This window comes from Geobacillus sp. G4 (assembly GCF_040327975.1).
Classification (GTDB): Bacteria; Bacillota; Bacilli; order Bacillales; family Anoxybacillaceae; genus Geobacillus; species Geobacillus thermoleovorans.
The window spans coordinates 1-55,014 of record NZ_JBEPJY010000014.1; the positions used below are offsets into that span (position 1 = coordinate 1).

70 protein-coding genes, 1 rRNA gene and 2 other annotated features (1 of these 73 only partly in view) are annotated in these 55,014 nt (G+C 52.2%); of the genes, 70 read left to right on the forward strand and 1 reads right to left on the reverse strand.

Annotated elements, in window-relative coordinates; translation table 11 throughout:
- The 70 genes from rrf to ABS784_RS14120 all read left to right on the forward strand — a co-directional run.
- Window positions 1–74: ribosomal RNA gene (gene rrf, locus ABS784_RS17395) — 5S ribosomal RNA — on the forward strand; the annotation flags it as partial.
- A 264-nt stretch (window positions 75–338) separates the two neighbouring features.
- Entirely contained in the window at window positions 339–800 is a 462-nt protein-coding gene (ctsR, locus tag ABS784_RS13780) for a transcriptional regulator CtsR (RefSeq protein ID WP_011229590.1), read from the forward strand.
- A gap of 15 nt (window positions 801–815) precedes the next feature.
- The gene (gene mcsA, locus ABS784_RS13785; protein ID WP_011229591.1) at window positions 816–1,364 is read left to right on the forward strand and encodes a protein-arginine kinase activator protein McsA; all 549 of its coding nucleotides are present in this window, start codon (window positions 816–818) and stop codon (window positions 1,362–1,364) included.
- 5 nt (window positions 1,365–1,369) lie between these two features.
- The gene (mcsB, locus tag ABS784_RS13790) at window positions 1,370–2,461 is read left to right on the forward strand and encodes a protein-arginine kinase McsB (protein WP_011229592.1); all 1,092 of its coding nucleotides are present in this window, start codon (window positions 1,370–1,372) and stop codon (window positions 2,459–2,461) included.
- Window positions 2,458–4,890, forward strand: a complete 2,433-nt coding sequence (clpC, locus tag ABS784_RS13795; protein ID WP_011229593.1) for an ATP-dependent protease ATP-binding subunit ClpC — start codon at window positions 2,458–2,460, stop codon at window positions 4,888–4,890. Before mcsB ends, clpC begins: the two co-directional genes overlap by 4 nt.
- 77 nt (window positions 4,891–4,967) lie before the next feature.
- Entirely contained in the window at window positions 4,968–6,341 is a 1,374-nt protein-coding gene (gene radA / locus ABS784_RS13800) for a DNA repair protein RadA (RefSeq protein ID WP_011229594.1), read from the forward strand.
- Between the two features lie 308 nt (window positions 6,342–6,649).
- Window positions 6,650–7,744, forward strand: coding sequence for a PIN/TRAM domain-containing protein (locus ABS784_RS13805; RefSeq protein ID WP_011229595.1), 1,095 nt, complete (start codon window positions 6,650–6,652; stop codon window positions 7,742–7,744).
- A 21-nt stretch (window positions 7,745–7,765) separates the two neighbouring features.
- Window positions 7,766–8,452: a 2-C-methyl-D-erythritol 4-phosphate cytidylyltransferase gene (gene ispD, locus ABS784_RS13810; protein ID WP_011229596.1), complete on the forward strand. Its 687-nt coding sequence runs from the start codon at window positions 7,766–7,768 to the stop codon at window positions 8,450–8,452.
- Window positions 8,453–8,466: 14 nt separating this feature from the next.
- The gene (gene ispF / locus ABS784_RS13815) at window positions 8,467–8,943 is read left to right on the forward strand and encodes a 2-C-methyl-D-erythritol 2,4-cyclodiphosphate synthase (RefSeq protein WP_011229597.1); all 477 of its coding nucleotides are present in this window, start codon (window positions 8,467–8,469) and stop codon (window positions 8,941–8,943) included.
- Between the two features lie 202 nt (window positions 8,944–9,145).
- Window positions 9,146–10,618, forward strand: a complete 1,473-nt coding sequence (gene gltX / locus ABS784_RS13820) for a glutamate--tRNA ligase (protein WP_011229598.1) — start codon at window positions 9,146–9,148, stop codon at window positions 10,616–10,618.
- A gap of 72 nt (window positions 10,619–10,690) precedes the next feature.
- Window positions 10,691–10,926: a binding site (T-box leader), on the forward strand.
- Window positions 10,924–11,661 carry a serine O-acetyltransferase gene (cysE, locus tag ABS784_RS13825; protein WP_075261495.1) on the forward strand — a complete coding sequence of 246 codons (738 nt, stop codon included), beginning with the start codon at window positions 10,924–10,926 and terminating at the stop codon, window positions 11,659–11,661. Its footprint overlaps the feature before it by 3 nt.
- A complete protein-coding gene (gene cysS, locus ABS784_RS13830) occupies window positions 11,639–13,039 on the forward strand; it encodes a cysteine--tRNA ligase (protein ID WP_011229600.1) in 1,401 nt (466 codons plus the stop codon). The genes cysE and cysS overlap by 23 nt, the downstream gene beginning before the upstream one ends.
- A 6-nt stretch (window positions 13,040–13,045) precedes the next feature.
- On the forward strand, window positions 13,046–13,471 hold the full coding sequence (locus tag ABS784_RS13835; RefSeq protein WP_012820476.1) for a Mini-ribonuclease 3: 426 nt from the start codon (window positions 13,046–13,048) through the stop codon (window positions 13,469–13,471).
- Window positions 13,471–14,208, forward strand: coding sequence for a 23S rRNA (guanosine(2251)-2'-O)-methyltransferase RlmB (gene rlmB, locus ABS784_RS13840; protein ID WP_011229602.1), 738 nt, complete (start codon window positions 13,471–13,473; stop codon window positions 14,206–14,208). The genes ABS784_RS13835 and rlmB overlap by 1 nt, the downstream gene beginning before the upstream one ends.
- A gap of 3 nt (window positions 14,209–14,211) precedes the next feature.
- Window positions 14,212–14,724 (forward strand): NYN domain-containing protein, encoded by a 513-nt coding sequence (locus ABS784_RS13845; RefSeq protein WP_011229603.1) that lies wholly within the window; start codon window positions 14,212–14,214, stop codon window positions 14,722–14,724.
- A 90-nt stretch (window positions 14,725–14,814) separates the two neighbouring features.
- A complete protein-coding gene (gene sigH, locus ABS784_RS13850) occupies window positions 14,815–15,444 on the forward strand; it encodes an RNA polymerase sporulation sigma factor SigH (protein ID WP_020278980.1) in 630 nt (209 codons plus the stop codon).
- A 93-nt stretch (window positions 15,445–15,537) separates the two neighbouring features.
- A complete protein-coding gene (gene rpmG / locus ABS784_RS13855) occupies window positions 15,538–15,687 on the forward strand; it encodes a 50S ribosomal protein L33 (protein WP_075261442.1) in 150 nt (49 codons plus the stop codon).
- A gap of 40 nt (window positions 15,688–15,727) precedes the next feature.
- Window positions 15,728–15,910, forward strand: coding sequence for a preprotein translocase subunit SecE (secE, locus tag ABS784_RS13860; RefSeq protein WP_012820481.1), 183 nt, complete (start codon window positions 15,728–15,730; stop codon window positions 15,908–15,910).
- A 112-nt stretch (window positions 15,911–16,022) separates the two neighbouring features.
- A complete protein-coding gene (gene nusG, locus ABS784_RS13865; protein WP_012820482.1) occupies window positions 16,023–16,556 on the forward strand; it encodes a transcription termination/antitermination protein NusG in 534 nt (177 codons plus the stop codon).
- A 234-nt stretch (window positions 16,557–16,790) separates the two neighbouring features.
- Entirely contained in the window at window positions 16,791–17,216 is a 426-nt protein-coding gene (gene rplK, locus ABS784_RS13870) for a 50S ribosomal protein L11 (protein ID WP_011229608.1), read from the forward strand.
- A gap of 181 nt (window positions 17,217–17,397) precedes the next feature.
- Window positions 17,398–18,099 carry a 50S ribosomal protein L1 gene (rplA, locus tag ABS784_RS13875; protein WP_011229609.1) on the forward strand — a complete coding sequence of 234 codons (702 nt, stop codon included), beginning with the start codon at window positions 17,398–17,400 and terminating at the stop codon, window positions 18,097–18,099.
- 47 nt (window positions 18,100–18,146) lie between these two features.
- Window positions 18,147–18,310 (forward strand) — a sequence feature (ribosomal protein L10 leader region).
- Between the two features lie 47 nt (window positions 18,311–18,357).
- A complete protein-coding gene (rplJ, locus tag ABS784_RS13880) occupies window positions 18,358–18,858 on the forward strand; it encodes a 50S ribosomal protein L10 (RefSeq protein ID WP_011229610.1) in 501 nt (166 codons plus the stop codon).
- A 54-nt stretch (window positions 18,859–18,912) separates the two neighbouring features.
- A complete protein-coding gene (gene rplL, locus ABS784_RS13885; RefSeq protein WP_012820484.1) occupies window positions 18,913–19,281 on the forward strand; it encodes a 50S ribosomal protein L7/L12 in 369 nt (122 codons plus the stop codon).
- 112 nt (window positions 19,282–19,393) lie between these two features.
- A complete protein-coding gene (locus ABS784_RS13890) occupies window positions 19,394–19,996 on the forward strand; it encodes a class I SAM-dependent methyltransferase (RefSeq protein ID WP_025039126.1) in 603 nt (200 codons plus the stop codon).
- 413 nt (window positions 19,997–20,409) lie between these two features.
- Complete coding sequence (rpoB, locus tag ABS784_RS13895; RefSeq protein WP_011229613.1) at window positions 20,410–23,982, forward strand: DNA-directed RNA polymerase subunit beta; 3,573 nt, start codon at window positions 20,410–20,412, stop codon at window positions 23,980–23,982.
- A 92-nt stretch (window positions 23,983–24,074) separates the two neighbouring features.
- A complete protein-coding gene (gene rpoC, locus ABS784_RS13900) occupies window positions 24,075–27,674 on the forward strand; it encodes a DNA-directed RNA polymerase subunit beta' (RefSeq protein WP_021322058.1) in 3,600 nt (1,199 codons plus the stop codon).
- Between the two features lie 134 nt (window positions 27,675–27,808).
- Window positions 27,809–28,057: a 50S ribosomal protein L7ae-like protein gene (locus tag ABS784_RS13905; protein WP_011229615.1), complete on the forward strand. Its 249-nt coding sequence runs from the start codon at window positions 27,809–27,811 to the stop codon at window positions 28,055–28,057.
- A 96-nt stretch (window positions 28,058–28,153) separates the two neighbouring features.
- Entirely contained in the window at window positions 28,154–28,576 is a 423-nt protein-coding gene (gene rpsL, locus ABS784_RS13910) for a 30S ribosomal protein S12 (RefSeq protein ID WP_011229616.1), read from the forward strand.
- A gap of 39 nt (window positions 28,577–28,615) precedes the next feature.
- On the forward strand, window positions 28,616–29,086 hold the full coding sequence (rpsG, locus tag ABS784_RS13915) for a 30S ribosomal protein S7 (protein WP_011229617.1): 471 nt from the start codon (window positions 28,616–28,618) through the stop codon (window positions 29,084–29,086).
- A gap of 180 nt (window positions 29,087–29,266) precedes the next feature.
- On the forward strand, window positions 29,267–31,345 hold the full coding sequence (fusA, locus tag ABS784_RS13920; RefSeq protein ID WP_021322059.1) for an elongation factor G: 2,079 nt from the start codon (window positions 29,267–29,269) through the stop codon (window positions 31,343–31,345).
- A gap of 128 nt (window positions 31,346–31,473) precedes the next feature.
- Window positions 31,474–32,661 carry an elongation factor Tu gene (tuf, locus tag ABS784_RS13925; protein WP_011229619.1) on the forward strand — a complete coding sequence of 396 codons (1,188 nt, stop codon included), beginning with the start codon at window positions 31,474–31,476 and terminating at the stop codon, window positions 32,659–32,661.
- A gap of 296 nt (window positions 32,662–32,957) precedes the next feature.
- Window positions 32,958–33,266, forward strand: a complete 309-nt coding sequence (gene rpsJ / locus ABS784_RS13930; protein WP_008881945.1) for a 30S ribosomal protein S10 — start codon at window positions 32,958–32,960, stop codon at window positions 33,264–33,266.
- A gap of 20 nt (window positions 33,267–33,286) precedes the next feature.
- Entirely contained in the window at window positions 33,287–33,928 is a 642-nt protein-coding gene (gene rplC / locus ABS784_RS13935; RefSeq protein ID WP_011229620.1) for a 50S ribosomal protein L3, read from the forward strand.
- Window positions 33,929–33,957: 29 nt separating this feature from the next.
- Window positions 33,958–34,581: a 50S ribosomal protein L4 gene (gene rplD, locus ABS784_RS13940; protein WP_011229621.1), complete on the forward strand. Its 624-nt coding sequence runs from the start codon at window positions 33,958–33,960 to the stop codon at window positions 34,579–34,581.
- Window positions 34,581–34,868: a 50S ribosomal protein L23 gene (gene rplW / locus ABS784_RS13945; protein WP_011229622.1), complete on the forward strand. Its 288-nt coding sequence runs from the start codon at window positions 34,581–34,583 to the stop codon at window positions 34,866–34,868. The genes rplD and rplW overlap by 1 nt, the downstream gene beginning before the upstream one ends.
- 27 nt (window positions 34,869–34,895) lie before the next feature.
- Entirely contained in the window at window positions 34,896–35,726 is an 831-nt protein-coding gene (gene rplB, locus ABS784_RS13950) for a 50S ribosomal protein L2 (RefSeq protein WP_011229623.1), read from the forward strand.
- Between the two features lie 33 nt (window positions 35,727–35,759).
- On the forward strand, window positions 35,760–36,038 hold the full coding sequence (gene rpsS, locus ABS784_RS13955) for a 30S ribosomal protein S19 (protein ID WP_011229624.1): 279 nt from the start codon (window positions 35,760–35,762) through the stop codon (window positions 36,036–36,038).
- Window positions 36,039–36,056: 18 nt separating this feature from the next.
- Complete coding sequence (gene rplV / locus ABS784_RS13960) at window positions 36,057–36,398, forward strand: 50S ribosomal protein L22 (protein WP_011229625.1); 342 nt, start codon at window positions 36,057–36,059, stop codon at window positions 36,396–36,398.
- A gap of 3 nt (window positions 36,399–36,401) precedes the next feature.
- Window positions 36,402–37,058, forward strand: coding sequence for a 30S ribosomal protein S3 (rpsC, locus tag ABS784_RS13965; RefSeq protein WP_011229626.1), 657 nt, complete (start codon window positions 36,402–36,404; stop codon window positions 37,056–37,058).
- A 2-nt stretch (window positions 37,059–37,060) separates the two neighbouring features.
- A complete protein-coding gene (gene rplP, locus ABS784_RS13970; protein WP_011229627.1) occupies window positions 37,061–37,486 on the forward strand; it encodes a 50S ribosomal protein L16 in 426 nt (141 codons plus the stop codon).
- Window positions 37,486–37,686: a 50S ribosomal protein L29 gene (rpmC, locus tag ABS784_RS13975; protein ID WP_011229628.1), complete on the forward strand. Its 201-nt coding sequence runs from the start codon at window positions 37,486–37,488 to the stop codon at window positions 37,684–37,686. Before rplP ends, rpmC begins: the two co-directional genes overlap by 1 nt.
- Before the next feature lie 24 nt (window positions 37,687–37,710).
- On the forward strand, window positions 37,711–37,974 hold the full coding sequence (rpsQ, locus tag ABS784_RS13980; RefSeq protein WP_011229629.1) for a 30S ribosomal protein S17: 264 nt from the start codon (window positions 37,711–37,713) through the stop codon (window positions 37,972–37,974).
- 49 nt (window positions 37,975–38,023) lie between these two features.
- Window positions 38,024–38,392 (forward strand): 50S ribosomal protein L14, encoded by a 369-nt coding sequence (gene rplN, locus ABS784_RS13985; protein ID WP_011229630.1) that lies wholly within the window; start codon window positions 38,024–38,026, stop codon window positions 38,390–38,392.
- Window positions 38,393–38,428: 36 nt separating this feature from the next.
- Complete coding sequence (gene rplX, locus ABS784_RS13990; RefSeq protein ID WP_011229631.1) at window positions 38,429–38,740, forward strand: 50S ribosomal protein L24; 312 nt, start codon at window positions 38,429–38,431, stop codon at window positions 38,738–38,740.
- A 27-nt stretch (window positions 38,741–38,767) separates the two neighbouring features.
- Window positions 38,768–39,307 carry a 50S ribosomal protein L5 gene (rplE, locus tag ABS784_RS13995; protein WP_011229632.1) on the forward strand — a complete coding sequence of 180 codons (540 nt, stop codon included), beginning with the start codon at window positions 38,768–38,770 and terminating at the stop codon, window positions 39,305–39,307.
- 29 nt (window positions 39,308–39,336) lie between these two features.
- Complete coding sequence (locus ABS784_RS14000; protein ID WP_003247599.1) at window positions 39,337–39,522, forward strand: type Z 30S ribosomal protein S14; 186 nt, start codon at window positions 39,337–39,339, stop codon at window positions 39,520–39,522.
- A gap of 33 nt (window positions 39,523–39,555) precedes the next feature.
- The gene (rpsH, locus tag ABS784_RS14005) at window positions 39,556–39,954 is read left to right on the forward strand and encodes a 30S ribosomal protein S8 (RefSeq protein ID WP_012820490.1); all 399 of its coding nucleotides are present in this window, start codon (window positions 39,556–39,558) and stop codon (window positions 39,952–39,954) included.
- A gap of 32 nt (window positions 39,955–39,986) precedes the next feature.
- Window positions 39,987–40,523 carry a 50S ribosomal protein L6 gene (gene rplF / locus ABS784_RS14010; RefSeq protein ID WP_011229634.1) on the forward strand — a complete coding sequence of 179 codons (537 nt, stop codon included), beginning with the start codon at window positions 39,987–39,989 and terminating at the stop codon, window positions 40,521–40,523.
- Window positions 40,524–40,556: 33 nt separating this feature from the next.
- A complete protein-coding gene (gene rplR / locus ABS784_RS14015) occupies window positions 40,557–40,919 on the forward strand; it encodes a 50S ribosomal protein L18 (protein WP_011229635.1) in 363 nt (120 codons plus the stop codon).
- Between the two features lie 19 nt (window positions 40,920–40,938).
- The gene (gene rpsE, locus ABS784_RS14020) at window positions 40,939–41,439 is read left to right on the forward strand and encodes a 30S ribosomal protein S5 (protein ID WP_011229636.1); all 501 of its coding nucleotides are present in this window, start codon (window positions 40,939–40,941) and stop codon (window positions 41,437–41,439) included.
- 13 nt (window positions 41,440–41,452) lie between these two features.
- Window positions 41,453–41,641, forward strand: coding sequence for a 50S ribosomal protein L30 (gene rpmD, locus ABS784_RS14025; protein ID WP_014194602.1), 189 nt, complete (start codon window positions 41,453–41,455; stop codon window positions 41,639–41,641).
- A 24-nt stretch (window positions 41,642–41,665) separates the two neighbouring features.
- Complete coding sequence (gene rplO, locus ABS784_RS14030; protein ID WP_011229638.1) at window positions 41,666–42,106, forward strand: 50S ribosomal protein L15; 441 nt, start codon at window positions 41,666–41,668, stop codon at window positions 42,104–42,106.
- The gene (gene secY, locus ABS784_RS14035) at window positions 42,106–43,398 is read left to right on the forward strand and encodes a preprotein translocase subunit SecY (protein ID WP_352512902.1); all 1,293 of its coding nucleotides are present in this window, start codon (window positions 42,106–42,108) and stop codon (window positions 43,396–43,398) included. The genes rplO and secY overlap by 1 nt, the downstream gene beginning before the upstream one ends.
- A 43-nt stretch (window positions 43,399–43,441) precedes the next feature.
- Window positions 43,442–44,095, forward strand: a complete 654-nt coding sequence (locus ABS784_RS14040) for an adenylate kinase (protein ID WP_352512904.1) — start codon at window positions 43,442–43,444, stop codon at window positions 44,093–44,095.
- Window positions 44,092–44,832 (forward strand): type I methionyl aminopeptidase, encoded by a 741-nt coding sequence (gene map, locus ABS784_RS14045; protein ID WP_352512906.1) that lies wholly within the window; start codon window positions 44,092–44,094, stop codon window positions 44,830–44,832. Before ABS784_RS14040 ends, map begins: the two co-directional genes overlap by 4 nt.
- Before the next feature lie 209 nt (window positions 44,833–45,041).
- Window positions 45,042–45,260, forward strand: coding sequence for a translation initiation factor IF-1 (gene infA / locus ABS784_RS14050; protein WP_011229642.1), 219 nt, complete (start codon window positions 45,042–45,044; stop codon window positions 45,258–45,260).
- 35 nt (window positions 45,261–45,295) lie between these two features.
- A complete protein-coding gene (gene rpmJ, locus ABS784_RS14055) occupies window positions 45,296–45,409 on the forward strand; it encodes a 50S ribosomal protein L36 (RefSeq protein ID WP_003247619.1) in 114 nt (37 codons plus the stop codon).
- Window positions 45,410–45,429: 20 nt separating this feature from the next.
- Window positions 45,430–45,795, forward strand: coding sequence for a 30S ribosomal protein S13 (gene rpsM, locus ABS784_RS14060; RefSeq protein WP_008881920.1), 366 nt, complete (start codon window positions 45,430–45,432; stop codon window positions 45,793–45,795).
- A gap of 25 nt (window positions 45,796–45,820) precedes the next feature.
- Window positions 45,821–46,210 (forward strand): 30S ribosomal protein S11, encoded by a 390-nt coding sequence (gene rpsK, locus ABS784_RS14065; protein WP_011229644.1) that lies wholly within the window; start codon window positions 45,821–45,823, stop codon window positions 46,208–46,210.
- Window positions 46,211–46,360: 150 nt separating this feature from the next.
- Window positions 46,361–47,305 carry a DNA-directed RNA polymerase subunit alpha gene (locus tag ABS784_RS14070; RefSeq protein ID WP_033008688.1) on the forward strand — a complete coding sequence of 315 codons (945 nt, stop codon included), beginning with the start codon at window positions 46,361–46,363 and terminating at the stop codon, window positions 47,303–47,305.
- Window positions 47,306–47,405: 100 nt separating this feature from the next.
- Window positions 47,406–47,768, forward strand: coding sequence for a 50S ribosomal protein L17 (gene rplQ / locus ABS784_RS14075; protein ID WP_011229646.1), 363 nt, complete (start codon window positions 47,406–47,408; stop codon window positions 47,766–47,768).
- 117 nt (window positions 47,769–47,885) lie between these two features.
- Window positions 47,886–48,725: an energy-coupling factor ABC transporter ATP-binding protein gene (locus tag ABS784_RS14080; RefSeq protein ID WP_352512910.1), complete on the forward strand. Its 840-nt coding sequence runs from the start codon at window positions 47,886–47,888 to the stop codon at window positions 48,723–48,725.
- Window positions 48,701–49,573 (forward strand): energy-coupling factor ABC transporter ATP-binding protein, encoded by an 873-nt coding sequence (locus ABS784_RS14085; protein ID WP_011229648.1) that lies wholly within the window; start codon window positions 48,701–48,703, stop codon window positions 49,571–49,573. Before ABS784_RS14080 ends, ABS784_RS14085 begins: the two co-directional genes overlap by 25 nt.
- Entirely contained in the window at window positions 49,566–50,363 is a 798-nt protein-coding gene (locus ABS784_RS14090; protein WP_011229649.1) for an energy-coupling factor transporter transmembrane component T family protein, read from the forward strand. The genes ABS784_RS14085 and ABS784_RS14090 overlap by 8 nt, the downstream gene beginning before the upstream one ends.
- Window positions 50,364–50,375: 12 nt before the next feature.
- Window positions 50,376–51,152: a tRNA pseudouridine(38-40) synthase TruA gene (truA, locus tag ABS784_RS14095; RefSeq protein WP_011229650.1), complete on the forward strand. Its 777-nt coding sequence runs from the start codon at window positions 50,376–50,378 to the stop codon at window positions 51,150–51,152.
- Between the two features lie 179 nt (window positions 51,153–51,331).
- Window positions 51,332–51,769, forward strand: a complete 438-nt coding sequence (rplM, locus tag ABS784_RS14100; RefSeq protein ID WP_011229651.1) for a 50S ribosomal protein L13 — start codon at window positions 51,332–51,334, stop codon at window positions 51,767–51,769.
- A gap of 20 nt (window positions 51,770–51,789) precedes the next feature.
- Window positions 51,790–52,182, forward strand: coding sequence for a 30S ribosomal protein S9 (gene rpsI / locus ABS784_RS14105; RefSeq protein WP_011229652.1), 393 nt, complete (start codon window positions 51,790–51,792; stop codon window positions 52,180–52,182).
- 119 nt (window positions 52,183–52,301) lie between these two features.
- Complete coding sequence (locus tag ABS784_RS14110) at window positions 52,302–52,742, forward strand: YbaK family protein (RefSeq protein ID WP_011229653.1); 441 nt, start codon at window positions 52,302–52,304, stop codon at window positions 52,740–52,742.
- A gap of 66 nt (window positions 52,743–52,808) precedes the next feature.
- Entirely contained in the window at window positions 52,809–53,525 is a 717-nt protein-coding gene (gene cwlD, locus ABS784_RS14115) for an N-acetylmuramoyl-L-alanine amidase CwlD (protein WP_011229654.1), read from the forward strand.
- 194 nt (window positions 53,526–53,719) lie between these two features.
- Window positions 53,720–54,736 (forward strand): Mrp/NBP35 family ATP-binding protein, encoded by a 1,017-nt coding sequence (locus tag ABS784_RS14120; protein ID WP_011229655.1) that lies wholly within the window; start codon window positions 53,720–53,722, stop codon window positions 54,734–54,736.
- Between the two features lie 85 nt (window positions 54,737–54,821).
- On the opposite strand, the gene gerD is transcribed toward ABS784_RS14120, so the two are convergent.
- On the reverse strand, window positions 54,822–55,014 hold the 3' portion of the coding sequence (gene gerD / locus ABS784_RS14125) for a spore germination lipoprotein GerD (protein ID WP_014194611.1). 434 nt of this gene lie beyond the right edge of the window; only the last 193 of its 627 coding nucleotides appear in the window; its start codon lies beyond the right edge, outside the window; it ends in the stop codon at window positions 54,822–54,824.

Consider the following 55,014-nt stretch of genomic DNA (forward strand, 5'->3'; position numbering starts at 1 on the left):
ACACGGAAGTTAAGCCCTCCAGCGCCGATGGTAGTTGGGGCCAGCGCCCCTGCAAGAGTAGGTCGCTGCTAGGCAAAATGGAAAGCACGTCTTTTCTTTCCTTGGAAGAAAAGGCGTGCTTTTTCATTTATTCGGCTGCTTGACGTTTTATTGTCCAAAAAAACGGATATTCTATAGTTAGTTTTCCTTCTTTGGTCACTCTTGAAATTTTCCGTAATACATTGTATAGTAAGAGTAAGGTCAAATATAGTCAAAGTCAACAAATAGGCAGTGGGGTGTCCTGGTCAGCGGACGGCCCATCGCCAGGCAGCTTGGTTGTAAGGAAGGTGGTAGGTAGAGTGCCGAACATTTCCGACATCATTGAGCAATATTTAAAGCAAGTGCTCAATATGAGCGACCAAGATATCGTTGAAATTAAACGAAGCGAAATCGCTAATAAATTCCAATGTGTTCCGTCGCAGATCAACTATGTCATCAATACGAGGTTTACCCTTGAAAGAGGGTACATCGTCGAAAGCAAGCGCGGTGGCGGTGGGTATATCCGCATTATGAAAGTGAAGACAAAGAGTGAAGCACAGCTTATTGACCAGCTGCTCGAGCTTGTCGGCCACCGCATCAGCCAATCGAATGCCGAAGATGTGGTAAAACGTCTCGTTGAAGAAAAGGTAATTTCGGAGCGGGAAGCGAAAATTATGTTAAGCGCTATGGATCGTTCTGTTTTATATATCGATTTGCCCGAGCGGGACGAACTGCGGGCCCGCATGTTAAAAGCGATGCTGACGTCGCTGAAATACAAATAGGGGGAGGGGGAGGCATTGATTTGCCAAGAATGCAAGCAGCGGCCGGCCACGATGCACTTTACAAAAATTGTAAACGGAGAGAAAACGGAGTTCCATCTTTGCGAGCAATGTGCCAGAGAGCATGGCCATATGTTTACGTTCTACGGCAATGATGATTTTTCACTCAACAACTTGTTGGCGGGGCTTCTTAACTTTCAAGCGCCGATGAAAGAGATGACGGCGAACGCGTTTCCGAACCCGGATGTACTTCAATGTGAGACGTGCCAAATGACATACCATCAATTCACACAAATCGGGCGGTTCGGCTGCGCTAACTGCTACCGGACGTTTGCACGCTACTTGCCGCCGATTTTGAAACGGCTCCATAGCGGCAATACCGCTCATTCAGGAAAAATTCCGAAGCGAAAAGGCGGCGTTCTCCATTTGCGCAAGCAACTTGCTATGTTGAAACAAAAGCTTCAGGAGCTCGTTGCTCGTGAGGAATTCGAGCGGGCGGCCGAGGTGCGCGACCAAATCCGCTCGTTGGAGGATGAACTGCGTCGACGCGGAGAGGGGGATATGTAAGCGGTATGTCGTTCGAGAAGTTTTTCAATACGGCGGTCAGCGCGTGGATGAGCCAAGAGGGGCCGGATTCGGACATCGTCTTAAGCAGTCGCATCCGACTGGCGCGCAACATCGTTGACTTTCGTTTTCCAACGCTGTTTAGCAGTGAAGAAGCGATGCAAATCGTCGCGTTGTTTGAACGGACGTTCGCCCATCGTTCTTACGGAGGGGCAGGCCGCTTCGAGTTGTTGAAAATGTCGGAGCTTCAGCCGATTGAAAAACGGGTATTGGTAGAAAAACACTTAATTAGTCCGCATCTGGCTGAGGATTCGCCGTTTGGCGCTTGTCTGCTTTCGGAAAATGAAGAAATCAGCATCATGATCAACGAGGAGGATCATATCCGCATCCAATGCCTATTCCCGGGGTTGCAGCTTGCTGAGGCTCTCGAGGCGGCGAGCGAATTGGACGATTGGATTGAAGGGTATGTCAACTATGCCTTTGACGAGCGGCTTGGTTATTTAACGAGCTGCCCGACCAATGTCGGGACGGGATTGCGGGCTTCGGTGATGATGCATCTTCCGGCGCTTGTGCTGACGCAGCAAATTAACCGTATTATTCCTGCCATCAACCAGCTTGGGCTTGTTGTCCGTGGAACATACGGTGAAGGGAGTGAAGCGTTGGGAAATATATTCCAAATTTCCAACCAGATCACGCTTGGGAAATCGGAGGAAGACATTGTTGCTGATTTGCATACGATCGTTCAGCAGCTGATCGCCCAAGAAAGAGCGGCTCGTCAGGCATTAGTGAAAACTTTGGGCATACAATTAGAAGACAAGGTGTTCCGTTCATACGGCATACTGGCCAACTGCCGCGTCATCGAATCGAAAGAAGCGGCGCAATGTCTGTCCGATGTTCGCTTAGGGATTGATCTAGGATATATCAAGAACATCTCGCGCAACATTTTAAATGAGCTGATGATTTTGACGCAGCCGGGATTTTTGCAGCAATATGCCGGCGGGGCGCTTCGCCCTGAAGAACGGGACGTCCGCCGCGCGGCGCTGATCCGGGAGCGTTTAAAGATGGAGGAACGAAGAAAGATGGAGGGTGATGAACGATGATGTTTGGCAGATTTACGGAACGGGCGCAAAAAGTGCTGGCGCTGGCGCAGGAAGAAGCCATTCGCCTCGGCCATAACAATATCGGCACAGAACATATTTTGCTCGGCCTCATCCGCGAGGGCGAGGGGATCGCGGCTAAGGCGCTCATGGCGCTTGGGCTCGGCCCAGATAAAATTCAAAAAGAAGTCGAATCGCTCATCGGCCGTGGCAGTGAAGTGTCGCATACGATCCACTATACACCGCGGGCGAAGAAAGTGATTGAGCTGTCGATGGATGAAGCGCGGAAGCTCGGCCATTCATACGTCGGCACAGAACATATTTTGCTTGGGTTGATCCGCGAAGGCGAAGGGGTGGCCGCCCGCGTGCTGAACAACTTGGGAGTAAGCTTGAACAAAGCGCGCCAGCAAGTGTTGCAGCTGCTTGGCAGCAATGAGTCGATGTCAGGCCATGGCGGCGGTGCTTCGCACGTGAGCACTCCGACGCTTGACAGCCTCGCCCGCGATTTGACAGCGATTGCCCGCGAAGGGCGGCTGGACCCGGTCATCGGCCGCAGTAAAGAAATTCAGCGCGTCATTGAAGTATTAAGCCGGCGGACGAAAAATAATCCGGTGTTGATCGGCGAGCCGGGCGTTGGGAAAACGGCCATTGCTGAAGGGTTAGCCCAACAAATCGTCAATAACGAAGTGCCGGAAACGCTGCGCGACAAGCGGGTCATGACGCTCGATATGGGGACAGTCGTCGCCGGAACGAAATACCGTGGAGAATTTGAAGACCGACTGAAAAAAGTGATGGATGAAATTCGTCAAGCGGGCAACATCATCTTGTTTATCGATGAGCTGCATACATTAATTGGCGCCGGTGGGGCGGAAGGAGCGATCGACGCGTCGAACATTTTGAAACCGGCGTTGGCGCGCGGGGAGCTTCAATGCATCGGCGCGACAACGCTCGATGAATACCGGAAATATATTGAAAAAGACGCCGCGCTTGAACGCCGCTTTCAGCCGATTTACGTTGATGAACCGACAGTGGAAGAATCGATCCAAATTTTAAAAGGGTTGCGCGATCGGTATGAAGCGCACCACCGCGTTTCGATTTCCGACGAGGCGATCGTGCAAGCCGTCAAGTTGTCCGACCGCTACATTACCGACCGTTTCTTGCCGGATAAGGCGATCGATTTGATCGACGAGGCTTGCTCGAAAGTGCGCCTTCGTTCGTTCACCGCACCGCCGAAATTGAAAGAACTTGAACAAAAGCTCGAGGAAGTGCGGAAAGAAAAAGACGCGGCCGTGCAAAGCCAAGAGTTTGAGAAAGCGGCGTCGCTGCGCGATATGGAACAGCGGCTGCGCGAAGAACTGGAGGAAACGAAACGTGCGTGGAAAGAAAAACAAGGCCAAGAAAATTTGGAAGTGACGGTCGAAGACATCGCCGCGGTCGTCTCGAGTTGGACCGGCATTCCGGTATCGAAGCTCGCTGAGACGGAAACGGAGCGGCTGCTCAAGCTGGAAGAAATTTTGCATTCGCGTGTCGTCGGCCAAGACGAGGCGGTCAAAGCGGTCGCCAAAGCGGTGCGCCGCGCCCGTGCTGGCCTGAAAGACCCGAAACGCCCGATCGGTTCGTTCATTTTCCTTGGTCCGACCGGGGTTGGGAAAACGGAGTTGGCTCGAGCCTTGGCAGAAGCGATGTTTGGCGATGAAGACGCCCTCATTCGCATCGATATGTCCGAGTATATGGAAAAACACTCGACATCGCGGCTCATCGGGTCGCCGCCGGGGTATGTCGGTTATGAAGAAGGCGGCCAGCTGACGGAAAAAGTGCGCCGCAAGCCGTATTCGGTTGTCCTGTTAGATGAGATGGAAAAAGCGCATCCGGACGTGTTCAATATTTTGCTGCAAGTGTTGGAAGATGGGCGGCTGACTGACTCGAAAGGGCGGACGGTCGACTTCCGCAACACGATCATCATCATGACGTCCAACGTCGGCGCCGATGCGCTGAAACGGAATAAGTACGTTGGCTTCAACATTCAAGACGGGAACCAGCAATACAAAGATATGAAAAGCAAAGTGATGGATGAGCTGAAAAAAGCATTCCGTCCAGAGTTTTTAAACCGGATCGACGAAATCATCGTCTTCCATTCGCTCGAAAAAGACCATCTGAAACAAATCGTCCGATTGATGGCCGATACGCTCGTGAAGCGGCTGAAAGAGCAAGACATTGATCTTGAGCTGACGGAGGCCGCCATTGAGAAAATCGCCGCCGAAGGGTTCGATCCAGAATACGGTGCCCGCCCGCTGCGCCGCGCCTTGCAAAAGCATGTTGAAGACCGTTTGTCCGAAGAATTGTTAAAAGGCACGATCGCCAAAGGGCAAAAAGTCGTCGTGGATGTCAAAGACGGGGAGTTTGTCGTATTGTCGAAACAAGCGGTCGTGTGAGGGAAGAAAAGGCATGCGGCAGCTTCCTGCCCATGCCTTTTTTTCGTTGGAAAACGTTACAGAAAGGGTTAAGATCGATGGCGAAGAAGAAAACGAAGTTCGTTTGCCAAGAGTGTGGATATGAGTCGGCCAAATGGCTTGGACGCTGTCCGGGATGCCAAACATGGAATTCGTTTGTTGAGGAAATTGAGCAGGAGAAACCGACTGTGCGCGGCGCATTTCTTCATTCGGAGCGGGCGGGTTCGGCCAAACCGGTCCCGATTACAGCCGTGGAGGCGGTGCAAGAGCCGCGCATGAAAACGAACAGCGCGGAGCTCGATCGCGTGCTGGGCGGTGGAATCGTCAAAGGTTCGCTCGTTTTGATCGGCGGCGACCCTGGCATTGGCAAATCAACGTTGCTTTTGCAAACATCGGCGCAGCTGGCCGCCGCTGGGCATCAAGTGCTGTATGTCTCCGGTGAGGAATCGGTCAAACAAGTAAAGCTGCGCGCTGGACGCCTTCGTGCGGAGTGCGATCAGCTGTACGTGTTGGCGGAAGCAGATTTGGAATACATTGTGGCAGCGGTTGAAACGGTTCAACCTGCTTGTGTCATCATTGATTCGATTCAGACGGTGTATCGCACCGATATTTCCTCTGCACCGGGCAGCGTCGCCCAAGTGCGCGAATGCACGGCCGAGCTGATGAAGCTGGCGAAAACAAAAGGCATTGCCATTTTTATCGTCGGTCATGTGACGAAGGAAGGGGCGATCGCCGGGCCGCGCCTGCTCGAACATATGGTGGACACCGTTCTCTATTTTGAAGGGGAGCGACACCATACGTATCGCATTTTGCGAGCGGTGAAAAACCGTTTTGGCTCAACGAACGAAATCGGCATTTTTGAGATGCGCGACATTGGGCTGAAGGAAGTGGAAAACCCATCAGAAGTGTTTTTAGAAGAACGGTCGCGCGGAGCGGCTGGCTCGACGGTCGTGGCGGCGATGGAAGGGACGCGGCCGGTGCTCGTGGAAATCCAGGCGCTCGTCTCGCCGACGAGCTTCGGCAACCCGAGACGGATGGCGACCGGCCTTGACCATAACCGTGTGTCGCTTTTGATGGCCGTGCTCGAAAAGCGGGTTGGGCTGCTGTTGCAAAACCAAGATGCTTATTTGAAAGTGGCGGGCGGCGTGAAGCTTGATGAGCCGGCAATTGACTTGGCGGTCGCTGTCAGCATCGCCTCGAGCTTTCGCGATCGGCCGACGAATCCGGCGGATGTCATTATCGGCGAAGTCGGCTTAACTGGAGAGGTGCGCCGCGTCTCGCGCATCGAACAGCGCGTGCAGGAGGCGGTAAAATTAGGCTTTTCCCGCATCATTGTGCCAAAAAACAATTTAGCCGGCTGGCAGCCGCCAAAAGGTGTGCAAGTGATCGGTGTTTCGCATGTGGCCGAGGCGCTTGAGCATACAATGTGTTAATCGCTCTTTCGCCTGCGCGGCCCGCTTCTTCGCGTCCAAGGGGATATGAGCGATCAAAAATTCATCGCCTCTTCATTCTTAAGTGCTCAAGCAGAGGCATAAACAGCCTAAAAGGATTGAACCTTTTCGCTCTGATGTACGTAAAAAATAGTAGGGAGATCCGAAACAACTACGGCGTTTGGCCGGCGTTTTCTGCTATTGTTACAAGCAGATGTCGAATGTTCAAAAACGATTAAAAATTGCCTTCCAATTGGTTTCAAACATTGGAAACTGTTTATAATGTTAAATAGGGAGGTGAAGATGGGCTGATGGTCAAACGCATTGTGCAATTATTTTTCCTCGCCGTGGGCGGAACGTTAGGCGCCATGTTTTTTCCTGACTTGCTTAAGGTGATGAATGTGAGCGGCATGCCGCTTCTCAATAATTCTTATACGCTGGCGGTGCTGGGGGCAGTCGTTTTCTTTTTGTTGACGTTTTGGCTTGTCGATTATGTGGTCGACATGATTCGCTGGGTGGAGGAAACGCTCGTGAAGGCGCCGGCCGCCGACGTGCTGTTTGGCAGTCTCGGGCTGATTTTCGGTCTTATTATCGCGTTTTTCGTTGTCATGCCGTTGCAGTCGTTTCACATTCAAGTGTTGAATACGGTGTTGCCGATTTTTTTGACGGTGTTGCTTGGCTACTTAGGGTTTCGCGTCGGTTTAAAGAAACGGAATGAGTTGATGAACTTATTTTCCTTGTCCAATCGCATGGCGAAGAAAAAAGGTGGAGAAGCGGAAAACGAACCGTCAAAGGGCGGTGCTGTGAAAATTTTGGATACGAGCGTCATCATCGACGGGCGGATCGCAGACATTTGCCAAACCGGGTTTTTGGAAGGGCCGCTTGTCATTCCGCGGTTTGTGCTCGAAGAATTGCAGCATATCGCCGATTCGTCCGATGTGCTGAAGCGGAACCGCGGCCGCCGCGGCTTGGATATTTTGAACCGCATCCAAAAAGAAATGGCGATGAAAGTGGAAATCCATGAAGCGGATTTCAGCGACGTCCAGGAAGTCGACAGCAAACTCGTCAAGCTGGCGAAGCAGCTTCAAGGCGTTGTCGTGACGAACGATTTCAATTTAAACAAAGTATGTGAGCTGCAAAACGTGCGTGTTTTGAATATCAACGATTTAGCGAATGCCGTCAAACCGGTCGTGTTGCCAGGCGAGGAGCTGAACGTACACGTCATTAAAGATGGGAAGGAGCATAACCAAGGCGTGGCCTATTTGGACGACGGGACGATGATCGTCGTTGAAGATGGCAAAGAATATATCGGCAAACGGGTTGACGTTTTAGTCACCAGCGTGTTACAAACATCTGCAGGGAGAATGATTTTTGCCAAATTGAAACTGCTGCAAAAAGCGTTGTAAAACGAATAGGGGAAACGGCCAATGAATTACGAAGCGATTGTCTTGGCGGCCGGGCGAGGAAAGCGGATGAACGCCGGCATGAACAAGCAATTCCTTGAGCTTGGCGGTGAGCCGCTCATCGTTCGGACGCTGAACGTGTTTGAGCGCGATGAGCGGTGCACCCGCATCGTGCTCGTCGTCAACCCAGCCGAGCGAAGCCGATTTGAGCAGCTGCTCGCCCGCTTTCGCATTCAAAAAGTCGCCGCGCTTACCGACGGCGGCGAGGAGCGGCAGCATAGCGTCTATAACGGATTGCAGGCGCTCGCGGGGGAGGAGATTGTTCTCATCCATGACGGCGCCCGCCCGTTTGTCCGCGTCCATCATTTGCACGAGCTAGTAAACGCCGCTGTTCAGTACGGGGCGGCGATCCCGGCAGTGCGGGTGAAAGATACGATCAAAAAAGCGAACGGTTTGTTTGTCGAACAGACGATTGATCGTTCCAGCTTGTGGGCGGTGCAGACGCCACAAGCTTTTCGTCTGTCTTTGATCATGGAAGCGCACGAAGCGGCGAAACAGGCTGGCTATCTCGGCACGGATGACGCCAGCCTTGTGGAGCGAATCGGCAAGCCGGTGAAGATCATTGAGGGGGATTATCGCAATATTAAGCTGACGACGCCGGAGGACCTTTTGTTTGCTGAAGCGATTTTGGCAAGCCGGATGGCCGAATAGATGGGGGTGGAGAGATGTTTCGCATTGGACAAGGGTTTGACGTCCATCAGCTTGTTGAAGGGCGTCCGCTGATCATTGGCGGCGTTACTATTCCGTATGAAAAGGGGCTGCTCGGCCACTCAGATGCCGACGTGCTGCTTCATGCGGTGGCGGACGCATGCCTTGGGGCGATCGGCGCCGGCGATATCGGCCGGCATTTTCCAGACACAGATCCGCGCTTTAAAGATGCCGACTCGGCTGAGCTGTTGGCGCACGTATGGGCGCTCGCTCGGCAGGAAGGGTATAGGCTCGTGAACGCCGACTGCACGATCATCGCACAAAAGCCGAAGCTGGCGCCATATATTGAAGAAATGAGGGCGGTGATCGCTCGGTTGCTGGAAGCCGAGCGCTCGCAAGTCAATGTGAAGGCAACGACGACGGAGAAGCTTGGATTCACTGGGCGGGGGGAAGGCATTGCCGCCCAGGCGGTCGTCTTGCTGCAAAAAAGCTAATGGAGCGGCCTTTGGCAGCATCATTTGGGAAGGCCTCGTTCTTTAATACATAAGCGCTTTGTTCGCCGTCCTGGCTAGGAGGTGTAAAGGGGGGGCGTCGGCGGCGTGGTGCGGCTTAGGCGAGAGCTGTCTGTTTTGAACTTTGCCGCGATAAACGGTACAATAATAGCACAAGCTTTGATGGAAGTGGAGGGTTTGGATGATGGCAAAAGAGGTGCGCGTGCGCTATGCGCCGAGCCCAACCGGCCATTTGCATATCGGCGGGGCGCGGACAGCGCTGTTTAACTATTTGTTTGCCCGCCATCACGGTGGAAAAATGATCGTCCGCATCGAGGATACGGATATTGAACGGAACGTCGAAGGCGGCGAAAAGTCGCAGCTCGAAAACTTAAAATGGCTCGGCATTGATTATGATGAATCGATTGATCAAGATGGCGGCTACGGGCCGTACCGGCAAACGGAGCGGCTCGATATTTACCGAAAATATGTGAATGAATTGCTTGAGCAAGGGCATGCGTACAAATGTTTTTGCACGCCGGAAGAGCTCGAGCGCGAGCGGGAGGCGCAGCGGGCGGCCGGCATCGCCGCTCCGCAGTACAGCGGCAAATGCCGCCATTTGACGCCGGAGCAGGTCGCGGAGCTCGAGGCGCAAGGGAAGCCGTATACGATCCGCCTGAAGGTGCCGGAAGGGAAAACGTACGAGTTTTACGATTTAGTGCGCGGCAAAGTGGTGTTTGAATCGAAAGATGTCGGCGGCGATTGGGTGATTGTCAAGGCGAATGGCATTCCGACATACAATTTCGCTGTTGTCATCGACGACCATTTAATGGAAATCAGCCATGTGTTTCGCGGTGAGGAACATTTGTCCAATACGCCGAAGCAGCTCATGGTATACGAGTATTTCGGCTGGGAGCCGCCGCAGTTCGCGCACTTGACGTTGATCGTCAACGAGCAGCGGAAAAAGCTGTCTAAGCGCGATGAATCAATCATTCAGTTCGTCTCGCAATACAAAGAACTTGGCTATTTGCCGGAAGCGATGTTCAACTTTTTCGCTTTGCTTGGCTGGTCGCCGGAAGGAGAGGAAGAAATTTTTACGAAAGACGAACTGATCCGCATGTTCGATGTCTCCCGGCTGTCAAAATCGCCGTCCATGTTTGATACGAAAAAGCTGACATGGATGAACAACCAATATATCAAAAAGCTTGATCTTGACCGGCTTGTCGAGCTGGCCTTGCCGCATTTAGTGAAAGCCGGGCGCCTGCCGGCGGATATGACGGACGAACAGCGGCAATGGGCGCGCGATTTAATTGCTTTGTATCAAGAGCAAATGAGCTACGGTGCGGAGATCGTCCCGCTGTCTGAGCTGTTCTTTAAAGAAGAAATCGACTACGAGGACGAGGCGCGTCAAGTGCTTGCTGAAGAGCAAGTGCCGGCTGTGCTTTCCACCTTCCTTGAGAGCGTGCGTGAGCTTGAGCCGTTTACGGCAGACGAGATTAAAGCGGCCATTAAAGCGGTGCAAAAGGCGACCGGGCAAAAAGGGAAAAAGTTGTTTATGCCGATCCGCGCGGCGGTGACGGGACAAACGCACGGACCGGAGCTGCCGTTTGCCATTCAGTTGCTCGGCAAAGAAAAAGTGATCGAGCGGCTGGAGCGGGCGTTGCAAGAAAAATTTTAATCGGCCTCTATGCACGTTTGCATGATGGATGTGGTATAATAATATAAAGTTTCGATGGAACAAGCGCATAAAGAAAAAGCGTTGACGAGGAGAAGTAGGAAGCATCGGCATCCCAGAGAGAGCCGCCTTGGCTGGAAGCGGCTTGTGTTCGGTGCTGTCTGAAGTGCGCCTCGGAGTCTCCTTTCGAACCGGAACAGAGACGTTCTGCAGTAGAGGGGAGCGGAGCATCTCCGTTATCGGAATCGAGTGAGCGAAACGGCGCCCCGTTTCGCTAAACAGAGTGGAACCGCGCCAAAAGCGTCTCTGTGTCTGCGGCACAGGGACGCTTTTTTATTCAAGACAACTTAGAGGGATGGAGGGAGGACATTATGTTTAAAACGTTAAAAGAGGATATTGAGGTCATTTTTGAGCAAGACCCGGCGGCGAGAAGCTATTTGGAAGTCATTTTAACGTATTCCGGCCTGCATGCCATCTGGGCGCATCGGATCGCCCATGCGCTTTACAAGCGGAAATTTTACTTTCTTGCCCGCTTGATTTCGCAAATCAGCCGCTTTTTCACTGGCATTGAAATCCATCCGGGCGCGAAAATCGGCCGCCGCTTTTTCATCGACCACGGCATGGGCGTGGTGATCGGCGAAACGTGCGAAATCGGCGACAATGTCACTGTCTATCAAGGGGTCACATTAGGCGGGACAGGGAAAGAAAAAGGGAAGCGGCACCCGACGATCAAAGACAACTGTTTGATCGCTGCCGGCGCGAAAGTGCTCGGTTCGATTACGATCGGGGAAAACTCGAAAATCGGCGCTGGGTCGGTCGTGTTAAAAGACGTACCGCCCAATTCGACCGTCGTTGGCATTCCGGGCCGCGTCGTTGTGCGCGACGGGGTGAAAGTGAAGAAAGATTTAAACCATACCGACCTTCCTGACCCGATCGCCGACCGGTTTCGGGAGCTTGAAGAGGAAATCGCCCGGCTGAAAAGCGAGCTTGAGGCATTGAAACAACAAGAAAGGAAGAACGAGTATGAGCAGCATCCGGCTTTATAATACACTGACGCGAAAAAAAGAACCGTTTGAGCCGCTGGAGCCGAATAAAGTGAAAATGTATGTGTGCGGCCCGACCGTCTATAATTATATTCACATCGGCAATGCTCGGGCCGCCATCGTTTTTGACACGATCCGCCGCTATTTGGAGTTCCGCGGCTATGATGTGACGTATGTATCGAACTTTACCGACGTCGATGACAAGTTGATCAAAGCGGCCCGCGAGCTCGGCGAGAGCGTGCCGGCGATCGCTGAGCGGTTTATTGAGGCGTATTTTGAAGACATTCAGGCGCTTGGCTGCAAAAAAGCGGACATCCATCCGCGGGTGACCGAAAACATTGATACGATTATCGAATTCATTCAGGCGCTCATTGACAAAGGATATGCCTACGAAGTCGACGGCGACGTGTATTACCGGACGCGCAAGTTCCGCGAATACGGCAAGCTGTCTCATCAATCGATCGATGAGCTGCAAGCTGGGGCGCGCATCGAAATTGGGGAGAAAAAAGACGATCCACTTGATTTCGCCCTTTGGAAAGCAGCGAAGGAAGGAGAAATTTGTTGGGACAGTCCATGGGGGAAAGGGCGGCCTGGTTGGCATATCGAATGCTCGGCGATGGCGCGCAAATATTTGGGCGATACGATCGATATCCACGCCGGCGGCCAGGACTTGACATTCCCGCACCATGAAAACGAAATCGCCCAGTCGGAGGCGCTGACCGGCAAACCGTTCGCGAAATATTGGCTGCACAATGGGTACTTAAATATTAACAACGAAAAAATGTCGAAGTCGCTTGGCAATTTCGTGCTCGTTCACGATATTATCCGGGAGATCGACCCGCAAGTGCTGCGTTTTTTCATGCTGTCGGTGCATTATCGCCATCCGATCAACTACAGCGAGGAACTGCTTGAGAGTGCGCGGCGCGGACTCGAGCGCCTGAAGACGGCGTACAGCAATTTGCAGCATCGCCTGCAGGCAAGCACGAACTTAACGGACAATGACGAGGAATGGGTTTCGCGCATTGCCGACATCCGCGCCTCGTTCATCCGTGAAATGGACGACGATTTCAACACGGCGAACGGCATTGCCGTATTGTTTGAACTGGCGAAGCAGGCCAACTTGTACTTGCAGGAAAAAACGACATCCGAGAAGGTCATTCACGCGTTTTTGCGCGAGTTCGAACAGCTGGCGGACGTACTTGGACTCACCTTGAAGCAGGATGAGCTGCTTGATGAGGAAATCGAGGCGTTGATCCAAAAGCGCAATGAAGCGCGGAAAAACCGCGATTTTGCGCTGGCCGACCGCATTCGCGACGAGTTGAGAGCGAAAAACATTATTTTGGAAGACACGCCGCAAGGAACGAGATGGAAACGGGGATAGCACGCGATGATGGCGGAGTTTGAAACGGTCAACGATGTGAAGCAGTTAAATGGACTGGCGCTTGCCTATATTGGCGACGCCGTGTACGAGGTGTATGTGCGACGCCATTTGCTTGCTGGCGGCAGCGTGCGGCCGCATGAGCTGCATCGGCGGGCGGTCCGCTATGTGTCGGCGCGGGCGCAAGCGCGAGTGATTTTGGCGTTGCTTGACGAGGGCGTCCTGACCGAGGAGGAAAAGGACATCGTCCGCCGCGGCCGCAATGCCAAATCAGGCACAATCCCGAAAAATACGGATGTGCAAACATACCGGCATAGCACGGCCTTTGAGGCGCTCATCGGTTATCATTTTTTGGTTAATAATGAAAAGCGGGTTGATGAGCTGATCGGCCGTTCGTTTGCCATTATTGAAAGGGAAGAAAGGGCGTTGGAATGATGGACTACATTATCGGCAAAAATCCGGTCATTGAAGCGCTCAAAGCCGGGCGCGACATCAATAAAATTTGGATCGCGGAAGGGGCGCAGCGCCATACCGTCGAACCTGTGCTTGAATGGGCAAAGCGGCGGGGCGTGCTCGTCCAATATGTCCCGAAGCGCAAGCTTGATCAGATGGCTGAAGGAGCTCATCAAGGGGTGATCGCTCAGGCGGCGGCTTACCGCTACTATGAAATTGATGACTTGTTCGCTCGCGCCGCCGAGCGGGGCGAGGCGCCGTTTTTTCTCATCTTGGATGAGCTTGAGGATCCGCATAATTTAGGGGCCATCATGCGCACCGCTGATGCGGTCGGGGCGCACGGCCTCATTATTCCGAAGCGGCGTTCGGTCGGGCTGACCCAAACGGTGGCGAAGGCGTCGACCGGGGCGATTGAGCACGTTCCGGTCGCGCGTGTGACAAACTTGGCGCGGACGATTGACGAGCTGAAAGAGCGCGGAGTGTGGGTAGCCGGAACGGATGCATCGGCTCAAGACGACTACCGCTCGCTCGATGGCACGATGCCGTTGGCGCTCGTAATCGGGAGCGAAGGAAAAGGGATCAGCCGCCTAGTGCTTGAAAAGTGCGATTTCTTGTTCCGGTTGCCGATGCGCGGCCATGTCACCTCACTCAATGCCTCTGTCGCCGCCAGCCTGCTCATGTACGAGGTGTACCGGAAGCGGTATCCGTTGGGAGAATAGCGAATGAACATTTTGATTGTCGACGGCTATAACATGATCGGTGCTTGGCCGGAGCTGCGCCGGCTGAAAGAAGAGGGCGATCTGGCAGCGGCAAGGGATTTATTGATTGAAAAAATGGCTGACTACAAAGGATTCACCGGGGACCATGTCGTGATCGTATTCGATGCCCACCTCGTGCAAGGAAACGAGAAAAAGTATAAACATTACGACGTCGATGTCATTTTTACAAAGGAACATGAGACGGCCGATGAGCGAATTGAACGGTTGGCGAAAACATTGATGAATGCGCGCACAAAAGTGTATGTCGCTACCTCCGACTACACCGAACAATGGACGGTGTTCGGCCAAGGCGCCCTGCGCAAGTCGGCGCGCGAGCTATTGGATGAAGTCGAGACGGTTGAGCGGGACATTTCCCAAAAAGTAAAAGCGATGCGGCAACGCACTCCGATCTCCAAAGTTCCGCTAAATGATAGAATTGCTGAAATTTTTGAAAAATGGCGAAGAGGAGAAAAATGAGCGGTTGACGCTGTAAAAATTTGTCCTGTATAATACATGTTAGCGATTGATGCGGTCGGGGGGATCAGCGTGGGGGAATGCTTGAAAGCAATGAAAGGGAAAGGTTATCATCAGCTGGACGATGAGCAGCTTGTTGCGCTCGTTCACGAAGGGGATGGGGAAGCACTTGATTTTTTAATCCATAAATATCAAAACTTTGTGCGCGCCAAAGCTCGCTCCTATTTTTTAGTCGGAGCTGATCGGGAAGATATCGTGCAGGAAGGAATGATCGGTCTGTATAAGGCCGTCCGTGATTTTAAGGGGGACAAGCTTTCCTCATTTAAAGCGTTTGCAGAACTTTGCATCACAAGGCAAATGATTACCGCGATTAAAACGGCGACCCGCCAAAAGCATATTCCGCTCAACTCTTACGTTTCCTTGGATAAGCCGATTTATGACGATGAATCTGACCGGACGCTGATGGATGTGTTGTCCGGCACGCAGGTGACGGACCCGGAACAATTGATTGTCAACCGCGAGGAAGTCGATGATATTGAACTAAAGATGGCGGAACTGCTCAGCGACCTCGAGCGGAAAGTGCTCGCTTTGTATTTGGATGGACGCTCATACCAGGAAATTTCCGAAGAGCTGAACCGCCATGTCAAGTCGATCGACAACGCGTTGCAACGCGTCAAGCGGAAGCTCGAGAAATATTTGGAATACCGCGAGATCAGTTTATAGCATCGCAACGCCGCATCATAAAGATGTCATTGACAGCGAAACAGCCAATATGATAAATTTTTATGGACATCTCGCAGGAACGGTGGAATGCTGATGCGCCAAAAAGTGACGCTGGCTTGCGTGCAGTGCGGAAGCCGAAACTATACGGCAGCAAAACAAATACGTCGCCTTGGTGAGCGCCTTATGGCCAACAAGTTTTGCTCAACATGCAACAAACATACAATCCATCGTGAAACGAAATAGACGGTGGAGATAGTTTTGAACGATGATGGAGGTACGAGTGATGCAGCGAGTAATCAACTTTTTAAAAGAAGTCGTACGCGAGCTGAAAAAAGTGAGTTGGCCAAACCGGAAGGAGTTAGTGAACTACACGGCGGTCGTGTTGGCCACGGTGGCGTTTTTCACCGTCTTTTTTGCCGTTGTGGACCTCGGCATTTCTGAGTTGATTCGCCTCGTGTTTGAATAAGCGGACGAAGGATATGTTATAATGAAAGATAATCGTGCGCGTATGGAACCCGGCAACGGGTTTTTGTTTTGCGCAAAAAACAAAACGAAAACCGCCTTGGGGAGGCTTGTTGATGGAGAAAAACTGGTATGTTGTCCATACATATTCGGGATATGAAAACAAAGTGAAAGCCAATTTGGAAAAACGCGTCGAATCGATGGGAATGCAAGATAAAATTTTTCGCGTCGTCGTTCCGGAAGAGACGGAGACGGACGTCAAAAACGGAAAACGGAAAACGACGAAAAAGAAAGTGTTCCCTGGCTATGTGCTCGTTGAGATGGTCATGACGGATGACTCATGGTATGTCGTGCGCAACACGCCGGGCGTCACTGGATTTGTCGGCTCAAGCGGAGCTGGTTCGAAACCGACGCCGCTTATGGAGGAAGAAGTAAAAATGATCTTGAAGCGGATGGGCATGCCGCTTGCCGAGGTTGACGTAGACTATGAGGTAAATGAAACGGTGCGGATCAAAGAAGGTCCGTTTGCGAACTTTACAGGGAAAATTGAAGCGATTGACCCGGATAAACATAAAGTGAAGCTGCTTGTCGATATGTTTGGGCGCGAAACACGGGTGGAGCTTGAGTTTTCGCAAATAGAAAAAATCTAATGGATAAAGAACTTGCAATTGATAGGGAAAAGTGATACTATTTTAAAGTCAGTATGTCTCTTAAACGGAGACATATGGCGGTGAACTTATACACTTGTATAAGGGAGCCGTTTTGTTTTTACGCTGATCCTCTCAACTGAACGGGAGATAGGAAAACGGCTCAGTAGACCGGAGCCGGATGAGTGGGAGGGGCAATCCCTAATACCACATCACGGACTTAAGGAGGTGTGTCTCGTGGCGAAAAAAGTAATCAAGGTCGTCAAACTGCAAATTCCTGCAGGGAAAGCGAATCCGGCGCCGCCAGTAGGTCCTGCGTTGGGTCAAGCCGGTGTCAATATTATGGCGTTTTGCAAAGAGTTTAATGCCCGCACGGCGGACCAAGCAGGGTTGATCATTCCGGTTGAAATTACGGTTTTTGAAGACCGTTCATTTACATTCATCACGAAAACGCCGCCAGCCGCTGTATTGCTGAAAAAAGCGGCGGGCATTGAATCGGGCTCCGGCGAACCGAACCGCAACAAAGTGGCGACAATTAAACGCGACAAAGTACGTGAGATCGCTGAGCTGAAAATGCCGGATTTGAATGCGGCGAGCATTGAGGCGGCCATGCGCATGATCGAAGGCACGGCCCGCAGCATGGGCATTGTGATTGAAGACTAAAGCCGGTGCGTCGTTTGTAGGGGAGGTTGCGTCATTGGGCAACCTCTCTCTCCATGAACAAAAACAGCAAGACGGGCCCGATGAATGGGCATCCGTCCGCTTCTTCGTTTTCGAAAGAAGCGAAGAACGTTCAATGTGGGAGGTTTTTCCGCTAAAACCACAATCGAGGAGGATTTTTCACATGCCGAAAAGAGGAAAGAAATACTTAGAAGCATTGAAGCTCGTCGACCGCTCCAAAGCATACCCGATTGCTGAAGCAATCGAGCTCGTGAAAAAAACGAACATCGCGAAATTCGATGCCACGGTGGAAGTGGCGTTCCGTTTGGGCGTCGACCCGAAAAAAGCGGACCAACAAATTCGCGGCGCCGTCGTCCTGCCGCACGGCACAGGGAAAGTGGCGCGCGTGTTGGTGTTCGCGAAAGGGGAAAAAGCGAAAGAAGCAGAAGCGGCTGGCGCTGACTATGTCGGCGATGCAGAATATATCAACAAAATCCAGCAAGGTTGGTTTGACTTTGATGTCGTTGTTGCTACGCCGGACATGATGGGTGAAGTCGGGAAACTCGGCCGCATTTTAGGGCCGAAAGGGTTGATGCCAAACCCGAAAACCGGAACAGTCACGTTTGACGTAGCAAAAGCGGTGCAGGAAATCAAGGCTGGTAAAGTGGAATACCGCGTCGACAAAGCGGGCAACATCCACGTTCCGATCGGCAAAGTGTCGTTTGACAACGAGAAATTGGCTGAAAACTTCGCGGCCGTCTATGAAGCAATTTTGAAAGCCAAACCGGCGGCGGCAAAAGGGACGTACGTGAAAAACGTCACGATTACATCGACAATGGGCCCTGGCATCAAGGTTGACCCGTCCACGGTTGCTGTTGCACAATAACCGTTGACTTTTGTTTGTCCGTCTGTTAAAATGCCATTTGGCTGAACAAATGAATATCATTTGTACCGTAGACAGTAGGTGCCTGTTTGAGGCTTAATTTCCTACCGAGGTATGTGGACGATAGAACAGCGCGCCCTGCGTCGGGGACGAGCGGCGGTGCGTTGAACGACACCTCCATGTCTACGCGGCATGGAGGTTTTTTATTGAGCAGACGGTATAAGTGGTATTCTCTCATTTTCCTTACAGGAGGTGCAGGACGTGTCGAGCGCGATTGAACTGAAAAAACAAGTGGTCGCGGAAATCGCAGACAAATTCCGGGCCAGCAAGGCAACCGTCATCGTTGATTACCGCGGCTTGAACGTGGCGGAAATGACCGAGTTGCGCAAACAGCTGCGCGAGGCAGGCGTCGAGTTTAAAGTGTACAAAAACACCTTGACCCGCCGGGCGCTCGCGGAAGTCGGCTTGGAAGGACTGGATGAAGTGTTCACCGGTCCAAATGCCATCGCCTTCAGCAATGAAGATGTCGTGGCGCCGGCAAAAATTTTAAGCGAGTTTGCGAAAACGCATGAAGCATTGGAAATCAAAGGCGGCGTCATCGAAGGGAACATCGCCAGCAAAGAAGAAATCGATGCGTTGGCGAAACTCCCGTCCCGCGAAGGGTTGCTTTCGATGTTGCTTAGCGTTCTTCAAGCCCCGATCCGCAACTTTGCGCTTGCGATTAAAGCGGTGGCTGACAAGCAAGAGGAACAAGGCGCGTAATGGCGCATCGATATGTGCTTAACAATCATTCAGAAAACAAAGGAGGAAGTTGTGATGACGAAAGAACAAATCATTGAAGCAGTGAAAAATATGACCGTATTGGAATTAAACGAATTGGTGAAAGCGATCGAGGAAGAATTCGGCGTAACAGCTGCGGCTCCGGTTGTTGTCGCGGGCGGCGCAGCAGCTGGCGCTGAAGCAGCGGCAGAAAAAACGGAATTCGACGTCATTCTTGCCGACGCCGGCGCGCAAAAAATCAAAGTCATCAAAGTCGTTCGCGAAATCACTGGCCTCGGCCTGAAAGAAGCGAAAGACTTGGTCGACAACACCCCGAAGCCGATCAAAGAAGGCATTGCGAAAGAAGAAGCAGAAGAAATCAAAGCAAAACTCGAAGAAGCTGGCGCGAAAGTCGAAATCAAGTAATGGCTGCGCCATTGAAAAAAGAGGCTTGCCCGAAGCAAGGGACGGCCTCTTTTTTGTTACACTATATATACGGAAGGCAGTGCAGCCTGTCGACAAGGAGGAGGGGATGATGATGAGCGAGCATTATTACTCAGTCAATCCGACGTCGGAGCGAAACCCGCAAACGTGGACGTACGTGTTGCGGGGGCATGAATTCCGCTTTACGACCGACAGCGGAGTGTTTTCAAAGCGCGAAGTCGACTTTGGCACACGCCTGTTAATTGAAACGTTCGAGGAGCCGGGAGTGGCTGGGGATTTGTTGGATGTCGGCTGCGGATATGGGCCGATCGGGCTTGCCTTGGCCAAATCGTTTCCAAACCGGCGCGTTCACATGATTGATGTCAACGAGCGGGCGCTCGAACTGGCGCAGGAAAACAAGCAGGCAAACGGGATTGACAATGCGGTGATTTACAAAAGCGATCTTTTTTCGGAAGTCGGAGAACAGCGATTTGCAGCGGTCGTCACCAATCCGCCGATCCGGGCTGGCAAACGGGTCGTTTACGCGATTTTTGAACAAAGCCGCGATCATCTGCTCGATCATGGCGAGCTATGGGTCGTCATTCAAAAAAAGCAAGGCGCCCCATCGGCCTTGCAAAAGCTGAACGAATGCTTTCCTGCTGTAGAAGTCGTCGCGAAGAAAAAAGGATATTATATCATAAAGGCGAAAAAATGTTGACACCGTTTTTTTATTGTGGTAGCATTATAAAATGCTAAATATGCACATTTCCCGTGCAGAGGGGATGACGTATAATTTTGGACGCAATGGAAACAATGATAAAATCAATAAACAACGAACCATATGGTTTTCTATTGGAATAGAAACCATTTTCTTTTTTTCTCCATTCAACTCAACGCCTGGTTTCCTCGCGCCGGGAGCGTGTTAAATCCCCTAAATGAAACGGCGGTGCACGCAACGAAGCCGTTTCCGCCCGGATGGCGGGGGCCGGCCGCATGCATGCCTAGTGCTTTGCCCCGGAATGACGGAGCGGCCAGTCCGCCTTGAAGGCATTGATTGCTGAGCAGAGCGGATGATGGAGCTGTTCCGGTTCCGGTTTTCACTAATGTCTACATTTGAGGGGTGAATCACTCTTGACAGGCCGACTAGTTCAATACGGGCGACACCGCCAACGCAGAAGCTATGCACGCATCAGCGAAGTGCTGGAATTGCCGAACTTGATCGAAATTCAAACGTCCTCCTACCAATGGTTTCTCGATGAAGGGCTGCGGGAAATGTTTAGGGAAATTTCCCCGATTGAAGACTTTTCCGGCAATCTCTCGCTTGAATTTATCGACTATAGTTTAGGAGAACCGAAATATACGGTCGAAGAGGCGAAAGAACGCGACGTTACATATGCGGCGCCGCTTCGCGTCAAAGTTCGCTTGATTAATAAAGAAACGGGCGAAGTGAAAGAACAAGACGTGTTTATGGGCGATTTTCCGCTCATGACGGAAACCGGAACGTTTATTATCAATGGGGCGGAACGCGTCATTGTTTCCCAGCTCGTCCGTTCGCCAAGCGTCTATTACAGCGACAAAGTTGATAAAAACGGCAAACGCGGCTACTCGGCGACAGTGATTCCGAACCGCGGCGCATGGCTTGAATATGAAACCGATGCGAAAGACGTCGTTTACGTTCGCATCGACCGCACCCGTAAACTGCCCGTTACGGTGCTTCTCCGTGCGCTTGGGTTCAGCTCCGATCAAGAAATCATCGATCTGCTCGGCGACAACGAATACTTGCGCAATACGCTTGAAAAAGATAATACCGACAGCACGGAAAAAGCGTTGATTGAAATTTACGAGCGTCTTCGTCCGGGAGAGCCGCCGACGCTTGAGAATGCGAAAAATTTGCTGGCGTCGCGCTTTTTTGATCCGAAGCGCTATGACTTGGCGAGCGTAGGCCGTTATAAAATCAATAAAAAACTTCATATTAAAAACCGCCTGTTCAATCAGCGGCTCGCGGAAACGATCATTGATCCCGAAACCAAGGAAGTCATCGCCGAAGCTGGAGCGATGATCGACCGCCGAACGCTGAATCGCCTGCTCCCGTATTTGGAAAAAGGGGTCGGCTTACAGACATACCGCCCGGCCGAAGGGGTGGTGGACGGGGACATTTCGGTGCAAACGATCAAAATTTATGCCCCGAATGACCCGGATGGCGAAAAAGTGATCAACGTCATCGGCAACGGCTTCATCGCCGAGGATGTCAAACATATTACACCGGCTGACATCATTGCGTCGATCAGCTATTTCTTCAACTTGCTCCACGGCGTCGGCGATACGGATGACATCGACCATTTAGGCAACCGCCGCCTCCGTTCGGTCGGCGAACTATTGCAAAACCAATTCCGCATCGGCCTGTCGCGCATGGAGCGCGTCGTGCGCGAGCGCATGTCGATCCAAGATACGAACACGATTACGCCGCAGCAGCTGATCAACATCCGCCCAGTGATCGCGGCGATCAAAGAGTTTTTCGGCAGCTCGCAGCTGTCACAGTTCATGGATCAAACGAACCCATTGGCCGAACTGACGCACAAGCGGCGTCTGTCCGCGCTTGGCCCTGGCGGATTGACACGTGAGCGCGCTGGGTTTGAGGTGCGCGACGTTCACTATTCGCACTACGGGCGGATGTGTCCGATTGAAACGCCGGAAGGTCCGAACATCGGACTCATCAACTCGCTGTCCACTTACGCGAAAGTGAACAAGTTCGGCTTTATTGAAACGCCATACCGGCGCGTCGATCCGGAAACAGGGCGGGTGACGGACCAAATCGATTATTTGACAGCCGATGAAGAGGACAATTACGTTGTAGCGCAGGCGAACGTACCGCTTGCGGAGGACGGCACGTTCCTTGAAGAAAACGTTGTCGCCCGTTTCCGCGGCGAGAACATCGTCGTCAAGCGCGATCGCGTCGACTACATGGACGTTTCGCCGAAGCAAGTCGTCTCGGCAGCGACGGCGTGCATCCCATTTTTGGAAAACGACGACTCGAACCGCGCGCTGATGGGAGCGAACATGCAGCGGCAAGCCGTGCCGCTGTTGGAACCCGAAGCGCCGATCGTTGGCACGGGGATGGAGTATGTTTCGGCGAAAGACTCGGGCGCAGCGGTCATTTGCAAGCACCGCGGCATCGTCGAGCGCGTCGAAGCAAAGGAAATTTGGGTGCGTCGGCTGATTGAAGTGGACGGCAAAGAAGTCAAGGGTGATCTAGATAAATATCGGTTGCTGAAATTCGTTCGTTCGAACCAAGGCACGTGCTACAACCAGCGGCCGATCGTGAAAAAAGGCGATATCGTTGAGAAGGGCGAAATTTTGGCCGATGGCCCGTCGATGGATAAGGGCGAATTGGCGCTTGGCCGCAATGTGCTTGTCGCTTTTATGACATGGGACGGTTACAACTACGAAGACGCGATCATCATGAGCGAACGGCTCGTCAAAGAAGACGTGTATACATCAATTCATATTGAAGAGTATGAAGCCGAATCGCGCGATACGAAACTCGGTCCGGAAGAAATTACGCGCGACATTCCAAACGTCGGCGAGGATGCGCTGAAAAACTTGGATGAACGCGGCATCGTCCGCATCGGCGCAGAAGTGAAAGACGGCGACTTGCTCGTCGGCAAAGTGACGCCAAAAGGAATGACCGAGCTGACGGCGGAAGAGCGGCTTTTGCACGCGATCTTCGGCGAAAAAGCGCGCGAGGTGCGTGATACGTCGTTGCGCGTCCCGCACGGCGGCGGCGGCATCGTCCTTGACGTGAAAGTGTTCAACCGCGAAGACGGCGACGAGCTTCCGCCGGGTGTCAATCAATTGGTGCGCGTCTATATTGTGCAAAAGCGGAAAATTTCCGAGGGCGACAAAATGGCAGGCCGCCACGGAAACAAAGGGGTTATTTCCCGCATTTTGCCGGAGGAAGATATGCCCTTCTTGCCAGATGGCACGCCCATTGACATCATGTTAAACCCACTCGGCGTTCCGTCGCGGATGAACATCGGGCAAGTATTTGAGCTGCACCTTGGCATGGCGGCGAAAAAACTCGGCCTGCACATCGCCTCCCCGGTCTTTGACGGGGCGACGGAGGAAGACGTTTGGAACATCCTCGAAGAGGCAGGTCTAGCGCGCGATGCAAAAACGGTGCTGTATGACGGACGGACGGGTGAACCGTTTGATAACCGCGTGTCGGTTGGGATCATGTACATGATCAAGCTCGCCCACATGGTCGACGACAAGCTTCATGCCCGTTCCACCGGCCCGTACTCACTCGTCACTCAACAGCCGCTCGGCGGCAAGGCGCAGTTCGGCGGCCAGCGCTTTGGTGAGATGGAAGTATGGGCGCTTGAGGCGTATGGGGCGGCATACACGCTGCAAGAAATTTTGACCGTCAAGTCCGACGATGTCGTCGGCCGTGTCAAAACGTACGAGGCGATCGTCAAAGGGGAAAACATTCCGGAGCCGGGTGTGCCGGAGTCGTTTAAAGTGTTGATCAAAGAGTTGCAAAGCTTGGGCATGGACGTCACGATTTTGACGAGCGATGAACAAGAAGTGAACATGGAAAACTTTGATGATGATGATGACCATGCACCGGATGCCATCATGGTGGACGTCAAACCGGCCGAACGGGAAGAAGCCGGCGAAGAGAAAGATGCGGTGACGAAAGAATAAACCGGCCATAACGGCCAGGCGGGGAGCTGTTCCCCGCCATTGGCCGCTTGAGCGAACGGAAAACCGACGGATCAAAAAGGGAGGTATACCCCTTGCTAGATGTCAATAAGTTTGAGTACATGAAAATTGGGCTCGCTTCCCCGGAGAAAATTCGTTCTTGGTCGTATGGCGAAGTCAAAAAGCCGGAGACAATCAACTATCGGACGTTAAAGCCGGAAAAAGACGGCTTGTTTTGCGAGCGCATTTTCGGTCCGACGAAAGACTGGGAATGCCATTGCGGCAAATATAAACGCGTTCGCTACAAAGGCGTCGTCTGCGACCGCTGCGGCGTCGAAGTGACGCGCTCGAAAGTCCGCCGCGAACGGATGGGCCATATTGAGCTCGCCGCCCCGGTTTCGCACATCTGGTATTTCAAAGGCATCCCGAGCCGGATGGGATTGGTTCTTGACATGTCGCCGCGGGCGCTCGAAGAGGTCATTTATTTTGCATCCTATGTCGTCACCGACCCGGGTGATACGCCGCTTGAGAAAAAGCAGCTGTTGTCGGAAAAGGAATACCGCGCCTATCGCGAGAAGTACGGTCAATCGTTCCAAGCGTCGATGGGGGCGGAGGCGATCAAAAAGCTGCTCCAAGACATTGATTTGGATAAAGAGGTGGCCGCGCTGAAAGAAGAGCTGAAAACAGCGCAAGGGCAACGGCGCGCCCGCATCATTAAGCGGCTTGAAGTGCTTGAAGCGTTCCGCAGTTCAGGGAACGATCCGGCATGGATGGTGCTTGATGTACTGCCGGTCATTCCACCGGAGTTGCGCCCGATGGTTCAGCTTGACGGCGGGCGGTTTGCAACATCGGATTTGAACGATTTGTACCGCCGCGTCATCAACCGCAACAACCGGCTGAAACGGCTGCTTGATCTCGGTGCGCCGAACATTATCGTCCAAAATGAGAAGCGAATGCTGCAAGAGGCGGTTGATGCTTTGATCGATAACGGCCGCCGCGGCCGTCCGGTGACCGGTCCGGGGAACCGTCCGTTAAAATCGCTTTCTCATATGCTGAAAGGGAAGCAAGGCCGCTTCCGGCAAAACTTGCTCGGCAAGCGCGTGGACTATTCCGGCCGTTCCGTCATCGTCGTCGGCCCGAACTTGAAAATGTATCAATGCGGCTTGCCGAAAGAAATGGCGCTAGAGTTGTTCAAGCCGTTTGTTATGAAGGAGCTTGTCGAGCGGGGCTTGGCGCACAACATTAAAAGCGCGAAACGGAAAATCGAGCGCGTCCATCCGGAAGTATGGGATGTGCTGGAAGATGTCATTAAAGAACATCCGGTGCTGTTAAACCGCGCCCCGACGCTGCACCGTCTCGGCATTCAGGCGTTTGAACCAACGCTTGTGGAAGGGCGGGCGATCCGTCTTCATCCGCTTGTTTGCACGGCGTACAACGCTGACTTTGACGGCGACCAAATGGCGGTGCACGTGCCGCTGTCAGCTGAGGCGCAAGCCGAAGCGCGCTTGTTGATGTTGGCGGCGCAAAACATTTTGAACCCGAAAGATGGGAAGCCGGTCGTGACACCATCACAAGACATGGTGTTGGGCAACTACTACTTGACGATGGAGCGCGAGGGAGCCATCGGCGAAGGCATGGTGTTCAAAGACACGGACGAGGCGCTGCTTGCTTACCATAACGGCTACGTCCATCTCCATTCGCGCATTGCCATTCATGCCGGTTCGCTGAAAAACGAAACGTTTACCGAAGAGCAAAACAACAAGTTGCTCTTAACGACCGTCGGCAAGCTCATTTTCAACGAAATTTTGCCGAATTCGTTCCCGTACATCAACGAGCCGACGACGGAAAACATTGAAGGGCGGACGCCGGACAAGTACTTCCTTGACAAAGGGGTCAACGTGCGCGAAGAAATTCGCAAGCGCGAACTCGTGCCGCCGTTTAAGAAAAAAGTGCTCGGGCAAATTATCGCTGAAGTGTTCAAACGGTTCAAAATCACCGAAACATCGAAGATGCTCGACCGCATGAAAGACCTTGGCTTCCAATATTCGACGAAGGCCGGCATCACGATCGGCGTGGCCGATATCGTCGTCCTGCCGGAAAAACAAGAAATTTTGGATGAAGCGCAAGCGAAAGTCGATACGGTTTTGAAGCAGTTCCGCCGCGGGTTGATTACCGACGAAGAGCGGTACGAGCGCGTCATCTCCATCTGGAGCGCGGCGAAAGACAAAATTCAAGACCGGTTGATGAAGTCGCTTGATAAACGCAACCCGATCTTTATGATGAGCGATTCCGGAGCGCGCGGGAACGCGTCGAACTTTACGCAGCTTGCGGGGATGCGCGGTTTGATGGCCAACCCGGCCGGCCGGATCATTGAGCTGCCGATCAAGTCGTCGTTCCGCGAAGGCTTGACGGTGTTGGAATACTTTATCTCGACGCACGGCGCGCGAAAAGGATTGGCGGATACGGCGCTCAAAACGGCCGACTCAGGCTATCTCACGCGCCGCCTTGTCGACGTGGCCCAAGACGTCATCGTCCGCGAAGAAGATTGCGGCACCGACCGCGGCATTTTGGCGCGGGCGCTGACGGATGGCACGGAAGTTGTCGTCAAGCTTGAAGAGCGGCTTGTCGGCCGCTATGCGCACAAAACGGTGCGCCATCCGGAAACGGGCGAAGTGATCGTCCGCAAAGACGAGATGATCACCGAAGATATCGCCAATGAGATCATTAAAGCCGGCATTACGGAAGTATGGATTCGCTCCGTATTCGCCTGCAACACGCGCCATGGCGTCTGCAAAAAATGTTACGGCCGCAACATGGCGACCGGCATGGACGTCGAAGTTGGCGAAGCCGTCGGCATTATCGCCGCTCAGTCGATCGGCGAGCCGGGCACGCAGCTGACAATGCGGACGTTCCATACAGGCGGCGTCGCCGGCGACGATATCACTCAAGGTTTGCCGCGGGTGCAAGAGCTGTTTGAAGCGCGCAACCCGAAAGGGCAAGCGGTCATTTCTGAAATCGACGGCACGGTTATTTCGATTAATGAAACGCGCGACAACCAATATGAAATCGTCGTGCAAAGCGAGGTCGAAACGCGTACGTATGTAGCGCCGTACAACGCGCGGCTGAAAGTCGAAGAAGGTCAGCGCGTCGAACGCGGCCAAGAGCTGACAGAAGGCTCGGTCGACCCGAAACAGTTGTTGCGCGTGCGCGATATTACATCCGTTCAAGAGTACTTGCTTCGTGAAGTGCAAAAAGTGTACCGGATGCAAGGGGTGGAAATCAGCGATAAGCATATCGAGGTCATGGTGCGGCAAATGCTGCGCAAAGTGCGCGTCATCGATGCCGGCGACACCGATGTGCTGCCGGGCACGCTGTTGGATGTCCACCAGTTTACGGATGTCAACGCCAAAGCTCTTCGCGAAGGGAAACGGCCGGCGACGGCCCGCCAGGTGTTGCTCGGCATCACGAAAGCGTCGCTTGAGACGGATTCGTTCTTGTCGGCTGCTTCGTTCCAAGAAACGACGCGCGTCTTGACGGATGCGGCCATCAAAGGAAAACGTGATGAACTGCTTGGCTTGAAGGAAAACGTCATTATCGGCAAACTCGTCCCGGCTGGAACCGGTATGGCCCGCTACCGGAAAGTGAAGCCGGCCGTCAAAAAGGAAACGGCTAGCGACACGGTGTCGTCCAAATAACGCGAACCAAGTGGCCGGCTAAGGCGCTCCTTGGCCGGCCATCATCTAATTAAAAATCCAGTTGACAATTGACAAAGAAAATGGTAGTCTAATAAAGGTGTTCCAACAACCTGGTACTTTGGAGGATATGTTACATGTCTTATGAAAAAGTATTACAGGCTGGAAAAATTGTCATTGGAACCAAACAAACGATAAGGGCTTTAAAGGAAGGGAAAGCAGCGGAAGTGATCGTGGCGGAGGATGCCGACTTGCCGATCATCGAAAAAGTGACCGCCGCCGCCAATGAGGCAAACGTGCCGGTCACAAAAGTCGATTCGATGAAAAAGCTTGGCAAGGCGTGCAAAATCCAAGTCGGTGCGGCCGCGGTGGCGATCCTTCGGTAACGTTTTGCCTTTCTCCCCTAAAACCTTTATTTGCATAAACGATGAACCACCTGGATATGTGGGCTTAAACGATGCATGCGAAAGGAGGATCTTTTCATGCCTACAATCAACCAATTGGTCCGCAAAGGACGCGAGAAAAAAGTCGTTAAATCGAAATCCCCTGCGTTGAACAAAGGGTATAACAGCTTCAAAAAAGAGCAAACGAATGTGTCGTCTCCGCAAAAACGCGGCGTTTGCACGCGTGTCGGCACGATGACGCCGAAAAAACCGAACTCGGCGTTGCGGAAATACGCCCGTGTCCGCTTGACAAATGGGATTGAAGTTACGGCGTACATTCCGGGGATCGGCCATAACTTGCAAGAACACAGCGTTGTGCTCATCCGCGGCGGACGTGTCAAAGACTTGCCGGGGGTACGCTACCATATCATCCGTGGGGCGCTGGATGCTGCAGGCGTAGCGAACCGGATGCAAGGTCGTTCGAAATACGGCGCGAAAAAACCAAAAGCAGCGAAAAAATAATGAAATGAAGAGAATGTTTTCCTGAAGGGAGGAAACACTATGCCACGTAGAGGCCCTGTTGCTAAACGTGACGTACTGCCAGATCCAATTTACAATTCGAAGCTTGTTACCCGTTTGATCAATAAAATTATGATCGACGGCAAAAAATCAAAAGCGCAAAAAATTCTTTACACCGCGTTTGATATTATCCGTGAGCGCACGGGTAAAGATCCAATGGAAGTGTTTGAGCAAGCGTTGAAAAACGTTATGCCGGTGTTGGAAGTGCGCGCTCGCCGCGTTGGTGGGGCGAACTACCAAGTTCCGGTCGAGGTTCGTCCGGACCGCCGCGTTTCTCTCGGTTTGCGCTGGCTCGTGCAATATGCACGTCTTCGCAACGAAAAAACGATGGAAGAGCGCTTGGCAAATGAAATTATGGACGCTGCCAACAACACGGGTGCAGCGGTGAAAAAACGCGAAGATACACATAAAATGGCTGAAGCGAACCGCGCGTTTGCCCATTACCGCTGGTAAGGAGCGTCGCCTAAAGGAAATAGGTGAGGAGGCACTGCGGTTGCCTATTCACCTATCTTCCTATATATTGCGGCCTTTCCGGTCGCGCGTGGGACAACTTCAAAGACAAGGGGATTGCGCCATCGATGGCGGCGCCATCTACTTATATTTCATATTTGAAGGAAGGAGAAAATAACCACTATGGCAAGAGAGTTCTCCTTAGAAAACACTCGCAACATAGGGATCATGGCGCACATTGACGCCGGGAAAACGACGACGACTGAACGGATCTTGTTCTATACCGGCCGCGTTCATAAAATCGGGGAAGTGCATGAAGGTGCGGCAACGATGGACTGGATGGAACAAGAACAAGAGCGCGGAATTACGATCACGTCGGCGGCGACAACGGCGCAATGGAAAGGCCATCGCATCAACATCATCGACACGCCGGGGCACGTCGACTTTACGGTCGAGGTTGAGCGTTCGTTGCGCGTATTGGACGGGGCCATCACAGTCTTAGACGCGCAATCGGGTGTTGAACCGCAAACGGAAACCGTTTGGCGCCAAGCGACGACATATGGCGTCCCACGGATCGTGTTCGTCAACAAAATGGATAAAATCGGCGCCGATTTCTTGTATTCGGTGAAAACGCTCCATGACCGCCTGCAAGCAAATGCCCATCCGGTGCAACTGCCGATCGGCGCTGAAGATCAATTCTCCGGCATTATCGACTTGGTTGAAATGTGCGCGTACCATTACCATGATGAGCTTGGCAAAAACATTGAGCGCATTGACATTCCGGAAGAATACCGCGATATGGCAGAAGAGTACCATAACAAGCTGATTGAGGCGGTCGCTGAGCTGGACGAAGAATTAATGATGAAATATTTGGAAGGGGAAGAAATCACGACGGAAGAGCTGAAGGCCGCGATCCGCAAAGCGACGATCAGCGTTGAATTCTTCCCGGTCTTCTGCGGTTCGGCATTCAAAAACAAAGGTGTTCAGCTGCTTCTTGACGGCGTTGTCGACTACTTGCCGTCTCCGGTTGACATCCCGGCGATTCGCGGCGTCGTTCCGGATACCGAAGAAGAAGTGACACGTGAAGCAAGCGATGACGCTCCGTTTGCCGCTTTGGCATTTAAAATCATGACTGACCCGTATGTCGGGAAATTGACGTTTATTCGCGTCTACTCTGGAACGCTTGATTCCGGTTCATATGTGATGAACACGACCAAAGGGAAGCGCGAACGGATCGGCCGCTTGTTGCAAATGCACGCGAACCACCGTCAAGAAATTTCGAAAGTCTATGCCGGTGATATTGCCGCAGCGGTAGGTTTAAAAGATACGACGACCGGTGATACTCTATGTGATGAGAAGCATCCTGTCATTTTAGAGTCGATGCAATTCCCAGAACCGGTCATTTCGGTGGCAATCGAGCCGAAGTCGAAAGCCGATCAAGACAAAATGAGCCAAGCGCTGCAAAAATTGCAAGAAGAAGACCCGACTTTCCGCGCTCACACCGACCCGGAAACGGGACAAACGATCATCTCCGGAATGGGCGAGTTGCATCTTGACATCATCGTCGACCGGATGCGCCGCGAGTTCAAAGTCGAAGCGAACGTCGGGGCGCCGCAAGTTGCCTACCGCGAAACGTTCCGCAAATCGGCGCAAGTCGAAGGCAAATTCATCCGTCAATCCGGCGGCCGCGGTCAATACGGCCACGTTTGGATCGAATTCTCGCCGAACGAGCGCGGCAAAGGCTTCGAATTCGAGAACGCCATCGTCGGTGGGGTTGTTCCGAAAGAGTATGTGCCGGCCGTCCAAGCTGGATTGGAAGAAGCGATGCAAAACGGCGTCTTAGCCGGCTATCCGGTTGTCGACATTAAAGCGAAACTGTTTGACGGATCGTACCACGATGTCGACTCGAGCGAAATGGCATTCAAAATCGCTGCTTCCTTGGCATTGAAAAACGCCGCGACGAAGTGCGATCCGGTTCTTTTGGAACCGATCATGAAAGTCGAAGTCGTCATCCCTGAAGAGTACCTCGGTGACATCATGGGCGACATCACGTCCCGTCGCGGCCGCATCGAGGGGATGGAAGCGCGCGGCAACGCCCAAGTCGTCCGGGCGATGGTGCCGTTGGCTGAAATGTTCGGTTATGCGACATCGCTCCGTTCGAACACGCAAGGACGCGGAACGTTCTCGATGGTGTTTGACCACTATGAAGAAGTTCCGAAAAACATCGCCGATGAAATTATCAAAAAAAATAAAGGCGAATAATTGATTTCTCTTGCTAGTTTCGCTATAAATACTTATGTAAGTAAGACTTGGGAACATTTTGTTCCCAAGCATCCTATACTTACCCAACCATATAAATTCATATCTTACTTTTAAGGAGGATATCTCTCATGGCTAAAGCGAAATTTGAGCGCACGAAACCGCACGTCAACATTGGCACGATCGGCCACGTTGACCACGGGAAAACGACGTTGACAGCTGCGATCACGACGGTTTTGGCGAAACAAGGGAAAGCCGAAGCAAAAGCGTACGACCAAATCGACGCTGCTCCGGAAGAGCGTGAACGCGGGATTACGATTTCGACGGCGCACGTCGAGTATGAAACAGATGCTCGCCACTATGCGCACGTTGACTGCCCGGGCCACGCTGACTACGTCAAAAACATGATCACGGGCGCGGCGCAAATGGACGGCGCGATCCTTGTTGTCTCGGCGGCTGACGGTCCGATGCCGCAAACGCGCGAACACATTCTTCTCTCCCGCCAAGTCGGTGTTCCGTACATCGTTGTATTCTTGAACAAATGCGACATGGTGGACGACGAAGAATTGCTTGAACTTGTTGAAATGGAAGTTCGCGATCTTCTCTCTGAATACGACTTCCCAGGCGATGAAGTGCCGGTCATCAAAGGTTCGGCATTAAAAGCGCTTGAAGGCGACCCGCAATGGGAAGAAAAAATCATTGAACTGATGAATGCGGTTGACGAATACATCCCGACGCCGCAACGTGAAGTGGACAAACCGTTCATGATGCCAATCGAGGACGTCTTCTCGATCACGGGCCGCGGTACGGTTGCAACAGGCCGTGTTGAACGCGGTACGTTGAAAGTTGGCGACCCGGTTGAAATCATCGGTTTGTCGGATGAGCCGAAAACGACGACCGTTACGGGTGTAGAAATGTTCCGCAAACTTCTCGATCAAGCGGAAGCTGGCGACAACATCGGTGCGCTTCTCCGCGGCGTATCTCGTGATGAAGTCGAGCGCGGCCAAGTATTGGCGAAACCTGGTTCGATCACGCCGCACACGAAATTCAAAGCGCAAGTATACGTCCTGACGAAAGAAGAAGGCGGACGCCATACTCCGTTCTTCTCGAACTACCGTCCGCAATTCTACTTCCGTACGACGGACGTAACGGGCATTATCACGCTTCCGGAAGGCGTCGAAATGGTTATGCCTGGCGACAACGTTGAAATGACGGTGGAACTGATCGCCCCGATCGCGATCGAAGAAGGTACGAAATTCTCGATCCGCGAAGGCGGCCGTACGGTCGGCGCTGGCTCTGTATCGGAAATCATCGAGTAATCACGGCAAAAAAGGGTGTCCAGCAATGGACATCCTTTTTTTGATGCCATCTTGACCGTCAGATTGGCGGCTGTGTTGAAAACGGGATGGCGGCTATGTATAATAGAAGAAGTGTGGGAAAAGCAAAGAAATCACTTGCAATCTTGCTTACATACCAGTATAATATCAAATGTTGGTCTTTGACTGCGATGAAGCGGAAGGTTGCTGACACACCCGGCCGCTTTGCCACGGCGGTGTGCAGGAAATTTCCGTGGAGAAGTCTATTTTCAAAATAGGCGAAGAAGGAGGGAAACCAAATGGCAAAAGAAAAAATTCGCATTCGTTTAAAAGCTTACGATCATCGAATTTTAGACCAATCGGCGGAGAAAATTGTGGAAACCGCAAAACGTTCCGGGGCAAAAGTGTCGGGGCCGATCCCGCTGCCGACGGAAAGAACGGTGTATACGATCTTGCGCGCCGTTCATAAGTACAAAGACTCCCGTGAACAATTCGAAATGCGGACGCATAAACGTTTGATCGACATCATCAACCCGACTCCGCAAACGGTTGATTCGTTAATGCGTCTCGATTTGCCGTCGGGCGTTGATATTGAAATTAAACTTTGATCGACTGGGAGGTGTGACACATGACGAAAGGAATCTTAGGAAGAAAGATCGGTATGACGCAAATATTTGCGGAAAATGGCGATTTGATTCCGGTAACCGTCATCCATGCGACGCCGAATGTCGTCCTGCAAAAGAAAACGATCGAAAACGACGGTTACGAAGCGATCCAATTAGGTTTTGAAGATATTAGTGAAAAACGCGCCAATAAACCGCAAATTGGCCATGCTGCCAAAGCTAACACGGCACCTAAGCGCTTCATTCGTGAAATCCGCGGCGCCAACATCGATGAATATGAAGTTGGCCAAGAAGTGAAAGTTGACATTTTCAGCGAAGGCGAAATTGTCGATGTCACGGGCATTTCGAAAGGGAAAGGTTTCCAAGGGGCGATCAAACGCCACGGTCAATCACGCGGACCAATGGCTCACGGTTCCCGTTATCATCGCCGTCCGGGTTCGATGGGGTCCATCGCGCCAAACCGTGTTTTCAAAACGAAAAACTTGCCGGGCCGCATGGGCGGTGAGCGCGTGACGATCCAAAACTTGAAAATCGTGAAAGTGGATCCGGAGCGCAACTTGCTGCTCATTAAAGGCAATGTGCCGGGTCCGAGAAAAGGCTTAGTCATCGTCAAAAGCGCCGTGAAAGCGGCGAAGAAGGCGAAATAACATCCGGCCAAGAAAGGAGGAACTACGTAATGCCAAAAGTAGCATTATACAACCAAAACGGTCAGACGGTCGGCGAAATCGAGTTGAACGACGCCGTTTTTGGGATTGAACCGAATAAGCATGTGTTGTTTGAAGCAGTGATTATGCAACGCGCCTCGATGCGTCAAGGAACGCATAAAACGAAAAACCGCGCTGAAGTGAGCGGCGGCGGCCGCAAGCCATGGCGCCAAAAAGGGACAGGACGCGCCCGTCAAGGTTCGATTCGCGCTCCGCAATGGCGCGGCGGCGGTACGGTCTTTGGTCCAGTTCCGCGCAGCTACAGCTACAAACTTCCGAAAAAAGTTCGCCGTTTAGCGATCAAATCGGCATTGTCTTCGAAAGTGCTCGAAAACGACATCGTTGTATTGGATCAATTGTCGCTTGAAGCACCGAAGACGAAGGAAATGGTCAAAATTTTAAACAATCTCTCAGTGGATCGGAAAGCACTCATTGTGACCGACGAGCTGAATGAGAATGTATATCTGTCGGCGCGCAACATTCCAGGCGTCAAAGTGGTGGCAGCCAACGGCATCAATGTGCTCGATGTGCTCAACCATGACAAACTCGTCATTACGAAGGCGGCCGTGGAGAAAGTAGAGGAGGTGCTTGCATAATGAAAGACCCCCGCGACATTATTAAGCGCCCCATCATCACGGAAAATACAATGAATTTGATCGGGCAAAAAAAATATACGTTTGAGGTCGACGTCAAAGCGAACAAGACGGAAGTGAAAGACGCCGTCGAGAAAATTTTTGGCGTTAAAGTAGCCAAAGTGAACATCATGAACTATAAAGGGAAATTTAAACGCGTCGGCCGCTACAGCGGCTATACGAACCGCCGCCGCAAAGCGATCGTCACGCTGACGCCGGACAGCAAAGAGATCGAACTGTTTGAAGTGTAACATAAACGATGAAGGAGGGACATTCCGATGGCGATCAAGAAGTACAAACCGACATCGAACGGCCGTCGCGGCATGACGGTGCTTGATTTCTCGGAAATTACGACGGATCAGCCGGAAAAATCGCTGCTTGCTCCGTTAAAGAAAAAGGCGGGCCGCAACAATCAAGGGAAAATTACGGTGCGCCATCAAGGCGGCGGCCATAAACGCCAATATCGGATTATCGACTTTAAACGCGACAAAGACGGAATTCCAGGACGCGTTGCTACGATTGAATACGATCCGAACCGTTCTGCCAATATCGCGCTCATCAACTATGCAGACGGTGAAAAACGCTACATTATCGCGCCGAAAAACTTGAAAGTCGGCATGGAAATCATGTCCGGTCCGGATGCGGACATTAAAATCGGCAATGCGCTTCCGCTTGAGAACATCCCAGTCGGTACGCTCGTCCACAATATTGAGCTGAAACCGGGCCGCGGCGGACAATTGGTGCGTGCAGCTGGTACGTCGGCGCAAGTGCTCGGGAAAGAAGGAAAATACGTCATCGTTCGTTTGGCTTCCGGCGAAGTGCGCATGATTTTAGGCAAATGCCGTGCAACGGTTGGTGAAGTCGGCAACGAGCAACACGAACTTGTCAACATCGGGAAAGCAGGACGCGCCCGCTGGTTGGGGATTCGCCCGACAGTTCGCGGTTCGGTTATGAACCCGGTTGACCATCCGCACGGCGGTGGTGAAGGGAAAGCGCCAATCGGACGCAAATCGCCGATGACGCCATGGGGCAAACCGACGCTTGGATACAAAACACGCAAAAAGAAAAACAAATCGGATAAATTCATCATCCGTCGCCGCAAGAAATAATGAACGAGCGCAATTCAGAAGGGAGGTTCACTTATGGGTCGCAGCTTGAAAAAAGGTCCGTTTTGCGATGAGCATTTGATGAAAAAAATCGAAAAACTGAATGCAACAGGGCAAAAACAAGTGATCAAAACGTGGTCTCGCCGTTCGACGATCTTCCCGCAGTTTGTTGGGCATACGATCGCGGTGTACGATGGCCGCAAACATGTTCCGGTCTACATCACGGAAGACATGGTCGGGCACAAACTCGGCGAATTTGCGCCGACGCGCACGTTCCGCGGCCATGCTGGCGATGACAAGAAAACGAAACGGTAATGAGAGGAGGTTCTAGATATGCAAGCCAAAGCTGTTGCAAGAACCGTTCGCATCGCTCCTCGTAAAGCGCGCTTAGTCATTGACTTGATTCGCGGGAAAGAAGTGGGCGAAGCGTTCGCTATTTTGCGCCATACACCAAAAGCAGCTTCCCCGATCATTGAGAAAGTGTTGAAATCAGCAGTCGCCAACGCTGAACACAACTATGACATGGACGTCAACAACTTGGTCATTACTCAAGCGTATGTCGACGAAGGCCCGACGCTGAAACGGTTCCGTCCGCGTGCCATGGGACGGGCAAGCGCCATTAACAAACGCACAAGCCATATTACGATCGTCGTTTCAGAAAAGAAGGAGGGATAATCCGTGGGTCAAAAGGTCAACCCGATCGGTCTGCGCATCGGCATCATTCGTGACTGGGAATCGAGATGGTATGCGGAAAAAGACTATGCAGATCTGTTGCACGAAGACTTGAAAATCCGTGAATACATTAGCAAACGCCTGCAAGACGCGGCCGTCTCCCGCGTGGAGATTGAACGGGCAGCCAACCGCGTCAACGTAACGATCCATACCGCCAAACCGGGCATGGTCATCGGGAAAGGCGGTTCGGAAGTGGAAGCGCTCCGCAAAGCGCTCGCGCAATTGACCGGTAAACGCGTCCATATCAACATTGTAGAAATCAAAAAACCGGACTTGGATGCACGTCTTGTTGCTGAAAATATCGCTCGTCAGCTTGAAAACCGCGTATCGTTCCGCCGGGCGCAAAAACAAGCGATCCAACGTGCGATGCGCGCTGGGGCGAAAGGGATCAAAACGATGGTATCCGGCCGTTTGGGCGGGGCTGACATCGCTCGTTCGGAGCATTACAGCGAAGGGACGGTTCCACTCCATACGCTGCGCGCTGACATTGACTATGGAACAGCAGAAGCCGATACGACGTACGGAAAAATCGGCGTGAAAGTATGGATTTATCGTGGAGAAGTCCTTCCGACCAAGAAAAAAGCTGAGGAAGGAGGAAAATAATCATGTTAATGCCAAAACGCGTCAAATATCGCCGTGAACATCGCGGACGGATGAAAGGCCGGGCGAAAGGCGGCACGGAAGTTCATTTCGGTGAATTTGGGTTGCAAGCATTAGAATCAGCTTGGATTACGAACCGGCAAATCGAAGCAGCCCGTCGGGCGATGACCCGTTACATGAGACGGGGCGGGAAGGTATGGATCCGCATTTTCCCATCCAAACCGTATACGGCAAAACCGCTTGAAGTGCGGATGGGTTCTGGTAAAGGGGCGCCGGAAGGCTGGGTCGCCGTTGTCAAACCAGGCAAAGTGATGTTTGAAGTGGGCGGTGTTTCTGAGGAAGTGGCACGTGAAGCATTGCGTCTCGCTTCTCACAAACTTCCGATCAAATGCAAATTTGTAAAACGTGAAGAAACTGGTGGTGAAGCGTAATGAAAGCGAAAGAAATCCGTGAGTTGACCACTGCCGAGATCGAACAAAAAATTAAAGCGTTGAAGGAAGAATTGTTCAACCTTCGCTTCCAACTGGCCACAGGTCAATTGGAAAACACGGCGCGCATCCGCCAAGTGCGCAAAGACATCGCCCGCATGAAAACGATTATTCGCGAACGTGAGCTCGCTGCCAATAAATAATGTGTTTGAGAGGAGGTTTGTGGAATGAGCCAACGCAATCAACGCAAAGTGTACGTCGGGCGGGTTGTATCGGACAAAATGGACAAAACGATCACCGTGTTGGTCGAAACGTACAAAAAACATCCGCTGTACGGCAAACGCGTGAAATATTCGAAAAAATATAAGGCGCATGATGAACATAACATCGCTAAAGTCGGCGATATCGTGAAAATTATGGAAACTCGCCCGCTGTCGGCCACAAAACGCTTCCGCTTAGTGGAAGTCATCGAAAAAGCGGTTGTTCTGTAATCGTTCTTCACTTAGTTCGGAGAGATAATTCCGAAAGGAGGTTTCGTCGATGATTCAACAAGAATCTCGCTTGAAAGTAGCTGATAACTCTGGTGCACGCGAAGTGCTTGTCATTAAAGTGCTCGGAGGCTCGGGTCGCCGCTATGCGAACATCGGCGACGTCGTTGTGGCGACGGTCAAAGATGCGACACCAGGTGGCGTTGTTAAAAAAGGTCAAGTCGTGAAAGCAGTTGTTGTTCGTACGAAACGCGGGGTGCGCCGTCCGGACGGCTCGTACATCCGCTTTGACGAAAACGCCTGCGTCATCATCCGTGATGACAAAAGCCCGCGCGGCACGCGGATTTTCGGACCGGTTGCCCGTGAATTGCGCGATAAAGACTTCATGAAAATCATTTCTTTAGCTCCGGAAGTTATTTAATGGAACGGAACAGCGTTTCAAGGAGGTGCGAATGCGATGCATGTAAAAAAAGGCGATAAAGTGCAAGTAATCTCCGGCAAAGACAAAGGCAAGCAAGGCGTCATTCTAGCGGCGTTTCCGAAGAAAAACCGCGTCATCGTCGAGGGCGTCAATATTGTGAAAAAGCATGCGAAACCGTCGCAAGCGAACCCGCAAGGCGGCATCATTGAGAAGGAAGCGCCGATCCACGTTTCGAAAGTCATGCCGCTCGACCCGAAAACGGGTGAACCGACGCGCATCGGCTATAAAATTGTCGATGGCAAAAAAGTGCGCTATGCGAAAAAATCCGGCGAGATTTTGGATAAATAACCGTGACGCAGGAAGGGAGGTACTTTTATGAACCGCCTGAAAGAGAAGTATTTAAACGAAGTCGTACCTGCTCTCATGAGCAAGTTCAACTATAAATCGATCATGCAAGTGCCAAAAATCGAAAAAATCGTCATCAACATGGGTGTCGGCGATGCGGTGCAAAACCCGAAAGCATTAGACAGCGCCGTTGAAGAGCTGACGCTGATCGCCGGTCAGCGTCCGGTGGTAACGCGTGCGAAAAAATCGATCGCCGGCTTCCGTCTTCGCCAAGGGATGCCGATCGGTGCGAAAGTGACGCTGCGCGGCGAACGGATGTATGAGTTTCTCGATAAGTTGATTTCGGTCTCGCTTCCGCGCGTGCGCGACTTCCGCGGCGTATCGAAAAAGTCGTTTGACGGCCGCGGCAACTATACGCTCGGCATTAAAGAACAGCTCATTTTCCCTGAGATTGACTACGATAAAGTGAACAAAGTGCGCGGCATGGACATCGTGATCGTCACAACGGCCAACACGGATGAAGAAGCTCGTGAACTGCTGGCGTTGCTCGGCATGCCATTCCAAAAATAATGATCCCATAACGCAAGGGAGGCGAAATCGTGGCTAAAAAATCGATGATCGCGAAACAAAAACGGACGCCGAAGTTTAAAGTGAGAGCGTACACCCGTTGCGAGCGCTGCGGCCGCCCACACTCGGTCTATCGAAAATTCAAATTGTGCCGTATTTGTTTCCGTGAGCTCGCATACAAAGGTCAACTTCCAGGCATCAAAAAAGCCAGCTGGTAATCAACCCATTGATTGGGAAGGAGGTAAAACATAATGGTGATGACAGATCCAATTGCTGATATGCTGACTCGCATCCGCAATGCGAATATGGTGCGTCACGAAAAGCTCGAAGTCCCGGCTTCGAAAATCAAGCGGGAAATCGCGGAAATTTTAAAGCGCGAAGGGTTTATTCGTGATTATGAATATATCGAAGACAACAAACAAGGCATTCTCCGCATCTTCTTGAAATACGGTCCGAACAACGAACGTGTCATTACCGGGCTGAAACGCATCAGCAAACCGGGGTTGCGCGTTTACGTCAAAGCCCATGAAGTGCCGCGCGTCCTGAACGGCTTAGGGATCGCGATTCTTTCGACATCGCAGGGCATCTTAACAGACAAAGAAGCACGGCAAAAAGGCACGGGCGGCGAAGTAATCGCCTACGTTTGGTAATCTATCTGCTCAAGAATGGAGGTGTTTTTGACATGTCACGTGTCGGCAAAAAACCAATTGAAATTCCTGCCGGTGTCACCGTTACGGTCAACGGCAACACGGTTACGGTCAAAGGGCCGAAAGGGGAGCTGACCCGCACGTTCCATCCAGATATGACGATCACGGTTGAGGGCAATGTCATCACGGTTACGCGTCCAAGCGATGAAAAACATCATCGCGCGCTCCATGGCACGACGCGCAGCTTGCTTGCCAACATGGTCGAAGGCGTTTCGAAAGGTTATGAAAAAGCGCTCGAACTCGTTGGTGTCGGGTACCGGGCGTCGAAACAAGGGAAAAAGCTTGTATTGAGCGTCGGTTATTCTCATCCGGTAGAAATTGAGCCGGAAGAAGGGCTTGAAATTGAAGTGCCATCCCAAACGAAAATCATCGTCAAAGGGGCAGACAAACAGCGCGTCGGCGAACTGGCCGCCAACATTCGCGCGGTTCGTCCGCCAGAGCCGTATAAAGGCAAAGGCATCCGCTACGAAGGTGAGCTTGTGCGCCTGAAAGAAGGCAAAACTGGTAAATAACGCGGCATAGCGAAGCGAAAGGAGTGACATTCGATGATCACGAAAGTGGACCGAAACGCGGTTCGGAAGAAAAGACACGCGCGCATCCGCAAAAAAATCTTCGGCACGGCTGAACGTCCGCGGTTGAGCGTGTTCCGTTCAAATAAACATATTTACGCGCAAATTATCGATGATACAAAATCGTCAACGATCGTCAGCGCCTCGACGTTGGACAAAGAGTTTGGCTTAGATTCGACGAACAACATTGAGGCAGCGAAAAAAGTCGGCGAACTTGTCGCCAAACGTGCATTGGAAAAAGGCATTAAAAAAGTCGTGTTCGACCGTGGCGGGTATTTATATCACGGACGGGTAAAAGCATTGGCAGACGCCGCCCGCGAAGCCGGCTTGGAATTCTAATTACAAAGGAGGGACAACGATGCGTCGTATCGATCCAAACAAACTTGAATTGGAAGAGCGTGTAGTCGCGGTCAACCGTGTAGCAAAAGTCGTAAAAGGCGGACGTCGCCTGCGCTTTTCAGCTCTCGTCGTCGTCGGCGATAAAAACGGCCATGTCGGATTTGGCACCGGAAAAGCACAAGAGGTTCCAGAAGCGATCCGCAAAGCGATTGAAGATGCGAAGAAAAACTTAATTGAAGTGCCGATCGTCGGCACAACGATTCCGCATGAAGTCATCGGCCATTTCGGTGCCGGGGAAATCATTTTGAAACCCGCTTCCGAAGGTACCGGGGTCATCGCTGGGGGTCCGGCGCGTGCTGTATTAGAGCTGGCGGGCATCAGCGACATCTTGTCGAAATCGATCGGTTCAAACACGCCAATCAACATGGTGCGCGCAACGTTTGATGGACTGAAACAATTAAAACGCGCCGAAGACGTAGCGAGATTGCGCGGCAAAACAGTCGAGGAACTGTTAGGATAAGGAGGGAACGATCATGGCAAAAAAACTGGCGATTACCCTCACGCGCAGCGTGATTGGCCGTCCGGAAGACCAACGCGTTACCGTCAGAACGCTCGGCCTGCGAAAAATGCACCAAACGGTCGTCCACAATGACAATCCTGCAATCCGCGGGATGATCAACAAAGTGGCCCACCTTGTCAAAGTCAAAGAAATTGAAGAATAATGAATCATAAGGAGGTGCTTTGCCATGAAACTTCATGAATTGCAACCAGCGCCGGGATCTCGAAAGAAAGCTGTGCGCGTCGGCCGCGGGATCGGTTCGGGCAACGGCAAAACGTCCGGCCGCGGTCAAAAAGGTCAAAATGCCCGCTCGGGTGGAGGAGTTCGTCTTGGGTTTGAAGGCGGTCAAACTCCGCTGTTCCGCCGTTTGCCGAAACGAGGATTTACGAACATCAATCGGAAAGAGTATGCTGTTGTGAATCTGGAAAAACTGAATCGTTTTGAAGACGGAACGGAAGTGACGCCGGAATTGCTTCTTGAGACGGGCGTCATCAGCAAGTTGAAATCGGGCGTGAAAATTTTGGGCAAAGGCCAAATCGAGAAAAAGCTGACGGTCAAAGCGCATAAGTTCTCGGCATCGGCGAAAGAGGCCATTGAGGCGGCTGGCGGTAAAACTGAGGTGATTTAATGTTTCGGACAATCTCCAACTTTATGCGCGTCAGTGATATTCGAAACAAAATTATTTTCACTCTTCTTATGTTGATCGTGTTCCGCATTGGAACGTTCATCCCTGTTCCAGGCGTGAACGCGGATGTGTTAAAACTGCAAGATGAATTGAATGCATTCGGCGTCCTGAACATTTTCGGCGGCGGGGCGCTGCGAAACTTTTCGATTTTTGCCATGGGAGTTATGCCCTATATCACGGCATCGATTATCGTCCAGCTGCTGCAAATGGACGTTGTTCCAAAATTTACGGAGTGGTCGAAGCAAGGCGAGGTTGGCCGGCGTAAATTAGCTCAGTTTACCCGCTATTTCACGGTCGTGCTCGGGTTTATCCAAGCGCTTGGCATGTCGTACGGCTTCAACAATTTAGCCGGCGGGATGCTCATTCGAAATCCGGGCATCGGCACGTATTTGCTGATCGCGGTCGTCTTGACGGCCGGCACCGCATTTTTAATGTGGCTCGGTGAGCAAATCACCGCCAAAGGCGTCGGAAATGGGATTTCGATCATTATTTTTGCAGGGATCGTCTCCGGCATTCCGACAGTCCTAAACCAAATCTACGCCCAGCAGTTTGAAAATGTCGGGGAAGATGTGTTTTTGCGCATCGTCCGGCTCCTGCTTGTGGCGTTGGCGGTCGTTGCCGTCATCGTTGGGGTCATTTACATCCAGCAGGCGTTCCGGAAAATTCCGATCCAATATGCCAAACGGCTTGAAGGCCGGAGTCCGGTTGGCGGCCATTCCACCCACTTGCCGTTAAAAGTGAACCCGGCCGGGGTTATTCCAGTGATTTTTGCGATCTCATTTTTAATTGCACCACCGACGATCGCATCGTTTTTTGGTACGAATGATGTAACATTGTGGATTCGCCGAACGTTTGATTATACCCATCCGATTGGCATGACGATTTACGTCGTGCTTATTATCGCGTTTACGTACTTTTATGCGTTCGTCCAAGTCAACCCGGAGCAAATGGCGGAGAATTTGAAGAAGCAAGGCGGCTACATTCCAGGCATCCGTCCTGGAAAGAATACACAAGAGTATGTAACGAGAATTTTGTACCGGCTGACGCTCGTCGGCTCTGTCTTTTTAGCGGTCATTGCCGTGCTGCCGGTGTTCTTTGTGAACTTTGCCAACTTGCCGTCTTCCGCACGAATCGGCGGTACGAGCTTGCTTATTGTCGTCGGCGTGGCGCTTGAGACGATGAAACAGCTTGAGAGCCAGCTGGTGAAACGCCATTACCGTGGATTCATCAAATAAAGAAGGCAAGAACGGACGTCCCTTGCCGATAGGGGGAGTTAGGATGAATTTAGTGCTGATGGGGCTGCCGGGTGCCGGCAAAGGCACGCAGGCCGGGAAAATTGTCGAGGCTTACGGAATTCCGCATATTTCAACGGGAGATATGTTTCGAGCGGCGATCAAAGAAGGGACGCCGTTAGGGTTGCAGGCAAAGCAGTATATGGACCGCGGCGATCTTGTGCCGGATGAGGTGACGATCGGCATCGTCCGCGAACGGCTGAGCAAAGAGGATTGCCAAAATGGTTTTTTGCTCGATGGATTCCCGCGCACGGTCGCCCAAGCAGAAGCGCTTGAAACGTTGCTTTCGGAAATCGGGCGCAAGCTTGACTATGTCATCCATATCGACGTTCGCCAAGAGGTCTTAATGGAGCGCCTGACCGGCAGACGTATTTGCCGCAACTGCGGAGCGACGTACCATCTTGTTTTTCATCCGCCGGCGAAACCGGGTGTTTGCGATAAGTGCGGGGGGGAATTGTACCAGCGCGCCGATGATAACGAAGCGACAGTGGCGAACCGGCTCGAAGTGAATATGAAACAAATGAAGCCGCTCGTTGACTTTTACGAACAAAAAGGCTATTTGCGCCACATTAACGGCGAACAGGACATGGAAAAGGTGTTTGCCGATATTCGTGAATTGCTCGGGGGACTTGCTCGATGATCATTTGCAAAACCGCGCACGAAATCGCCCTCATGCGCGAGGCTGGAAAAATTGTTTCCGCTACGTTGGAAGAGTTGAAAAAACATATTCGCCCCGGGGTCACGACAAAGGAACTGGATGCCATCGCGGAGGAAGTGATTCGTTCCCATGGCGCCGTTCCATCGTTTAAAGGATACCAAGGGTTCCCGGGAAGCATTTGCGCTTCAGTCAATGAGGAGCTTGTGCACGGCATTCCCGGCGACCGTGTGTTATGCGAGGGCGACATTATTACGATCGATGTGGGCGCCCAGTATGAAGGCTATCACGCCGACTCGGCCTGGACGTATCCGGTCGGGGAGATCGACGCCGAGACGAAACGGTTGCTTGACGTGACAGAGCAATCGCTGTACGTCGGGCTCGCCGAGGCAAAACCGGGCGCTCGTTTAACGAACATCTCCCATGCGATTCAAACGTATGTCGAAGCGCATCACTTTTCCGTTGTTCGCGAGTATGTCGGGCATGGAATTGGTCAACACTTACATGAAGACCCACAAATCCCACATTATGGGCCGCCGAACAAAGGCCCGATTTTGCGTCCGGGGGTGACGCTATGCATCGAACCGATGGTCAATGCGGGCAGCCGCCATGTCAAAACGTTGGCTGATGACTGGACCGTCGTGACGGCGGACGGAAAACGGTGTGCCCATTTTGAACATACGATTGTGATTACGGAAAATGGCTATGAAATTTTAACGTGAACGGATCGAGGCAGAGCCGCCTCGAGGCGCTCGGGCAGATCGGCGAACCGTTTTCAACGTTTGCAGTTGTCTAAAGCTGTTTCGCCGATTCCGCGATCAAGGCGGCCGCTTACCGACCTTCCCGCTCACCGTGGACAATTGCGCCGCCTTATGTCCGTCCGGTTTTGCGTAACACAATGTTACTCATTCGAAGGAGGGGGAGCCGCTCGATGGCAAAAGACGATGTCATTGAAGTAGAAGGCACCGTCATTGAAACATTGCCAAATGCGATGTTTCGTGTAGAATTAGAAAATGGGCATACGGTATTGGCCCATGTGTCCGGCAAAATCCGCATGCACTTCATCCGCATTTTGCCCGGCGACCGAGTGACGGTGGAATTGTCGCCCTATGATTTGACGCGTGGACGAATCACGTATCGGTATAAATAAAAGATTGCACTCCGTTTAATAAGGAGGTAAACAACATGAAAGTGAGACCATCTGTCAAACCGATTTGCGAAAAATGCAAAGTTATTCGCAGACGCGGCAAAGTCATGGTCATTTGTGAAAATCCAAAACACAAACAACGCCAAGGGTAATTTTCAAGGAGGTGTATCATATGGCACGCATTGCAGGTGTCGATATTCCGCGTGATAAACGGGTAGTCATTTCGTTAACATACATTTATGGGATCGGCAAACCGACAGCACAAAAAATCTTAAAAGAAGCCGGCGTATCGGAAGACACACGCGTTCGCGACTTAACGGAAGAAGAGCTTGGCCGCATTCGTGAAATCGTCGGCCGCTTAAAAGTGGAAGGCGATTTGCGGCGTGAAGTATCGTTAAATATTAAACGGTTGATGGAGATCGGCTGCTATCGTGGTCTTCGCCATCGCCGCGGATTGCCGGTTCGCGGCCAAAACACGAAAAACAATGCCCGCACGCGCAAAGGTCCGCGCCGCACGGTAGCGAACAAGAAAAAATAATCACGCAAAGGAGGTCATTTGACGAATGGCACGCAGAACAAACACTCGTAAACGCCGGGTAAGAAAAAATATTGATACAGGCATCGCCCATATCCGTTCAACGTTCAACAACACGATCGTGACGATTACGGATGTTCATGGCAACGCCATTGCTTGGGCGAGCGCTGGTTCGCTGGGGTTCAAAGGTTCGCGCAAATCAACGCCGTTTGCGGCGCAAATGGCGGCTGAAGCAGCAGCGAAAGCGTCGATGGAGCATGGCATGAAAACGGTCGAAGTGAACGTCAAAGGTCCGGGGGCTGGCCGCGAGGCAGCGATCCGTGCATTGCAAGCAGCCGGGTTGGAAATTACGGCGATCAAAGACGTCACTCCAATCCCGCACAATGGATGCCGTCCGCCAAAACGTCGCCGTGTGTAACGCCCCTGTATAGAATTTGCACCATTGTCAATAATGGGATATGATAAAGACCATGGCAGGCAAGCGTAAAGAGAGATTCATGGGGGAATGTTGTTAGGCGTGTACCGTTTGATCGGGGTCTCGACGTTTTGAAGGAGGGTATAATAATCGATGATTGAAATTGAAAAGCCGAAAATTGAAACGGTCGAACTGAGCGAAGATGCCAAATATGGCAAATTCGTCGTCGAACCGCTTGAGCGTGGATATGGTACAACCTTAGGGAACTCCTTGCGTCGTATCCTATTGTCTTCACTCCCTGGTGCGGCTGTGACATCGGTGCAAATCGACGGTGTACTGCACGAGTTTTCAACGATTGACGGCGTCGTCGAGGATGTGACAGCCATCATCTTGAATATCAAAAAATTGGCGTTGAAGATTTATTCAGACGAAGAGAAAACGTTGGAAATTGATGTGCAGGGTGAAGGAGTTGTCACGGCTGCCGATATTACTCACGACAGCGATGTAGAAATTTTAAACCCGGACCTTCATATTGCTACGCTGGCGGAAGGCGGTCGCCTGCGCATGCGCATGACCGCCAGACGGGGACGTGGGTATGTCCCGGCCGAGGCGAACAAGCGCGAGGACCAGCCAATCGGCGTGATTCCGATCGACTCCATCTATACGCCGGTCTCCCGTGTTTCCTATCAGGTCGAAAATACACGGGTCGGCCAAGTGACGGACTATGACAAGCTGACCATTGATGTGTGGACGGATGGAAGCATTGGGCCGAAAGAGGCCATTTCTCTTGGAGCGAAAATTTTAACGGAGCACTTGAACATTTTTGTCGGCTTGACGGATGAGGCGCAAAATGCGGAGATCATGGTCGAGAAAGAGGACGATCAAAAAGAAAAAGTGCTCGAAATGACGATCGAGGAACTCGATCTTTCGGTTCGTTCCTACAATTGCTTGAAGCGGGCCGGCATCAACACTGTTCAAGAACTGACGCAAAAAACGGAAGAAGATATGATGAAAGTGCGCAACCTCGGCCGCAAGTCGCTTGAGGAAGTAAAAGCGAAACTGGCTGAGCTTGGCCTCAGCCTGCGCAAAGACGACTAAGTGCCGGCCTCCGCCGGCAAGCCGGAAACACACTTTCACCATATTGCTTTGATGATGGCCACCATGAGGAACACATCACTTTAAAAGGGAGGGACATTTGATGTCGTACAGAAAATTAGGACGCACGACTTCGCAACGAAAAGCACTGCTTCGCGACTTGGCAACAGACTTAATCATCAACGAACGCATTGAAACGACGGAAGCGCGGGCGAAAGAACTGCGCTCGGTCATGGAAAAAATGATTACGCTCGGCAAACGCGGCGATTTGCATGCCCGCCGCCAAGCAGCGGCATTCATCCGCAAGGAGGTCGCCAACAGCGAAACCGGCCAGGATGCGTTGCAAAAGCTGTTCAGCGACATTGCGCCGCGCTACCAAGATCGCCAAGGCGGCTATACGCGCATTATGAAACTTGGTCCTCGCCGCGGTGACGGGGCGCCGATGGTCATTATTGAACTCGTGTAACGGTTTCATTTCAACAAGGGCGAGACAGTTTCGTTTGAACTGGATCTATGCCCTTTTTTTGTTTACCATCATTTAGCAGGCTGCGTTTGCAACGCGGCGAAGCAAGGGGAAACGATCATGGCCGAACCAATCTTGTCGATCGAGGGAGTGTCCTTTCGCTATCCAAATCAATCCGACTATGCGGTGCAAAACGTCAGCTTCACGGCCGAGCGCGGGGAGTGGTTAGCGATCGTCGGCCATAACGGATCCGGCAAATCGACCATCGCTCGGATGCTGATCGGCTTGCTTCGGCCGGAGCGGGGCGCCATTCGCTTGTTTGGACGCCTTTTGAACGACACAACCGTTTGGGAGGTGCGCCGCCGCGTCGGCCTTGTGTTCCAGAACCCGGACAACCAGTTTGTCGGTGCGACCGTGGAAGACGACATCGCTTTTGCCCTTGAAAACAACGGCATTCCGCGCTTGGAAATGGTCGAGCGCATTCGCGAGGCCATTCGCCAAGTCCATATGGAGCCGTTTCTCCATTATGAGCCGCACCGGTTGTCTGGGGGGCAAAAACAGCGCGTCGCCATCGCTGGCATTTTGGCGCTCCGCCCCGATATGATCATTTTGGACGAAGCGACATCGATGCTTGACCCGCGTGGAAGGGAAGAAGTGCTTGAGACGGTGCGCCGCCTGAACCGCCAGCAGCGCATTACCGTCTTGTCAATTACCCATGATTTGGAAGAGGCAGCGAAGGCGGACCGTCTCATTGTGATGAACAAAGGCGAAGTGATGGCAGAAGGGACGCCGGAGCAAATCTTTCGGCTCGGAAGCAAGCTCGAGCGCATCGGTCTTGATTTGCCGTTTGCCGTGAAAATGGGCAGTCGCTTGCGGGAACAAGGCATTCCGCTTCGGGCTGGATATTTCACGACAGAGGAGTTGGTCGAGGAGCTATGGACATTGTATTCGAAAAAGTAGAGCATGTGTACAACGCCCGTTCACCGCTTGCCCGTCGGGCGCTCTATGATGTCAATGTCGCAATCCGAAGCGGGGCGTACGTTGCCGTGGTTGGGCATACGGGCTCAGGAAAATCGACCCTCCTTCAGCATTTAAACGGGTTGCTGCAGCCGACAAGCGGCGCGGTGAAGATCGGCGAAGAGACGATCACGAGCCATAAGCGGCCAAAGCAGCTGAAACCGCTGCGCAAAAAGGTCGGGGTCGTCTTCCAGTTCCCGGAGCACCAGTTGTTTGAAGAAACGGTGGAGAAAGATATTTGTTTTGGCCCGCTCAATTTTGGCGTGCCGGAAGACGAGGCGAAGCGGAAGGCGCGGGAGCTCATTAAGCTCGTCGGATTGAGTGAAGACGTATTGGCGAAATCGCCGTTTGATTTGAGCGGAGGGCAAATGCGGCGCGTCGCCATCGCCGGCGTGCTCGCGCTTGAACCAGAAGTGCTCGTGCTCGATGAACCGACCGCGGGCCTTGATCCGCGCGGGCGCAAAGAGATGATGGAGATGTTTTATCGCCTCCATCGTGAGAAGCAGTTGACAACCGTTCTCGTCACCCACAGCATGGAAGATGCAGCTCGGTACGCTGATGAAATCATCGTCATGCATGAAGGAACGGTATGGGGCCACGGAACGCCGGAAGAGATGTTTCGCGACGCTGACAAACTGGCTGCCATCGGTTTGAGTGTGCCGGAAACGGTCAAATTGAAACAGCAGCTCGAAAAGCGGTTCGGCGTTGTCATTCCGTCGCCATGCTTGACGTTGGAACAGACAGCGGAAGCCATCCAGCAATTGTTCTCCAAGGTGAGCGTCCATGACTAATCATTTGATTATCGGGCAATATGTGCCTGGTCATTCCGTCATTCATCGCTTAGACCCGCGCGCCAAACTATTGATCGTGTTTGCTTACGTCCTGATCGTCTTTTTGGCGAACAATGCGGCGACGTATGCACTGCTGTCGCTGTTTGCGTTTGCCTTTGCAGCTCTGTCTCGCATCCCGTTTTCGTTCATTGCCCGCGGCTTGAAACCGATTTTATGGGTCGTTTTGTTTACATTGCTGTTGCATCTATTCATGACGAAAGAAGGAGACGTCATCTACCAAATCGGTGCGCTCTCTGTATATGAAGGCGGCATCAAGCAAGGGGTCTTTATTTCCCTAAGGTTTTTGCTCCTTGTATTGATGACGACGATGTTGACGTTGACGACGACGCCGATTGAAGTGACCGACGGCGTCGAAAGTTTGCTCGGGCCGCTCAAAAAGATGCGCGTTCCTGTCCATGAGCTCGCCTTGATGATGGCCATTTCGCTTCGATTCATTCCAACATTGATGGAAGAGACGGAAAAAATTATGAAAGCACAGGCGGCTCGTGGTGTTGATTTTTCTGGCGGCCGTTTTTCCGAACGGATGAAAGCCATTGTCTCACTGCTTGTGCCCCTGTTTATCAGCTCGTTCAAACGAGCCGATGAGCTGGCGACAGCCATGGAGGCGCGCGGCTACCGCGGCGGGGAAGGGCGGACGAAATTCCGCCAGCTCGCTTGGAAGCCGGTGGACATCGCGTTTTTAGCGGCTGTGGCGCTGCTGGCCGTATTGCTTTGTTTATTACGCTCATAGCGGAGGAAGGCCATGACACAACGGATCAAATGCATCATCGCCTATGATGGCACCCACTTTTCCGGCTACCAAATCCAGCCGGGAAAGCGGACGGTGCAAGGCGAGTTTGAGGAAGTGCTTCGGCGGATGCATAAAGGGACAAAAGTGCGTGTGGCGGCTTCCGGAAGGACGGATGCCGGCGTTCATGCCTATGGGCAAGTGATCCACTTTGATACGCCGCTTTCCCTTTCCTCGGAGCAGTGGAAAAAGGCGTTGAACGCCCAGCTGCCGGATGATATCGTCGTTCGCTTTGTACAGGAGGCCGATGCAGACTTCCACGCCCGTTTTTCGGCGAAAGCGAAAGAATACCGCTATAAAGTATGGACGGCTGCCGAGCGCGACGTGTTTCGCCGCCATTATTGCGCATGGCATCCATATTCGCTTCATATCAGCGCGATGAACGAGGCGCTTCGTTTGCTTCATGGAACGCACGATTTTACAAGCTTTTGTTCCGCAAAAACGTCGATCGAAGACCGGGTGCGCACCATGTATCGGGCTGAAGTGAAGGCCGACGGCCCGATGCTCGAGTTTCGGTTTGTCGGCAGCGGCTTTTTGTACAACATGGTGCGCATTATCGTTGGCACGGTGTTGGAGATCGGCCAAGGGAAGCGTTCTCCCGCCGACATTTCGACACTGCTTGCGGCGAAAGATCGGCGCCTCGCTGGTCCAACCGCGCCGGCCGAAGGGCTGTATTTATGGCGCGTATACTATGAGGATGAATGTTTGGTTCACTCATTGGTGGATGGCTGATGGTTTTCTCCGGCTTTTTAAGACAACGAGTCCTTGTGTAACATCTTCTTGACATTGGCGCGCCGGCAAGCTATTATATCATATGGCATGTATTTTCCACGATTAGCCCCGGACCATAATCGTGTTGAAATAAACGACCATTTTGTTTGTTCATTTTTTTATTTTAGGAGGGAACTGCATTGCGTACGACTTATATGGCGAAACCGAATGAAGTAGAGCGTAAATGGTACGTTGTCGACGCAGCTGGCAAAACGTTAGGCCGCTTAGCCAGCGAAGTAGCGGCGCTGTTGCGCGGCAAACATAAACCGACGTTCACTCCGCACGTTGATTGCGGAGATCACGTCATCGTCATCAATGCGGACAAAGTCGAACTGACTGGGAAAAAGTTGACGAAAAAACTGTACTATCGCCACAGCTTATATCCGGGTGGCTTAAAAGTAAGAACAGCGCTGGAAATGCGTACGAACTACCCGGAACAAATGATCGAACGTGCGGTGCGCGGCATGCTTCCAAAAGGCAGCCTTGGCCGGCAAATGTTCAAAAAGTTGCACGTTTACCGTGGAAGCGAACATCCGCATCAAGCACAAAAACCAGAAGTGTATGAACTTCGCGGATAATCATAAGGGAGGGTATGATTTTGGCACAAGTACAATATTACGGCACAGGTCGTCGCAAAAGCTCGGTCGCCCGTGTCCGCCTTGTCCCGGGCGATGGCCGCATCATTGTCAATAAGCGTGACATTCGCGAGTACATCCCGACGGAAGCGCTCATCGAAATGGTAAAACAGCCGCTCGTATTGACGGAAACGCTTGGCAGCTACGACGTTTTGGTGAATGTCCAAGGCGGCGGATTTGCCGGCCAAGCCGGTGCGATTCGCCATGGCATCGCCCGTGCGTTGCTTGAAGTCGATCCGGAATTCCGCACGGTGCTGAAACGGGCCGGTTTGCTGACGCGCGATGCTCGCGTTAAAGAACGCAAAAAATACGGGCTCAAAGGCGCCCGCCGCGCTCCGCAATTCTCGAAACGTTAATCGCGTGATGTTCCAACCCAGCCGATTTGGCTGGGTTTTTTGCTTATTTCTGCCTTTCGCCCGCGCGTATGATTGTGAGCGATCGTTAGACACTACATCGTAAAGGAGCGTGAAAGACGATGACAGTCATCACTTCATTGGCGGAAAAAAGGCAGGAAAAGCAGCTTCGCTATGAACGGAACATGTTGCGCGAACTGTCGCTTGAGAAATTACGGACCAAAGCGCTTGAGCACTTTGTTCCGTTTTATACGGCGTATCGGATGTTCCCATCCGTTGTTGAGGAAGGCTGTATTGATCTGGCCATTGAAGCGTATTTGCTCGGCGCTCGCTACAGCCGATTCGGCTATTATGGGGAGCCGGCGGCCAGCGTACGTTGTCGATGTGCTCAAGAAGAAAAATATTTGATCGATACGCTGTTTGATTTTCTTTGCTTTTGGGGCAATATCGACAACGATTTCCTCAGCCAGTCGCTGTATGACGCGTGTGAACAATATATCGGCAACTGGTGGACGGAAGGATTTGAGCGGGGCAAAAAACGGCGTCGTCTAAAACTTCGCTGAATGAGTTCTATTCCCGCGCCTTGTCCCATATAAGATAGAGAAGGGAAACGTGCGGGAGGAGAAACAATGAGAGAAAAATGGAAGTGGCTGGTCGCTTTTGCTGCCGTCGCCCTTATGAGCACTTTGCTATTTCCGTCTTTATTTTCCGATTTGACATCAACAAAACCATGGAATCTCCCATTATCGGGGAGAATCATCGTATTGGACCCCGGCCATGGTGGGCCGGACGGCGGCGCCGTCGGTGGCGAGGCGGTGGAAAAGGACATCGCGCTCAACGTGGCGAAAAAGCTGCGCGATTATCTGCAGCAGCAAGGGGCGCTCGTCCTGATGACGCGCGAGACGGATCGGGACTTGGCCAGCCCGTCCACACGCGGCTACAGCCGACGGAAAACGGAGGATTTGCTCGAACGAACGGCTTTCGTCAATCGATCGAATGCCGATCTTTTCATCAGCATCCATCTCAACGCCATCCCGTCGCCGCGTTGGCGAGGAGCGCAGACGTTTTATTACGGGTCGTTCATCGAAAACGAGCGGCTGGCGAGATTTATCCAAGCGGAATTGCGGCGCAATTTGGAGAACACCCATCGACTGGCAAAAATGATTGATACCGTCTATTTGCTCAAGCATGCAAAAATCCCCGGCGCGCTTGTCGAGGTTGGGTTTTTGTCGAATCCCGATGAGCGAGAGCTGCTTGTGTCTGATGGCTACCAAACGAAGCTGGCCGCCTCGATTTATAAAGGAGTGCTCCGCTATTTTTCCAATGAACATACGCCTCGCGAGTAGCGGGGATTTTTTAAGGTCGGAACAGAGGAGACAGACAGCCGACCGGCCTTGTTTCGCCAAAAGGAATTAGAAATTCCCCCCTTTTCAACCGCGGGGACGTGCGGGAGCAAGTCAAACATGGCGGCCGTCTGCCGATTTATGGTATGATAACACGTAGAAATGACCATTGATTTGCAAAAGGGTTGGTGAATACGATGTTGACGGAAACTGAAGTGCGCGCCATTCTTGAAAAGATGAAAGATCCCTTTTTAAACAAAACGTTTAAAGAGACGAATGCCATCCAAGAAATCAAAATTAAGGAAGAGAAAAACCATGTCAGCGTGAAAATCGCGCTCGCCAAAACCGGAACGCCCGAGCAGCTTCGCGTGCAAACGGCGATCGTCGAGCAGCTGAAAGACGCGGGCGCTGCGACGGTCGGGCTGCGGTTCGCCGAACTGCCGCGCGACGTGGTGGAGAAATATAGCGAAAACAAGCAAAAAACGACGTATATCGCCATTGCCAGCGGCAAAGGTGGAGTCGGCAAGTCGACCGTTTCCGTCAATTTGGCGGTCGCGCTCGCCCGGCTCGGCAAAAAAGTCGGGTTGATTGACGCGGACATTTATGGGTTCAGCGTTCCGGACATGATGGGAATCACCGAGCGCCCGACGGTGAGGGGCGACAAAATCATCCCGGTCGAACGGTTTGGCGTAAAAGTCATTTCGATGGCCTTTTTCGTCGAGGACAACGCCCCGGTCATTTGGCGCGGCCCGATGCTTGGGAAAATGTTGAACAACTTTTTCAAAGAGGTCGAATGGGGAGACTTGGATTACTTGCTGCTTGACTTGCCGCCTGGTACGGGCGACGTCGCCTTGGACGTCCATACGCTCTTGCCGTCGTGCAAAGAAATTATCGTCACGACTCCGCATCCGACCGCTGCGTTTGTCGCTGCCCGCGCTGGGGCAATGGCGTTGCGCACCGAACATGAAATTATCGGCGTGATCGAAAATATGTCGTACTACGAGAGCCGGAAAACAGGGGAGCGGGAGTATGTCTTCGGCAAGGGTGGCGGAGAAAAGCTGGCCAAAGAGCTGCAAACCGAGCTGTTAGGGCAGCTGCCGCTTCAGCAGCCGGATTGGAACGACGACGACTTCGCTCCGTCCGTTTACGCAGAAGATCATCCGATCGGGAAAATTTATATGGATATCGCCCGCAAAATCGTTGCAAAATATTAATCGGTTTCACAAAAAGCGTCCGATGGCGAGAAACCGCCGATTAGAGCGTTGGCGGTTTTCAGCGCACGGACGCTTTTTTGCTTGATTAACCTCCTCCGCCTTGTTGGTTGCCGGTGCTTTCTTCTCCCTCTCCCCCTTCCCCTCCGCCTTCTTCTTGTTTTTCTCCGCCTTGCTGAACCTTTTCAGCTGCTTTCATCAACATATCTTGAATTTTCGCCTGATACAGCGGGCTGTTCAACGTTTCCGTGATCACCTTTTGCAAATGCTGGCGGAACTCT

Excerpts from the sequence above, each read along its gene's own strand:
- rplL (WP_012820484.1), top strand. The coding sequence starts at position 18,913 with ATGACGAAAGAACAAATCATTGAAGCAGTGAAAAATATGACCGTATTG.
- ispF (WP_011229597.1), top strand. The coding sequence starts at position 8,467 with ATGTTTCGCATTGGACAAGGGTTTGACGTCCATCAGCTTGTTGAAGGG.
- ABS784_RS14080 (WP_352512910.1), top strand. The coding sequence starts at position 47,886 with ATGGCCGAACCAATCTTGTCGATCGAGGGAGTGTCCTTTCGCTATCCA.
- map (WP_352512906.1), top strand. The coding sequence starts at position 44,092 with ATGATCATTTGCAAAACCGCGCACGAAATCGCCCTCATGCGCGAGGCT.
- mcsB (WP_011229592.1), top strand. The coding sequence starts at position 1,370 with ATGTCGTTCGAGAAGTTTTTCAATACGGCGGTCAGCGCGTGGATGAGC.
- cysS (WP_011229600.1), top strand. The coding sequence starts at position 11,639 with ATGAGCAGCATCCGGCTTTATAATACACTGACGCGAAAAAAAGAACCG.
- rplO (WP_011229638.1), top strand. The coding sequence starts at position 41,666 with ATGAAACTTCATGAATTGCAACCAGCGCCGGGATCTCGAAAGAAAGCT.
- rpsG (WP_011229617.1), top strand. The coding sequence starts at position 28,616 with ATGCCACGTAGAGGCCCTGTTGCTAAACGTGACGTACTGCCAGATCCA.
- rpsS (WP_011229624.1), top strand. The coding sequence starts at position 35,760 with ATGGGTCGCAGCTTGAAAAAAGGTCCGTTTTGCGATGAGCATTTGATG.
- sigH (WP_020278980.1), top strand. The coding sequence starts at position 14,815 with ATGAAAGGGAAAGGTTATCATCAGCTGGACGATGAGCAGCTTGTTGCG.
- rpsH (WP_012820490.1), top strand. The coding sequence starts at position 39,556 with ATGGTGATGACAGATCCAATTGCTGATATGCTGACTCGCATCCGCAAT.
- truA (WP_011229650.1), top strand. The coding sequence starts at position 50,376 with ATGACACAACGGATCAAATGCATCATCGCCTATGATGGCACCCACTTT.
- rpmC (WP_011229628.1), top strand. The coding sequence starts at position 37,486 with ATGAAAGCGAAAGAAATCCGTGAGTTGACCACTGCCGAGATCGAACAA.
- rpmG (WP_075261442.1), top strand. The coding sequence starts at position 15,538 with ATGCGCCAAAAAGTGACGCTGGCTTGCGTGCAGTGCGGAAGCCGAAAC.
- clpC (WP_011229593.1), top strand. The coding sequence starts at position 2,458 with ATGATGTTTGGCAGATTTACGGAACGGGCGCAAAAAGTGCTGGCGCTG.
- rplW (WP_011229622.1), top strand. The coding sequence starts at position 34,581 with ATGAAAGACCCCCGCGACATTATTAAGCGCCCCATCATCACGGAAAAT.
- rplV (WP_011229625.1), top strand. The coding sequence starts at position 36,057 with ATGCAAGCCAAAGCTGTTGCAAGAACCGTTCGCATCGCTCCTCGTAAA.
- ABS784_RS14090 (WP_011229649.1), top strand. The coding sequence starts at position 49,566 with ATGACTAATCATTTGATTATCGGGCAATATGTGCCTGGTCATTCCGTC.
- ABS784_RS13805 (WP_011229595.1), top strand. The coding sequence starts at position 6,650 with ATGGTCAAACGCATTGTGCAATTATTTTTCCTCGCCGTGGGCGGAACG.
- rpsJ (WP_008881945.1), top strand. The coding sequence starts at position 32,958 with ATGGCAAAAGAAAAAATTCGCATTCGTTTAAAAGCTTACGATCATCGA.
- rplX (WP_011229631.1), top strand. The coding sequence starts at position 38,429 with ATGCATGTAAAAAAAGGCGATAAAGTGCAAGTAATCTCCGGCAAAGAC.
- ABS784_RS13890 (WP_025039126.1), top strand. The coding sequence starts at position 19,394 with ATGAGCGAGCATTATTACTCAGTCAATCCGACGTCGGAGCGAAACCCG.
- rpsE (WP_011229636.1), top strand. The coding sequence starts at position 40,939 with ATGCGTCGTATCGATCCAAACAAACTTGAATTGGAAGAGCGTGTAGTC.
- ABS784_RS14110 (WP_011229653.1), top strand. The coding sequence starts at position 52,302 with ATGACAGTCATCACTTCATTGGCGGAAAAAAGGCAGGAAAAGCAGCTT.
- rpsM (WP_008881920.1), top strand. The coding sequence starts at position 45,430 with ATGGCACGCATTGCAGGTGTCGATATTCCGCGTGATAAACGGGTAGTC.
- rplC (WP_011229620.1), top strand. The coding sequence starts at position 33,287 with ATGACGAAAGGAATCTTAGGAAGAAAGATCGGTATGACGCAAATATTT.
- rplP (WP_011229627.1), top strand. The coding sequence starts at position 37,061 with ATGTTAATGCCAAAACGCGTCAAATATCGCCGTGAACATCGCGGACGG.
- tuf (WP_011229619.1), top strand. The coding sequence starts at position 31,474 with ATGGCTAAAGCGAAATTTGAGCGCACGAAACCGCACGTCAACATTGGC.
- cwlD (WP_011229654.1), top strand. The coding sequence starts at position 52,809 with ATGAGAGAAAAATGGAAGTGGCTGGTCGCTTTTGCTGCCGTCGCCCTT.
- rplE (WP_011229632.1), top strand. The coding sequence starts at position 38,768 with ATGAACCGCCTGAAAGAGAAGTATTTAAACGAAGTCGTACCTGCTCTC.
- ABS784_RS13905 (WP_011229615.1), top strand. The coding sequence starts at position 27,809 with ATGTCTTATGAAAAAGTATTACAGGCTGGAAAAATTGTCATTGGAACC.
- fusA (WP_021322059.1), top strand. The coding sequence starts at position 29,267 with ATGGCAAGAGAGTTCTCCTTAGAAAACACTCGCAACATAGGGATCATG.
- rpsL (WP_011229616.1), top strand. The coding sequence starts at position 28,154 with ATGCCTACAATCAACCAATTGGTCCGCAAAGGACGCGAGAAAAAAGTC.
- rplF (WP_011229634.1), top strand. The coding sequence starts at position 39,987 with ATGTCACGTGTCGGCAAAAAACCAATTGAAATTCCTGCCGGTGTCACC.
- rpsK (WP_011229644.1), top strand. The coding sequence starts at position 45,821 with ATGGCACGCAGAACAAACACTCGTAAACGCCGGGTAAGAAAAAATATT.
- rplD (WP_011229621.1), top strand. The coding sequence starts at position 33,958 with ATGCCAAAAGTAGCATTATACAACCAAAACGGTCAGACGGTCGGCGAA.
- ABS784_RS14120 (WP_011229655.1), top strand. The coding sequence starts at position 53,720 with ATGTTGACGGAAACTGAAGTGCGCGCCATTCTTGAAAAGATGAAAGAT.
- ABS784_RS14085 (WP_011229648.1), top strand. The coding sequence starts at position 48,701 with ATGGACATTGTATTCGAAAAAGTAGAGCATGTGTACAACGCCCGTTCA.
- ABS784_RS13845 (WP_011229603.1), top strand. The coding sequence starts at position 14,212 with ATGAACATTTTGATTGTCGACGGCTATAACATGATCGGTGCTTGGCCG.
- rplA (WP_011229609.1), top strand. The coding sequence starts at position 17,398 with ATGCCGAAAAGAGGAAAGAAATACTTAGAAGCATTGAAGCTCGTCGAC.
- ABS784_RS14040 (WP_352512904.1), top strand. The coding sequence starts at position 43,442 with ATGAATTTAGTGCTGATGGGGCTGCCGGGTGCCGGCAAAGGCACGCAG.
- infA (WP_011229642.1), top strand. The coding sequence starts at position 45,042 with ATGGCAAAAGACGATGTCATTGAAGTAGAAGGCACCGTCATTGAAACA.
- ABS784_RS13835 (WP_012820476.1), top strand. The coding sequence starts at position 13,046 with ATGATGGCGGAGTTTGAAACGGTCAACGATGTGAAGCAGTTAAATGGA.
- ABS784_RS14070 (WP_033008688.1), top strand. The coding sequence starts at position 46,361 with ATGATTGAAATTGAAAAGCCGAAAATTGAAACGGTCGAACTGAGCGAA.
- gltX (WP_011229598.1), top strand. The coding sequence starts at position 9,146 with ATGGCAAAAGAGGTGCGCGTGCGCTATGCGCCGAGCCCAACCGGCCAT.
- rpsQ (WP_011229629.1), top strand. The coding sequence starts at position 37,711 with ATGAGCCAACGCAATCAACGCAAAGTGTACGTCGGGCGGGTTGTATCG.
- rplQ (WP_011229646.1), top strand. The coding sequence starts at position 47,406 with ATGTCGTACAGAAAATTAGGACGCACGACTTCGCAACGAAAAGCACTG.
- rplB (WP_011229623.1), top strand. The coding sequence starts at position 34,896 with ATGGCGATCAAGAAGTACAAACCGACATCGAACGGCCGTCGCGGCATG.
- rlmB (WP_011229602.1), top strand. The coding sequence starts at position 13,471 with ATGGACTACATTATCGGCAAAAATCCGGTCATTGAAGCGCTCAAAGCC.
- rpmD (WP_014194602.1), top strand. The coding sequence starts at position 41,453 with ATGGCAAAAAAACTGGCGATTACCCTCACGCGCAGCGTGATTGGCCGT.
- nusG (WP_012820482.1), top strand. The coding sequence starts at position 16,023 with ATGGAGAAAAACTGGTATGTTGTCCATACATATTCGGGATATGAAAAC.
- secE (WP_012820481.1), top strand. The coding sequence starts at position 15,728 with ATGCAGCGAGTAATCAACTTTTTAAAAGAAGTCGTACGCGAGCTGAAA.
- radA (WP_011229594.1), top strand. The coding sequence starts at position 4,968 with ATGGCGAAGAAGAAAACGAAGTTCGTTTGCCAAGAGTGTGGATATGAG.
- secY (WP_352512902.1), top strand. The coding sequence starts at position 42,106 with ATGTTTCGGACAATCTCCAACTTTATGCGCGTCAGTGATATTCGAAAC.
- ispD (WP_011229596.1), top strand. The coding sequence starts at position 7,766 with ATGAATTACGAAGCGATTGTCTTGGCGGCCGGGCGAGGAAAGCGGATG.
- rplN (WP_011229630.1), top strand. The coding sequence starts at position 38,024 with ATGATTCAACAAGAATCTCGCTTGAAAGTAGCTGATAACTCTGGTGCA.
- rpmJ (WP_003247619.1), top strand. The coding sequence starts at position 45,296 with ATGAAAGTGAGACCATCTGTCAAACCGATTTGCGAAAAATGCAAAGTT.
- rplR (WP_011229635.1), top strand. The coding sequence starts at position 40,557 with ATGATCACGAAAGTGGACCGAAACGCGGTTCGGAAGAAAAGACACGCG.